This window comes from Rhodococcus sp. 008 (genome assembly GCF_001682295.1).
GTDB lineage: Bacteria > Actinomycetota > Actinomycetes > Mycobacteriales > Mycobacteriaceae > Rhodococcus_F > Rhodococcus_F qingshengii.
This window is the reverse complement of record NZ_CP012749.1, coordinates 127,501-185,171: the sequence shown is the minus strand read 5'-3', so window position 1 is coordinate 185,171 and position 57,671 is coordinate 127,501. Positions and strand designations below refer to the sequence as shown.

The window sequence follows — 57,671 nt, the reverse complement described above, 5'->3', positions numbered from 1 at the left end:
CGTTCGGCCGGAACCGGCGAAGGTCTGCAGGAACTGACGAAGCCACGCCATGCCCTCGGGGTCGAGTCCGTTCGCGGGTTCGTCGAGCACGAGGATCTCGGGATCACCGAGCATCGCGGTGGCAAGGATCAGGCGTTGGCGCATTCCGAGCGAGAAGGTGCCGGTCTTGTGGACTCCGACCGATCTCAGACCGACCATGTCCAGCACCTGCGCCGCGCGCTGAGTCGGCATGCCGATAGCGGCCGCGTAGATCTCGAGGTGTCCGAGCGCCGTTCGTTTCGGATGGAGACTGCCGACCTCGAGTACTGCGCCGACGGTCCGAGCCGGGTTGGGCAGCAAACGCATCGGGGTGCCGTTGATCGTGGCCGATCCCGACGTCGGTGACACCAGTCCGAGGAGCATCCGCAACGTGGTCGTCTTGCCCGAACCGTTCGGGCCGAGAAACCCGGTGATCGAGCCCGCCTGGACGTCGAAGCTCAGGTCGTTGACCGCGCGCGCCGCCTTGAACGTCTTCGTCAACCCACGAATCTCGATGGGGGCAGAGAAGGATCCCATTGCGGTGTTCGTCAATGTTGCTCCCGGGTCGGCGGCGAATACGTGATGCGAGCCTACGGCCCGGACGGCTATCTGCGGATGGCCCGGCGTGTCTCCGTCTGGGGAAGCACTGCGGCATCGTCGGCAGGCATCACGATCAGGTGGTCGGTCCACCTGGCCGGTGCCGGTCCGAAGGCTTCGCGCGCATTCTTGACGACGCCCTTGCCGATTGCACGGTTGCCCGCACCGCCGATGACCGCACCGATTCCGGCCGGAACGAGCTTGCCGAGGATCAGTGCGCTGCGCTTCGCGGCGTACTTGGTCACGAATTTCCGCACGAGGGTGCTGTTCATTCCCCTCATCGTGGGTCCGGGAATCTTGCTCGTGATTGCCGTTCCCCAGTTCTTGGCTGTGATTCCGGTGGCCTTCTGCACGATCTCCATACCGGATTCGCCGAGGGCGACTGCCAGGACCAGGGCACGTCGTTGCTGGTGATCCTGTACGGAGATTCCATGCACTGACGCAATTGCCAACGTCAGCAGCGCTGACGCCTCGAGGAAGAAAGCCGATTCCGCACCGACGGCACCGATGGACGCGACCGTTCCGACGCCGGGCACCGCGGCGGTGGCGCCGACGGCACTGCCGCTGCCGGTCACGGCGAGAATGAACATCTTCTCCATCCGCTCGACGATCTGAGCAGGTGACTCGTCGGGGTGGGCCTTACGGACATGGTTGACGTATTTGGCCACTGCGGGCGCTTGCAGGCGGCTTCCGTTGTCGAGAACGGAAACGAGGACCTTCTCGATACGCCCGCTGTCGTTGTTCGTCGACTTGCTCATTGCTGCCCCTCCACAGTTGTCCTCCTCTGAAGCGAGGTGGACCGTATCTCGAGAATAGGTGAAGTTTTCGCTGGCGGCGGTGATCACCGGGGCCATAGGCTCGTACGAGACTCGGTTTTCTTCGTGAGTTTTCCCAGGCAGGAGTTCGAGTGTTATGACCGCCACTTCGGAATCTCGTTCGACGACCATCTGGCCGACGCTGCGCTACCTCGACGCCCGTGCGGCAATCCACTTTCTGGTGAGCACCTTCGGTTTCGTGGAGAAGGCCGTCTACGGAGAGGGAGACGTGGTGGACCACGCCCAACTCGACTGGCCGGGCGGTGGCGGCATCATGTTGGGTTCGCCGCGCACCGATTCTGCGATCGCCGGCCTGCCGCCTGGAATCGGTTCGGTGTACATCGTCGTGGACGACGCGGACGCCGCCGATGCACTCCACGAACGCGCTGTCGCGGCGGGCGCCACGATCACGCAGGGATTGCGCGACGAGGACTACGGTTCGCGGGGGTTCACCTGCCGTGATCCCGAAGGTGTGTACTGGAGTTTCGGCACGTACGCAGGGGAGTAGCCCCCGCGACCTACCTGGTGGCCCAGTGCTCTGCCGGAACCACTTCCGACGGGATGGGCGGATGAGGTGGTGTGCCGTCCCCGAACGGTCGGCCACCCAACTGTTCGCGTCCGTGCGGTTCGAGCCAGTGTGTCAATTCCGGTCCCTTGGGCACGATTCCGGAGGGATTGATCTCGGAATGCACGATGTAGTAGTGCGCTTTGATCTGTGTGAAGTCGATGGTGTCACCGAATCCGGGGGTTTGGAACAGATCGCGCGCGTAGTCCCACAGCACCGGCATCTCGCTGAGTTTGCTTCTGTTGCACTTGAAGTGGCCGTGATAGACGGGATCGAACCGCGCCAGCGTGGTGAACAGGCGCACATCGGCTTCGGTGATGGTGTCGCCCACCAGGAAACGTTGCCGGGCAAGACGTTCGGTGAGCCAGTCGAGGCGAGCGAACAGCGTGTCGTATGCCTCGTCGTACGCCTGCTGTGAACCGGCGAAACCGCAGCGGTAGACGCCGTTGTTGACGTCGCGAAAAACGTACTCGGCCACTTCGTCGATTTCGTTTCGCAGAGGCTCCGGGTACAGATCCGGTGCGCCTTCGCGGTGGTACTTCTTCCATTGCGTCGAGAAGTCGAGGGTGATCTGTGGGTAGTCGTTCGTGATCACCTTGCCCGTGGCGATCTCCACCATGGCGGGCACCGTGATTCCCCTGGGGTAGTGGGGATCTCGGGCGAAGTATGCGTCCTGCAGTCGCGGGATCTTCAGTACGGGATCGACGCCGCCCGGGTCGAGATCGAAAGTCCAGCTTCGCTTGTCGTGAACCGGACCGCAGATGCCCATCGACAGTACGTCTTCGAGGCCGAGCAGGCGGCGGACGATGATGGCGCGGTTTGCCCACGGGCAGGCACGTGCCACGATCAACCGGTATCGCCCGGGTTCGACGGGGTAACCGTCGCGGCCGTCCTCGGTGATCCGGGTCGGGATGTAGTTGGTGTCGCGTTTGAATTCACGACCCTCTTCGACGAATGTCGGTTCGCTCGCGCCGTCTTCCGTACTCATCTGCGGTCCCTCTCGTTCGAGTGTCAACTGGGCAGGTGCACGTGTACCCGAGCGTATGCCCCCAGAACGTCGAATTTGGCTTTACGTGGAAGCGTCGCTCCGATCGCACTGCCGCGACTTGTGCGTAGCTGCGGGATCAATCCGGAATCGAGAGCGTCCTCCGCAGCGAGAAGCGTTACTGCGCAGCCGATTCCGTGACGGCGATGCGCTGGAGCAGTCAGGGTCGTGAGATCTGCCACGAATCCCTGAAATTCGGAGTATGCCGCGCATCCGAGCACCTCGGCGGAATCGGTGAGGGCGGTGAACCACCGCGTCCGGTTCCCGAGGTCGGCTGTGGTGCTGTCGTCGGGTGGGCACAGCGCAGCGACGGCGAGGGCGTCGTCGATGTCGTGGGAAATCAGTAGTTGCTCGTCGGGCGGCGCGTCCGTGTAGTCGCCGAGGAAAGCGAGATCGACGGGGCCGGTGATTCTGCCGCCGTGATCGCCGGCGATCTCGAGCAGACGCGCCGGTTGCAGCAGGGCGTCGACGGAGATGTCCTCGGTGCGCTCGATGAACCACTGCGGCCCGACGATCGCACCTGAGCCTGCCAGATCGAGAACGTGGATGTCGTCGCCGACGACGCGGGCCGTGTGTGCCGGCCGAAGTGCCGAGTCGCCGAGGCCCAGTTCACGTGCCCAAGCGAGTCGGATGATGTCGAGGTGATGTTCGTCCACTCGCTACAGGCTAGTCCGATTCGAACGGGTTGATCGAGATGGACAGAGGTCGTATATTCCATGTGGACTATTTCAGGTGGAATAGTCAAGAAATAGTCAATTGCGGCTTGTCAGGGAGGGGGACTCATGGGTGACGTGTCACTGACGCCTCTGGGAATCACCGTTCTGGGCCTGCTGTCCGAGCGTTCGATGCATCCGTACGAGATGTATCAACTGGCCTCGGTTCGCCGGGGCGATCAGTTGGTGAAGATCAAGCCGGGATCGCTCTATCACACGGTTTCCCGGTTGGAGAAGCAGGAACTTCTGGCTTCGATCGGGACCGATCGTGAGGGCAACCGGCCCGAACGGACGACGTACGAGATCACCGCCCGGGGCCGTGAGGCCCTCGAGCATCAACTACGTGAGATGTTGGCGGTTCCGGTGCGGGAGTATCCGCGGTTGCCGCTCGCGCTCGCCGAAATGCACAACCTCTCCGCGTCCACCGCGTGTCAGATGCTTCGAATTCGTCTCGCGCACCTCGACAAGACGATCGCGAAATTCGAGGCCGACTACGAAGCGCTGAAGGCGGCGGAAAAACCACGAATCTTCACGGTGGGCGCGGACTACGCCCACGCACTGACCGTCGCCGAAAGAGAGTGGATCGGCGCGTTGGTGACAGACATCGAGAGCGGCGAAATGCCCTGGCTCTCACAAGAACTTCTCGACCGGCTGGCCGGCTCCGCAGGCTCGTCCGCACTACCTAAGGACTGAAGATGGAAAAGCAGGTCAATCCCTGGCACGCGCTGTGGGCGCTGTGTATCGGGTTCTTCATGATTCTGGTGGACAGCACCATCGTCGCTGTCGCCAACCCTGCGATCATGGAGGACCTCGGCACCGACATCAACAAGGTCGTCTGGGTCACCAGCGCGTACCTGCTGGCGTACGCGGTGCCGCTGCTCGTCACCGGCCGGCTCGGTGACAGGTTCGGACCGAAGAACCTGTACATGATCGGCCTCGTACTGTTCACCGGCGCTTCACTGTGGTGTGGTCTGTCCGGCAGCGTCGAGATGCTCATCGTGGCAAGAGCTTTCCAGGGTCTGGGCGCCGCAATGATGACGCCTCAGACGATGGCCGTCATCACACGCACGTTCGCGCCGAACAAGCGTGGCGCCGCAATGGGCCTGTGGGGCGCGGTTGCCGGTGTTGCGACGCTGGTCGGTCCGCTTGCCGGTGGTGTGTTGGTCGACAATCTCGGCTGGGAATGGATCTTCATCGTCAACGTCCCGGTCGGTGTCATCGCCTTCCTCCTCGCGTGGAAGCTTGTTCCGTCGTTGCCGACCAGCGAGCACAAGTTCGACATCCCCGGCGTGATTCTCAGCGCCGCAGGCATGTTCCTGCTCGTGTTCGGAATCCAGGAAGGCAGTTCGTACGACTGGAACGGATTCGTCTGGAGCCTGATCGGCGCCGGTGTGGTGTTGCTCGCGGTGTTCGTGTTCTACCAGTCGCGCAACAAGAACGAGCCCTTGCTCCCACTCGAACTCTTCAAGGACCGCAACTTCTCGCTCGCCAACGTCGCGATCACCGCGATGGGCTTCGCGATCACGTCGATGGTCCTTCCGCTGATGTTCTACACCCAGGCAGTTCGCGGACTCTCCCCGACGCAGTCGGCGCTCCTCCTCGTTCCGATGGCCGTGCTGACCGGCATTTTTGCGCCGATCATCGGCAAGCTCGTCGACAAGACGCATCCGCGCTACATCGCGGGCACCGGCTTCCTGCTGTTCGCGATCGCCCTGGGCTGGCTCGCACTGGTGATGTCTCCCGACGTCGCGATCTGGGAACTGCTCCTGCCGATCGGCCTGATCGGCTTCGCCAACGCATGCATCTGGTCGCCGCTCGCGGCCACCGCCACACACAACCTGCCTCCGATGCAGGCCGGCGCCGGCGCCGGCGTCTACAACACCACCCGGCAGGTGGGTGCGGTTCTCGGCAGTGCCGCGATCGGAGCACTGATCACCGCACGATTGGCGGCTCAGGGTCTGACCGGCGGCAGTTCCGAAGCCGGAGTGGGTCATCTACCCGAGTTCGTCCGTGAACCGTTCAGCACGGCGATGTCGGAGTCGATCTGGCTGCCCGCAGGCGTGCTGCTCATCGGCTTCGTCGCTTCGGTGTGCTTCGCTCGGCCTCTGCGCGGCGACGCACACGACGACGCGATGGCCGTCAGTGCCGAAGCGCGTCGGGAAACATCACTGCACGATTGAGATAGTCGCTCGGGTCCAGGGCTCGCTTGATCGCCCACATCGTGGCTATGTCCTCCGCAGAGAGGGCCAGGTCCAGATAGTTGCGTTTGAGCGAGCCCACCCCGTGCTCGGAACTGACGTTTCCGCCGTGATCGCGAACCAGTTCGAGGACGCTGCGGTACACGGTGTCGGCGTTCGGGCAGTTCAGGACGTTGAGGTGGATATTTCCCTCGGCGACGTGTCCGAAGAGGATCGGAATTGCCTCGGGGGCGCGAGTCGCGATCACCGCCGCGGCGTCCTCGGCGAAGGTGGCAAGCGAGTTCAGCGGCAACGCCGCGTCGAATTTCAGTGGGGGACCGAACAATCCGACCACCTCGGCGAAGCATTCGCGTGCCGCCCACAAGCGCGTCGAGCCGGGGGCGTCGATCGCCACGGCCGGGGTCTGCGGTGGGCCGATGCGTTCGAGCAGCTCGGCCAGGTCTTCCAGCGGATCGTGGGCCGCGGACACCTCGGCGAGGAGGTACCACGGTCGCCCCGTCGGAACCGCGGCGTTCAAATGGTGGGCGGCCAGTTCGAGACCGCGCCCGTCCAACAACTCCAGTGCGTCGACGCCGTCGAGAGTGCGCAACACTCGCCCCGCCTCGACGACGTCTTGGAGTGTGTCGAAACCGGTCAGCGATGTGACGCGGTGAGTCGGTATCTTCCGTAATTTCAGGTCGACGGAAGTGACCACCCCTAGAGTTCCCTCGCTGCCCACCCACAGTGCGGGCAGGTTGTATCCGGAATTGTCGGACAACACTTTCGGTGACCGGCGCACAGGAGTTCCGTCGGGGAGTACCACCTCGAGTCCGAGCACCTGTTCGGCCATGTTCCCGTATCGAACCGTGTGCAGGCCACCGGCATTGGTGGAGACCATGCCGCCGATCGTCGCCGTATCCCGTGAAGCTATGTCCACGCCGAATTTCAGGCTGGCGGCAGCGGCCGCCGAATGTACCTGCGCGAGTGCCACTCCCGCACCGACGGTGATCCGACCGGCGGCAACATCGACTTCGCCGATCGCCTCGAGGCGTTCGGTGGAGAGCAGGACGTCGTCGTGCTCGGGCACCGTCCCGGCGACCAGACCGGTTCGCCCGCCCTGAACGGTGACCGGTACGCCGCGCGAGCGGCACACGTTCAGCACTGCCGAGACTTCGGCGGTATTTCCGGGTCGGACCAGAGCGCTGGCGCGCCCGCTGTAGCGCCCTGTCTGGTCGGTGGAACGGGTCGCCAACACGTCGGCGTCGTCGACGACGAACCGGTGTCCCACAACGTCCGCGAGTGCATTTCTCAGACCCTCCACCCGACGATCGTAGGCCGGTTCGATGTGGCAGTGTGGCGGCATGACTGCTCCCGAATCGCATCCCACCCGCCTCGAGCGCTTCACCACCGATGGTGGTGCCGAGGTGGCTGTCCTGACGTTCGCGCACGGACCACTCAATCTGTTCGATCAGGCCATGTTCGACGCGGTCATCGCCGATGTTGCAGCGCTGACCGAAAACCCACCGCGCGCTGTGCTTCTGCGCGCCGAGGGCAAGGTCAACTCGGCCGGCGTCGACGTCCATGTGTTCGACGGACTGAACCCGGAGCAGGGAGCGGAATTGTGGCGCGAACTGTTCGCCCAGATCTGCCATCCGCTCGAGGCGTTGCCGTGCCCGGTCATCTACGCGGCGCACGGGCTGACGCTGACTGCTGCCTTCGAGATCTCCTTGGCCTGCGACATCATCCTCGCGGCGCCGAAGGCGAAGTTCGGACTGGTCGAGACAGTGGTCGGTCTGACGCCGTCCATGGGTGGACCGCAGCGTTTGGCCGAGCGCGCCGGTTCCGGACGGGCTCGGGAGTTGGTCATGACCGGCGATCTCTACGACGCCGCAACCCTGCACTCGTGGGGCGTCGTCAATGCCGTTCACGACGATGTCGATGCTGCGGCGCGTGCCCTGGTGGCCCGGTTGGCGGACGGGCCCACGCGAGCCCACGACGCCACCAAGCAGATCGTGGCGGCCTGGCGTTCCGGCGGGATCGCCCACGCGGATTCGGTGACTCCCGGGGTGTCCGGTGCGCTGTTCGCCACCGATGACCTACGCGGCGCTGTCCGCAGTTTCCTCGAGGTCGGACCGGGCAAAGCGGTCTACTCCGGAAAGTAAGTTTGCGACGATTATCGCCAGAGACCTCCACGAACTGTGATCCACGTCATATAGTCGAATGGCCGGTGGGTTGTCAGTGACGTGGAGGTATCGATGCGGTCGACGCTTGTGGAATACCCGTGTTCGACTCAGTTCCTCGCCGACGCCCGTGTCACCCGTGCGGGTGACGGGGTGCTTCGGTACAGCCAACTCGACCCGTCGCTGTCCGAACTCCTCGACATCGCCGTTCATCGATTCTCCTCACGCATCGCGGTGGAGGAGGTCGACGGCGAGCAGGTCACCTTCGCGGAGTTGTGGGCCGAGGCGTCGCGGGTCGCAGGCGGGCTGAAGTCGCGAGGCGTCGAGATCGGTGACCGTGTGGCCATTCGCGTCGCCGCCGGGGTGAGGTGGATGGAGGCGTGCCTCGGCGTCATTCTCGCCGGCGGTGTTCCAGTCTCCGTGGGTGTTCATCTGAGCGACGACGCGGCGGACTTCGTCATCGCGGACAGTGGCTCGGTGTTGGTGCTCGACGGGGAACTCCCACACGGTGTTCCGTTCATCGACGACGGTGCCGCCCCGGAGGAGATGGCGATCCTCGCGTACACCGCCGATTCTTCGGGTGAAATGCTGGGCGTCGAGTTGAGCAACGAGAACGTGCTCTCCGCCATCGTCGGCATTCTGCACTCGCGCGATTACGGCGTCGAAGGTGTGCGCAATCTGTTGGTGGACAATGACTTCAAGTCGGTACGGCAATTCGTGCACGTGCTCGCGACGTTGGTGGTCGGTGGAACGGTGGTCCTCGCCGGCGACTTCTGGCGTGAGAGTGTGCATACCGTCGACATCGTGACCGGGCGGCCCGAGGACCTGCTCGAGCCACGGTTGCTCACCCTTGGACCGGCGGCGCGTGCCGGTTCGAGGTCGGTTCAGTGGATCGATTGCAGCGGGTCGCCGATCACGGCCGAACAGGAATCCAAGCTGCTGACCCTGTTCCCGGCCGCTCGGCATGTGATCGGGTGGGGCAAAACCGAGACCTGTGGGGCTGGTCTCATTCTGCCAACCGAGTCGGCGCCCACCCACCTCGGAAGCGTCGGAATCGCTTTCGGTGGAATGGAAGTGGCGTTGTACGGCCCGGATGCTCCAGGTGGTTTCGGTGAGTTGCTGTGCCGTGGACCGAGTGTCACGCGTCGGTATTGGAACTCGCCGCAAGCGACCTCGACGAGGTTCACCCAGGGGTGGTTCTGCACTCACGACACCGCGCAGATCGACCCCGATGGCTTCGTCCGTATTGTCGAACGCAACGTCGCGTAGTCACGCGAGCGTGGTCGACAAACGAGAGGGACATCATGGCGGACGAGGTTCTCACCGAGCGGCGCGGGCGGACACTGATCATCACCATCAACCGGCCCGAGGCGCGTAACGCCATCAACTCGGCGGTCAGTCACGCATTGGCCGCTGCGGTCGAAGAGCTCGATGCGGACGACGATCTGTCCTTGGCGGTGCTGACAGGAGCCGGCGGAAACTTCTGTGCCGGTATGGATCTGAAGGCATTCGTGGCCGGCGAGAACGTACTCGTGCCGGGACGCGGTCTCGGATTCACGGAAGGGCCGCCGCGTAAGCCGATCATTTCGGCGGTCGAGGGCTTCGCGTTGGCAGGCGGCACGGAACTCGTGCTTGCCACCGACCTGGTGGTCGCGTCGTCCGAAGCGAAGTTCGGTATCCCGGAGGTCAAGCGAGGGCTGGTCGCAGGTGGAGGCGGATTGTTGCGCCTGCCCAAGCGGATTCCGTACCAGAAGGCATTGGAACTGGCCCTGACCGGTGACAGTTTCACAGCCGAGGAGGCCTACCGCTACGGCTTCGTGAACACGGTGACCGAGCCAGGTAAGGCGCTCGAAGGCGCGCTGGAGCTGGCTGATCGCATCACCCGCAACGGACCGCTCGCGGTTGCGGTCACCAAGGAGATCATCGTCAAGGCCGGCGGTTGGTCCGACGACGAAGCTTTCGCGAAGCAGTTGCAGGTCATGGCGCCGGTGTTCGCGTCCGAAGATGCACGCGAGGGCGCGACGGCGTTCGCCGAGAAGCGCGCCCCGGTCTGGAAGGGGCGGTAACACCGACATGGCTACACCTGTCGCAGAGCTGCACATGCACATCGAGGGTTCTCTGGAACCCGAACAGATTTACCGACTTGCCGAGCGCAATCGAATGGACTTGCCGTACAAGGATATCGACGATCTGAAGTCGAGGTACGAGTTCACCGATCTGCAGTCGTTCCTCGATCTCTACTTCGCCAACATGGCCGTCCTGCGCACCGCGGAGGATTTTGCCGACCTGACGCGAGCGTACTTCCGCCGCGCGGCTGCCGCCGGCGTCGCGCATGCCGAGTTCTTCTTCAATCCACAGGCGCACGTGGTCCGTGGTGTTCCGCTGACCGAGGTCCTGGACGGGATCATGGATGCGGTGGCATCGAGTGAGCGCGAGTTCGGGCTCAGCAGCGCGGCAATCGCCGCCATCCTCCGAGATCAGCCCGTCAAAGACGCCGAGGAGATCTTCTCCGAGATAATTCGCCTGCAGGCTCCAATCGTCGGGCTCGGACTCGACTCCGCGGAGGTCGGCAACCCGCCGTCACTGTTCGAGGACGTGTTCGCCCGCGCCCGTGCCGAGGGTTTGCACGTTGTGGCTCACGCCGGTGAAGAGGGACCGCCCGAGTACATCTGGCAGGCGCTCGACATTCTCGGCGCCGAGCGGATCGACCACGGAGTCCGGGCACTCGAGGATCCTGCCCTGATCGAGCGTCTGGTCGACGAGGAGATTCCACTGACGGTCTGCCCGTTGTCGAACGTTCGTCTGCGGGTGTTCGATTCGCTGTCGGATCATCCGCTTCGATCGATGCTCGAGATGGGTTTGATCGTCACGGTCAACTCCGACGACCCGGCCTACTTCGGGGGATACGTCGACGACAATTTCACCGAACTGGGCCGAGCCCTGGGTCTGACGGAGGCCGAGCGAGACACCCTCGCCCGGAACTCGATCAAGGCCTCGTTTGCGAGCGATGCGCGAAAAGCGGAACTACTGCGGCACTGACCGTCAGTCGCCGAGCACCTGACGCAAGTATTCGTTGTCGAACACACGATTCGCGTCGTACTTGTCTCGAACGGCGACAAAGTCGTCGAGTCGGTCGTACGTCGGACGCAGGTCGTCGACGGTCCGGTTGTGCATTTTTCCCCAATGCGGCCGGCCGTCGACGGCGCGCGCGATGGCTTCCACCGCGGCGAAGTACTCCGTTTCGGGTCGGCGGTGGTACTGGTGTACCGCGATGTATGCGGTGTCGCGTCCGTGAGCAGTGGAGAGCCAGAGGTCGTCGGCGGCAGCAAAACGTACTTCGACGGGGAAAGCGACGTTGGTTCCGGACTTCTTCATCCAGCGATCGATTTCGTGAAGTGTCTCGGTGACGTGTTCGCGGGGAATCGCGTATTCCATCTCCTTGAACTTCACCCGGCGCGAAGACGCGAATACCCGGTAGCTGCGATCGGTGAACTCGCGGGCGCCGAGCAATCGGGACGACACGTTGTTGATTCTCGGGATCGCGGCCGGTGCCAGGGTGGCAACGCGGTTGACACCTTCGAAGAGTGTGTTCGAGAGGAGTTCGTCGTCGACGAACGCGCGGACCTTGCCCACCGGATCGGGTTCGGTATCTCCGGGGAGTCGCGTATTGCTCTTCGTCAGGACACGATCGGTGTGCGGGAACCAATAGAACTCGAAGTGATCCAGGCCCAGACGATCGCTCTCGAGGGTGTCCAGTATGTGAGACAGCGTGTCGGGTTCCTCGATTGCGCGAAGTGTGAATCGCGGAACGCAGGCGAGAGTGATCTTCGAAATGATGCCGATTGCGCCCAACCCGAGGCGGCCCGCTTCGAACAACTCGACGTTTTCGTCGGCGCTTGCGGAAACGACGGATCCGTCGGCGAGAACGACCTCGATTCCGCGAATCTGTGTGGCGATGCCGCCGAATCGTGCGCCGGTGCCGTGCGTGCCGGTGGACGTCGCGCCGGCCAGTGACTGGACGTCGATGTCACCGAGATTTGCCATCGCATATCCGCGTTGCCACAAGGCGTCGTTGAGAGCATGAAGGCGAGTGCCTGCAAAAACAGTGACCAGCGCACCGTCGTCGGTCGGTGTGATCGAGTCGATTCCGCTCAAGTTGTCCAGGCTGACGAGGACACCGTCAGTGACCGCGACACCGGTGAACGAGTGGCCGGCGCCGACGGCCTTCACACGTTGGCCACGCGAGGCGGCCTCGGCGACCAACGACGAAAGTTCACGGGTATTTGTCGGCGTCGCAAAGCGACGCGGCGCGGCGCTTTGAGTGCCCGCCCAGTTCTGCCAAGTGTCCGAAGCCATTACGCAATAATGTACTTGGACGGTCGTCCAGGCAAGTATTGCGCGAAGATTTTGTCATTTGCGTTCTACGATCATTGGATGCTGAACAGGCTCCCGGCGGACGAACGCCGCACACAATTGGTCGAGTCCGCCTTGTCTATTGCGGAACAGCGCGGTGTCAGTTCTGTGACGGTAAGGGCGGTGGCAGAGGAGGCCGGGGTATCGCTCGGCGTCGTTCATTACTGCTTCGAGAGCAAGGAAGCGCTGATCGCGGCAATGGGTGAAACGCTCATTCTGCAGCTCAGTGCGTCGATGCAGTATGCGTTCGCGCAGGTCCGCCATGCGCCGGATCTCAGTGGCGTGCAGGGGCTCAGGGAATTGCTGCACATCGGCCTGACCGGAATGTGGCCGACCATCGAGGCAACCCCGGATCGCCAGTTGTTGACCTACGAAATTACCGCGCAAGCACTGCGTAGTCGCAATCTCGGAGCCGAACGTGCTGGGGCGGTTGCATTTGAGCAGTACCGAATCATGGATGAGCTCGCGGTGTCGTTTCTCGAAGAGTGCGCCAAGATATCGGGCACGGTGTGGACGGAGCCGTTGAGTTCGATTGCGCGACTGAGTCTTGCAATGATCGACGGCCTTGTTCTGCGATGGCTGGTCGATCGTGACTCCGACGCGACTATTGCCGAGTTCGGAGAAATGGTTCAGGTAATCGCCAACAAAGCCGTGGTCGCGCCTCAGTAGAACCGCCATCCTGGACATACGTCCAGGATTGGTGATTGACTGGTCGCACGCCGCGACGATTGGATCATCTGTGACCAGGACCCTTGATCGACTCACTGCTGCCACGCGAGAACTCGACCCGCCTCTGGCTGCTCTGGATCTGACCACACTGCGCAGTAATGCAGCCGACCTGGTGCGCCGCGCCGGTGGAACCCCGGTGCGAGTGGCGAGCAAATCGGTTCGTTGTCGGACGGTTCTGGCTGAAACTCTCGGCGACACACTGACCGCGTCCGGCGGATTCCGCGGAATCATGGCGTTCTCACTGCGCGAGGCTCTGTGGCTGGTCGGGCTCGGCGCACGGGACATCCTGATGGGGTACCCGACCGCCGATCGTGGCGCCATCGCGGATCTCGCTGCCGACGACACCGCTCTCGCATCGATCACCTTGATGGTCGACGACGATGCGCAGTTGGACCTCATTCGTTCGGCGTCGACGGGGGATGCGCCTGTCCGCGTGTGTCTCGACGTCGACGCGTCACTGCGGATCGGCCCGATTCATCTAGGCGTACGACGCTCGCCGCTGCGCGAACCTGCCGCGGTCGCCGCACTCGCGGCGCGTGCGCGCCAACGCGGATTCTCCGTCGTCGGAGTGATGTTCTACGAAGCCCAGATCGCCGGCCTCCCGGACACCAGCGCTCCGATCGGTTGGGTCAAGAAGGCCTCTGCCCGCGAATTGGCGTCCAGAAGGGGCGCTGTGGTCGCGGCCGTCACCGATGCCGTGGGTGCACTCGAGATCGTCAACAGCGGCGGTACGGGGTCGCTGGAGGTCAGCTCGGCCGATCCTGTGGTGACCGAGGTAACAGCAGGCTCCGGACTGTACGTACCGACCCTGTTCGACCGCTACCGTGCCTTCCGTCCCGATCCGGCGCTGTTCTTCGCGCTGTCGGCCGTGCGCAAACCGACGCCGTCGGTCACGACCCTTTTCGGCGGCGGATACATCGCGTCGGGACCTGCCGGAGCCACCCGCGTTCCGTCACCGGTCTGGCCCGCTGGTCTCAAACTGCTCCGCAACGAAGGAGCCGGCGAAGTCCAGACGCCGGTCACCGGGAAGGAAGCCGGAAACATCGCGATCGGCGACCGCGTGTGGTTCCGTCACGCCAAGGCCGGCGAGCTGTGCGAGCGCTTCGACCGCGTGTACGTGGTCGAAGCCGACGGCACCCGAACCTCGGTTCCCACCTATCGCGGCGAAGGGCAGTGCTTCGGGTAGGGCAGTGCTTCAGGTAAGACAGGCTTCGGCTAGCTCGTCAGCCTCATGAATGCACCCAGTTCGACCAATCCCGCAGGCGTACTGGGCATGTACTGCGTCAACGCGTGCGATCGAACGATGATCGCGCACCACTTGCCGCGTGAGACAGCAACATTGAGACGGTTTCGCGACAGCAGGAACGACATCCCTCGCGGGACGTCCTCGACGGCAGATGCGGCCATCGACACGATTGCCACCGCAGCCTCGCGGCCCTGGAACTTGTCGACGGTCCCGACCTCGACCTCCGTGAGACCGGCCTCGGTGAGATCGCGCTCGACGGTGCCCACCTGGGCGTTGTACGCCGCGACCACGAGAATGTCCGACTGATCCAGCGGCCTGGTTCCCTCGAACTCGCTCGGGTCGGTCCAAGGCGTACCGAGAAGGCCCTGGATCTGGCGAACGATTTCCTGGGACTCTTCCGGGGAGTAGGTGGAATTGCCGCGGTGATCGACGAACACCGTGTGTACTCCGGCAGCGAGTCCGTCGAGTTTTCTTGCCGCACTCACGGTTTCCTGGGAATGCAGCTTGCCCTCGTACGACAATGCGGACACGGGCGCACACAGATCCGGGTGCATCCGCCACGTTTTCTCGAGGAAGTAGCCGAGTTCGGGTGGCAGTGCGCCGTGTCCCTCGGCGAGCCAACCGAGTGCCGATTCGTCGACCGGTTCGGGGTGAGTACCTTGGCTCACCTGCGGCAACTGCTGCGGATCGCCCAGCAGCAACAGGTTTCGCGCGGAAATCGCGACGGCAATGGTGTTCGCCAGCGCGAATTGGCCTGCTTCGTCCACGACGAGCAAGTCCAAGCTGCCCGCTGGAACACGATCGGTGTTCGAGAAGTCCCACGCAGTGCCGCCGATGACACAGCCGACGCCTTCGGCCTCGGCGATGAATCCCGCATATTCTTCGGATGCGATGTCCTGCCATTCTGCGGTCTTGCTCCGGCTGCCCTTCTTCGCGACCAGTGCAGGGTCCACGCCGGCTTTCAGAATGCCGCCGAGCATGTTCTCGACCACCGAATGTGATTGTGCCACCACGCCGATTCGCCACTGATGTTGTTCGATCAGTGTCTTGACGACACGAGCGCCCGTGTAGGTCTTGCCCGTACCAGGGGGACCCTGTACTGCCACGTAGGAATCATCGAGGTCGAGAAGTGCGGCGGTGATGGCGTCGGCGTAGTTGTTGTCGGTGCCGACAGGTGGCAGCGGTGAACCCGAGAGGGTTCTCGGGGTGCTGCGCCGGAGAATGTCGACTGCCGCGATGTGTGGCAGTTCGGGCAGGCTCTCGCTGGCGTCGGATGCGGCAGCGGCGATCGACTTCTCCATACGTCCCGTGGGAATCGGACGACCAGGTGCCAATGCGACTGGGGTATCGAGGTATTCGTCACCGCCGAGCAGTTCTTCCACGGTGACCACGTCGAGCCCTTCGGACTTGACCACGGCGGTGACCTTGACGCTGCTGGTGCCGCGTTGGGTGGGGTTCTCGCTTGCAACGGCATCGGGGGAGGGGGTTGCGTAGAGCGCGAAAAGATCACTGCCCGGGCTCAAAGACGTTCCGGTGCCGAAACTTCCGGTCAACTGGATGTGGCGACGAAACTTCTTCTGCCGCGCGGTGCTCTTGTGCCAGTCCGTTTCGATTTCGGACTGCTCGACCACCATGACGTCGCGGATGTCCACGAGGTCTTCGATCGGTGTGACCAATCGGTCGAAGTGGGCCCACCAGTACGGCTTCCGCTCGCGATTGTGGTAACCGACTGCTGCGGCCAATAGAGCAGCAGCCTGCTGATCGGGGGTGCGTGTCGAACCGGCCTTGTGGCCGGCGAAGTCGCGGAGTGCGATTTCCGATTCGGTGAGTTCTTCGAGTGGAATCTTGATCTGTCCGGTCGGCTCTCGAAGTTCGACACCATGTTCTGCGGCGCGCTCGGCGAGCCAATCGCGCAGGCGGAGAGTGGATTCGCAGTCGTACTCGTTGTAGTCGGAGATGCCCTGAAGAAGTTCCCGGGCCTGGTCGGCTTGTCCGCCGTCGCGCAATTCGCAGTAGTCGGCATAGGCGACGACCGAGGCGGCGGCGTTGGTCACGTCACCGTCACGGCCGTGCTCACCCATGTAGAGCGGCTCGAGTTTCTTGATGCTGTACGAGCGTTGTCCGATCCGCAGGCACGCGCGGACGATCGGGTACAGGTCGACGAGCACGTTCTCGCTGAGCAGGGTGTCCACGGTCTGCTCGCCGACACCGTGACGTGCGGCCAAGCGCAACAGCGCCGATTTCTCGTACGCGGCGTAGTGGTAGATGTGCATGCCTGGATGAGCTTCTCGACGCGCCGTGACGTAATCGAGGAAGTCGAGGAGCGCCTGGCGCTCACCCTCGCGATCGTGTGCCCAGAACGGCTTGAACACGTAGTCGTCCGCAGGCCCTTCGACCACACCGAACAGATACTCCAACCCCCAATCGGTGGACCCGTCCTCGGCCCAGAGCGGATCGCCCTCGAAGTCGAAGAAGATGTCGCCGTCGTCGGGGATGGGGAGTCCGCCGAGCGCCGAGGGTTCGTAGACCTCGAATTCGGCGTCGCCGGACAGTTCCTGGCGTAGTTGAACCGCTGCCTGTGCACGGAGCTTGTCGAGTGTTTCCCGGCGGATTCCCTCGACTGGGCCGGTGCTCGCGGCGAGTTCGTCAATTGTCGTGATCCCCGAGACGATCAGCTGTTCACGCTGATTGCCGCGGACACCCGCAACCAGCAGCAGGTCTCGATGGCTTTCGACCTCGACGCTGCAGGTGTCGCATCGACCACAACGCAGGTACCGATCGTCGAGCCACTGTGTCGGTTTCCCCTCGGCGCGGTGCTCGTCGAGGACTCGTTCGAGTTCAGCTCTACGTGCCGCGAATACCGGCGCGATGTCTCCGATGTCGTGCGACGACGTGCTGCCGTCGCCTAGCAGTAGATGAACTTGATCGGAGGCGGCAATTGCATTGCGCTCCAACGCATCCGCGTATGCGGCGAGTTGTAGAAGTGCCGACACCTTGGCGTGCCGGGAGAGCTTGCTGTCGTAGACCGCGTAGGTGTCGCCTTCGCGGACGAGGAAATCGCAGAACCCGAGGAATCGGCCGTCGAAAAAGGTTCCCTGATAAATGACCGGCGCGCCCGATCGTGCTGCCTCGACGGTGGCCAACGTGGCAGCGGTCAGGCCTGCGCGTGAGTGTTCCGGTCGCGGCATGACGACGACGCCGTCTCCGTGCTGATCGATGAACTTCTGAAGCTGTTCGCGCTCGTGCGAGTCGCCGAGGCTCGACGTCCGTTCGAGCATCGGATCCGCCTCGGCGGCCTCGGCCGCGATCAGACCGGTTCGGGCGTCGAGTTGCCGCAGCAGTGCGAACTCGCACGAGGCCGCAGCCGAGAGGTCGCTGGCGCTGTAGACGATCTGATCATCGAGTAGGAACACAGGGCGATTGTGCCATCGCTCACCGACAAGGCAACCCACCAGTAATCGCTCACGAGCCGCGGATATCGGTAGCGGCGTGCAGAATGACGATCATGCCTTTCTTCGACGGACGAACCGGTCAGGTGCACTTTCGGCATTGGCCGGCGGCAGGGGGTGCGGTGCCCACGGTGTCACTGGTCTTTCTGCACGGTCTCGGCCAGCACAGCGGCCAGTATCACCGCTTCGCGGGCGCAATGACGGCGTCGGGGATCGACGTGTGGGCGATCGATCACACCGGGCACGGTTTGTCAGAGGGTGATCCGGGAGTCGGGGCTCCGCTCTCCGATCTTGCTGCCGATGCAGCCGCGCTCGCTGACATCGCTTTGGCGGAACTGCCCGAAGTCCCGCAGGCGGTGATGGGCCATTCCTTGGGTGCGGTGACGGCGCTGACGATGCTGGCTCATCGCGATCACGATTTTGCCTCCGCAGTGCTGTGCGGCATTCCGCGCAGTGCGGTCGAGCAACACGGGTGGGCGGAACTCTCCGACGCGGGCATCCCAGTCCTGGTCGTTCACGGTACCGACGACCGGATCGCCCCGGTCGATCCCGTCCGGGACTGGGCGCGGACGCTGCGCAACGTCGAGATGCGCGAGTTCGAGGACGCCGGTCACGACCTGCTGCACGAGAAGGTTCACGCCAGTGTCACCAACGTCAGCCGTGAATTCCTTCTCGCGCATTCCAGGTAGTCCTCTCAGGAGAGCGCGCCGAGCACCTCTTTCGACGTGACGGGGTGCGAGAACATCGGGTAGTCGTAGGTGATCGCGTTCTCGTGTTCGGCGACCGAAGTTCCGGCTACACAATCGGTGAGTGTGATGACCCGGTAGCCGTTCTCGTATCCGGTGCGCATGGTCGATTCGACGCAGCAGTTGGTCAGGAAACCGCCGAGAAGTATCGTGCGAATTCCTTTGCTACGCAGAATGAAATCGAGGTTGGTGCTGGCAAAAGTGTCGAGTCCACGCTTGCCCTCGATGACGATGTCGCCGTCTTTCGGAGTGAGGTCGTCGACGATCGCAGCTCCCCAGGAACCCTTCACGAAGGCCTTTCCGTCGACGACGCCCTTGAGGATTCCGTACGGATGCGAGGTGATTTCGTTGTACCCCTCGGCGAAGGTGATCGGTGCGTGCATCACGGTGACACCCGCCGCACGGGCCGCATCGACCAGCGCGGCGGTGTTCGCGAGGAGTCCGTTCGATTCCATGACTGGTGCGACGGCCTCGTGAAGAACACCGCCCTCGGTGGTGAAGTCGTTCTGGTACTCGATGAGCACGACGGCGGTGGTCGCGGGATCCAATTCGAGCTTGTCGGTCATGGTCGGCACCTTCTCTGTTGTGGTCCGGGTCACGAATCTCCTCAATTAAACAGTTTGTCAGACAAGCAGGCAAGGGGTGGTAGCGTCGCGGCATGGATACGACTCCGTTGTCGCGCATGCCGCTCAGCCTTGCCGTGTCGGGACGAATCCGCGCTGCCATTCTCGACGGTTCACTCCCGGTCGGTGAGGCATTGCCCACCGAACAGGAACTTGCACAGACGTTCTCGGTGGGTCGATCGACGGTCCGTGAGGCCCTTCGGGTCCTGCAAGCGCAGGGATTGTTGACCGGCGCGGACACCACTTCTACTGCCAGGCCTCGGGTGACGCACGAGCATACGGCCGATTCCGCGGCCACAGCTCTCAGCACGGCGTTGCAGGTGGGTGCAGTTCCATTGGGCGATCTTGTCGAATTGCGAGTGCTGCTCGAAGCTGCTGCGCTGCGCACTGTCGTCGCGGTGCCGAACGGCGCCCGGGATGCGATCGAGCGGATGCGCGTCGCAACCCTTGCCGACGACTCGGTCGCATTCCACGACGCCGATGTCGACTTTCACGTTGCGCTGGCCGGAGCCGGCGGGAACAAGGCGTTCGGGTTGGTCATGACGGTTCTCCGCGACAGCATCGCCGGCTACCTGCTGAGTGAACTCGACTCGCGCGAGAACTCGGCGGCCACGCTCGGCGCACTGCTGGCAGAGCACGAGGGTATCGCCGACGCGATCGAGCGCGGTGCAGTTGACGAGGCTGCCGTTTTGGTCGAGCGCCATGTGCGCGGATTCTACGAAGGACGAACACAATGACCACGAGTATCGATCTGTTGGGCGAGCGTCTGCAGAAAGCGGTGGGGGACAGGGCGACAACCGATCCCGACCGAATGGGTGCGTACGTCCGGGATCAATCACTGCTCACCGCAGCCGGAAGGCCCGCCGCGCTGGTCAAGGCGAAGACGGTCGACGACGTCGTTGCGGTCATGGCGGTGGCCCACGAACTCGCCGTTCCGGTGGTGACACGAGGGGCAGGTACCGGGTTGGCCGGCGCCGCCAACGCACTTGACGGATGCATCGTCTTGAGCGTCGCGGGCATGGATCGAATTCTCGAGATCGATCCTGCCGCGCGCACCGCCACGGTGGAGCCCGGAGTGATCAACGGTGACCTGGCGGAAGCTGCTGCACAGCAGGGTCTTTGGTACGTACCGGATCCGGGAAGCCGGTCCATCTCGAGTATCGGCGGCAATCTGGCGACAAATGCAGGCGGCATCTGTTGCGCCAAGTACGGCGTCACCGGTGATCACGTTGCGGCCCTGACGGCGGTACTCGCCGACGGGCGTGTGATCCGTACCGGTGCACGGACGCGCAAAAATGTTGCGGGGCTGGACCTGACACATCTGCTCGTCGGGTCGGAGGGCACTCTCGCGGTCATCGTCGAAGCCACGATGCGGTTGCGTACGGCGCCCACTGCCGCGACCACTGTGGTCGCCTTCTTCGATTCCGCGGAGTCCGCGATCGATGCCGTCCTCGCCGTGTCGGCAGTGGCCGAACCGTGTCAGATGGAGTTGATGGACGACGTCACCATCGGCGCCGTCAATCGGCTGACCAAGATGGGGCTGGACGAATCGGCCGGGGCGATGCTGCTCATCCAGTGCGACGGTAGGTCGGCGGCCGCCGAGGCAGCGGACTGCGCCGCGGCGTGCGAAAGTGCCGGGGCCCGAGAGGTTTTCCACACCGACGATCCGGTGGAAGGTGAAGAGTTCACCGCCGCGCGCCGCATGGCCTTGCCGGCTCTCGAGGCGTTGGGCACGGTACTTCTCGACGACGTCGCGGTGCCGGTGCCGGCGTTGCCGTCCATGTTGGAATGCATTCGTGAAGCGGCCGATCGCCACGGCGTCACGATCGGAACCTTCGGTCACGCCGCCGACGGCAATCTCCACCCGACCATCGTGTTCGACGCTGCCGAATCGGGTGCGCAGGATCGTGCGCGCGGAGCTTTCGACGACATCGTTGCCGGCGCACTGGCGTTGGGCGGAACGATCAGCGGTGAACACGGTATCGGGGTTCTCAAAGCGCCGTACATGGCGGACATGGTCGGCCAGACCGAACGCGAAATGATGCTTGCAGTCAAGGCCGCATTCGATCCGAAGAACGTTCTCAATCCCGGACGAGGTATCTGAGCGGTTCGTCCGTGCCTCAGTCGCCGGAAATTGCGCTACCAGACGAACGTGTTGCCGCACGACGCTTTTCAAGTGACGATGGCCCTCATGAAGCTGTTGATGCTCGGAGGAACACGGTTCCTCGGCCACGCTCTCGTCGATGACGCTTTGGCTCGGGGCTGGGAAGTGACAGTGCTCCATCGTGGGCTCACCGGAGCGCCACCACCTACAGCGGAGGTCCTGTTCGCGGATCGCACCGATCAGCGTGCGATGGTTGATGCGCTCGGTGATCGTCGATGGGATCTTGTCGTCGACACCTGGTCGGGTAGCCCCCGAGTGGTCGGTGAGAATGCACGCGTTTTGCGCGGTCACGTCGACCGGTACGCATACATCTCCAGTGGATCCGTCTACCAATGGGGCTTGCACGTAGACGAGACCTCACCAGTGGTGGCCGCATCTGCGACCTCCGATGACTACAGCGATTACGCGTCCGCCAAACGCGGGGCCGAACTCGCTGTCCTGGAATCCTTCCCGGACGCGTTACTCGCGAGGGCAGGTTTGATCCTCGGCCCGCGCGAGGACATCGGGCGGTTGCCGTGGTGGCTGCAGCGCATCGCGGCGGGCGGACGTGTCGTTGCTCCCGGAGTGCCGACCAGACCGTTGCAGTACGTCGATGCCCGCGACATCGCAACCTTTGTCCTGGCCGCACTGGCAGCCGGGATCAGCGGGGCATACGACGTCATCAGCCCGTCCGGCCACACCACTACCTCCGGACTCCTCCAGGCGTGCGTGGTTGCCACCGGTTCGGACGCTGAACTCGTGTGGATCGACGAGGACAGGCTGGCGGCCGCTGGAGCGCAGCCGTGGACACAACTTCCGTGTTGGGTGCCGCAGGAGGGTGAGTTCGCGGGCTTCCTCGAAGCCGACACCGCCAAGGCGGGGCAAGCAGGGCTGCGGTGCCGGCCCGTCGAAGACACCGTGCGCGATACCTGGGAGTGGATGCAGCGAGAAACTCTGCCGACTCAGCGGGAGGATCGTGCGGTGCACGGCCTTCCATCCGAGATCGAAGAGGAACTACTCTCCGCCGGACAGTGAAACGAGTCTGGCCCGGTTCGCATTCGAACCGGGCCAGACTCGTGAAAGACGATCGATCAGGCGTACAGGTCGCTGATCTTGGTCTTGTGAGCTTCGTGAATGATGTTGCGCTTGAGCTTGAGCGTCGGCGTCAATTCACCGGTCTCCTGGGTGAAGTCGACCTCGAGGATCGTGTACTTCTTGATCTGCTCGGGGTTGGAGACCTTCTTGTTCGCGTCGGCAACGGCCGAGTCGATCTCGGCGATCAGGTCGGCGTTCTTCACCAGATCGGCAATCGGGGTGCCGGCGGGCAGGCCGTTGCGCTCGACCCAACCGGGCAGTGTCTCCGGATCGAGGGTGATCAGTGCACCGATGAACGGCTGACCGTCGCCGACGACGAGGCACTGGCTGATCAGAGCGTGCGCGCGCAGGGAATCTTCGAGGCCTGCCGGTGCGACGTTCTTGCCGCCCGCGGTGACGATGATTTCCTTCTTGCGTCCGGTGATGGAGACGTAGCCCTCGTTGTCGATCGAGCCGAGGTCGCCGGTGTGGAACCAGCCGTCGACGATGGATTCGGCAGTGGCCTTCTCGTTGTGCCAGTAGCCGGCGAACACGACCGGGCCCTGCAGGAGGAGTTCGCCGTCCTCGGCGATCCGTGCTGCATGGCCGTTGATCGGCTTGCCGACGGTGCCGACGCGCTGCGCGCTCGAGGTGTTGACGGTGATTGCGGCGCTGGTCTCGGTGAGTCCGTAGCCCTCGTAGATCGGGATGCCGACGCCGCGGAAGTAGTGGCCGAGGCGCGCGCCGAGGGCTGCGCCACCGGAGACTGCACGCTCGCACTCGCCACCCAGAGCTGCACGCAACTTCGAGTAGACGAGCTTGTCGAATACCGCGTGCTTGAGCTTGAGTGCCAGGCCGGGGCCACCCTTTTCGAGGGATTCGCTGTATTCGATGGCGGTGGCAGCAGCCTTGTCGAAGATGCTGCCCTTACCGCCGTCGACTGCCTTCTGGCGAGCCGAGTTGTACACCTTCTCGAACACGCGGGGCACCGAGAGGATGAAGTTGGGCTTGAAGCCGGCGAACTGCTCGAGCAGCGTCGTCAGGTCCGACGTGTGGGCGACGGTGACCTTGGCGTCGAAAGCGCCGAAGGAGATCGCCCGCGCGAATACGTGGGCAAGCGGCAGGAACATCAGAGTCTTCTTGCCGGGGACCATGGACTCCGGCATCGCCAGGCGGCAGGCGTTGGACTCGGCGTAGAAGTTGGAGTGCGTCAGCTGGACACCCTTGGGGCGTCCGGTGGTTCCGGAGGTGTAGATCAGGGTCGCGGGCGAGGCAGCGGTGACCTGGTGACGACGAGTGTGCAGTTCTTCGTCGGTGATTGCCGAACCGCGACTGGACAGCTCGTCGATCGCACCCGACTCGATGACAAGAACCTCGCGGAGGGCTTCTGCGCCGTCGGTGACTTCCTTGTGAGTCTCCGCGTGCTTGGCCGTTTCGACGACCAGAAGTGTCGTCGCTGAATCCTCGAGGATCCACTGCGCCTGATCAGGGGAGGAGGTCTCGTAGATCGCGACGGTGCATCCGCCGGCAGTCCAGATGGCGTAGTCGAGAACGACCCACTCGTAGCGAGTCGCGGACAGGATAGCGACGCGGTCGCCGAGCTCGACACCTGACGCGATCAGGCCCTTGGCAACTGCGGAGACCTGCTTCGCGAATTCAGCTGCAGTGACGTCGACCCATCCACCGTTCGACGGCCTCTTGAACGGCACGAATGTGGGGTCTTCTTCGGCGTGACGGAACACGGAGTCGGCCATGGATACGTTCTCCGGAATTGAGAACGACTGTGGAACTGAGAACTCGCGCACTATTGACCCCTCCAGTGACTACTGACATTTCTGATGTGCATTGCATCACATTAGTCGTCATTTTGCACTGTCGTTACTATTCGGTAGAACTGGTCGGGCGCTGACCTGCAGTTTAGTGTGACCGCCTGTTTACAGGTACTCAGGCGACGTGTTGGAGCGTGCGACCGTGCACGGACAGCCACCGCCGAATCGCGTAGTCCAATCGGTCCGGATCCACTCCGAGTTGCTCTGCAGTAGCTGCAAGGATCTCCGAGGTGTCTCCCGGCAACTCGGTGGTGCCGAGTGTCGCGCTGATGAAGGTGTCGGCAGCGGTCCCCAGATCGGTGTGCGGAATTCCGGCCAACATCAACAGGTGGGCCCAGGTCACTTCGGAACCGTCTCCGCACGCGTCCACCCAGGCATGGTGAACGGCTTCGAGAGCGTTGTCGGAATCGGCGGCCGACAGCAGGTCCTCGACGCTGTTGATCCGCAAGTGATGGAGTTTCTCGGCGACCTGTTGGATGTGCCGTGCCTCGATCGGGACACCCGTCGCCGTGTAGCGACGCTTGTACGAGCCGATCTTGCCTGCCCACTGGTCCGAACTGCCGGCTTCCTCGAAGGTGCGGAGTAGTTCACGTGCGCCATCCGTGACGGGTTTGTCCTCGCGGGCTTTCCGGTACGCCAGGTAGCGATCGACGACGGTCACTTCGCTGTGACCCGACGTGGACTGAACGGATTCGATGATGCACAGGGCGAGGCTCTGTCGATAAGCGTCTGACGCAACCCAGGCGGAAGGGTCGCCCAGGCGGTCACGGCACGCAGCTGCGACGGCGTCGACGGTATCGGTCGAGATGGTCACGGTTCCTCCAGAAAGCCGAATTCTTTTTGTTCCATTTGGGCTATCGGCACCGAGGAGCGAAATGTTGCACACATCACAAATTCTCAGAGATCTCTTGGACTGTGCTCAGGCTGGAGAGGTGTGCACTCAGGCGAGGAAGGACAGCACTTCGTCGTCGCTGAGTTGATGAAAGTCCTCGAATGCAGCACCGACGCCGCCTAACAGGGCAGGAACGAAGGGGCAGACGACCCGATCGGCGGAGCACGCGATCACTCTCATGGCTTCGGGGGACGCTACTGGGACAGCGACGATCACGGCGGCAGCACCCGCGGTGCGCGCGCATCGGCAGGCAACGGCGGCACTCGCGCCCGTAGCCATTCCGTCGTCGACGATCACCGCAGTGCGTCCGTGGAGGGAAACCGGGGTCCGCCCCTCGCGCAGGAGATGCGCCCGCCGTTCCAATTCGGTTCGCTCGTCGCGTTCGACGGCGACGAGTTCTCTTTTCGAGACGCGAACCGCTGCGATGACGTCGTGGTTGAGGACCCGCACGCCGCCCTCACCGATGGCGCCCATCGCCAGTTCCGGGTTGTACGGACTGCCGAGCTTGCGCACCACCACGATGTCGAGCGGAGCCTTCAGTGCCGCAGCCACTTCGGCTGCGACCGGAACTCCGCCGCGCGGGAGTCCGAGAACGACGGGCTTGTCGATACGCAAGGTCTCGAGCCGCCCGGCCAGAAATTTGCCGGCGGAAGATCGATCCCGATACTGGGTCACTGCGTTGTCCTCGAGAAGCTCGAACCCCGACCAGTTCGACGCTACTCGCTGCAGGTCACCGCGACGAGACTGTGAACCTCCGCAGCGCGAGAGCGGGATTCTTCTCGCGTACCTCGGTGATGCGAGCAGCCGAAACGAGTGCGGTGGCGACCCCGACCTGCTCGCCAAGTGAACACATCACGACGCCCATCGGGTCGACGATCATGCTGGCACCCGCGCCGCCGCGCGCGCTCTGATCTGCCGCTGCGATGTACATCGTGTTCTCGATGGCCCGGGCGCGCACGAGAGTGGTCCAGTGGTCTTCCTTGAGCGGCCCCGGCACCCACTGGGCGGGCAGGAGCAAGATGTCTGCGCCGACGTCGACGATGCGCCGGGTGACTTCCGGGAAGCGCAGGTCGTAGCAGGTCTGGAGGCCGAAGGTCAGGCCGTCGCACCCGAAAGTCTGCGGTTCGGTGATCTCGCCCGCGCGGATCACGGCCGACTCCTGGTAACCGAAAGCGTCGTAGAGATGCAGCTTCCGGTAGGTCGCCACCAGTTCGCCGTTCGGGTCCATCGCGACGAGGGTGTTGGAGATTCTGCTCACGTCGTCGATCCGCTCGTTCATTCCTGCCACGAGGAAGATTCCGAACTCCGCGGCGACCGACGCCAGCGCCGAACCGAATTCGCCGTCCAGGTCCTCCGCGGACTCGATCAAACGCTCATCCGTCTTCGGTGCGGTGAACATCGAGTATTCCGGCGCCACGACAACTTTCGCGCCGCGTGCTGCTGCATCGGAAGCCAGTGATCGCAGTGATTCGAGGTTGGCTTTCTTGTCCGTCCCCGGGGCGAATTGGGCAATCGCGACAACGGTCTGGGAGGGGGTGGCTGCGGTGGCTGCGGTCATGCTTCCTACGCTAGGCGAAACCCGCTGGGAGGGTGGATCTGTCGTAAATGCACCCCCGGTATGTCGTCGTGTCTATACTCTATCCGCTAAACTGCTGGTCAAATGAGTGATATTGAGCGTGACCCCGAACCCCCAACATTTGCCGACCTCGACATCGATGATCGGGTACTGAAGGCACTGTCAGACGTGGGCTACGAGTCGCCCTCGCCCATTCAGGCTGCCACCATTCCGCCACTGCTCGAAGGCAAGGACGTCGTCGGTCTCGCACAGACCGGTACCGGCAAGACCGCAGCCTTCGCAGTTCCCGTTCTGTCGCGGATCGACACGTCGATCAAGCAGACCCAGGCGCTGGTGCTTGCTCCCACGCGTGAGCTGGCGCTTCAGGTTGCCGAGGCCTTCGGCAAGTACTCCGCGCACATCCCCGGACTCAACGTCCTGCCGATCTACGGTGGCCAGAGCTACGGCGTCCAGCTGTCCGGACTGCGCCGCGGTGCGCACGTCGTCGTCGGTACGCCTGGTCGTGTCATCGACCATCTCGAAAAGGGCACCCTGGATCTGACCAATCTCAAGTACCTCGTTCTGGACGAGGCCGACGAGATGCTCAAGATGGGCTTCCAGGAGGACGTCGAGCGCATCCTCCGCGACACCCCCGGCGACAAGCAGGTCGCTCTGTTCTCGGCAACGATGCCCGGCTCGATTCGCCGGATCTCGAAGCAGTACCTGAACAATCCGGTCGAGATCACCGTCAAGTCCAAGACGTCGACCGCCTCGAACATCACGCAGCGCTACATTCAGGTTGCTCATCAGCGCAAGCTCGATGCACTGACCCGAGTCCTCGAGGTCGAGGCATTCGAGGCGATGATCATCTTCGTGCGTACCAAGCAGGCCACCGAAGACCTGGCGGAGAAGCTGCGGGCCCGCGGGCACTCGGCTGCCGCGATCAACGGCGACATCGTCCAGGCACAGCGTGAGCGGACCATCGGTCAGCTCAAGAACGGCGCCCTCGACATCCTCGTCGCGACCGACGTTGCCGCTCGAGGCCTCGACGTGGATCGAATCTCCCACGTCGTCAACTACGACATCCCGCATGACACGGAGTCGTACGTCCACCGCATCGGTCGTACCGGCCGCGCCGGTCGTCAGGGTGACGCGTTGCTGTTCGTCGCCCCGCGTGAGCGTCATCTGCTCAAGTCCATCGAGAAGGCGACCCGTCAGCCGCTTGCGGAGATGCAGCTTCCCAGTGTCGATGACGTCAACGCCCAGCGCGTGGCCAAGTTCGGTGACTCCATCACCGAGAGCCTGGCCTCGGAGAATCTCGCGATGTTCCGCAAGATGATCGAGGACTACGACCAGGAACACGACGTTCCGCTCATCGACATCGCTGCCGCTCTGGCGTTGCAGTCGCGCGACGGCGAAGCATTCTTGCTTTCTCCCGAGCCGCCGGCACCGCCGCGTCGTGAGCGCGAGCCTCGTGAACCACGTCCTCCCCGTCGTTTCGACGATGGCCCGGCCCCGCGCTCGCGTGGGCCCGAGGGCCAGGAGCTGGCCGCGTACCGCATTGCAGTCGGCAAGCGTCACCGCGTCGTTCCGGGTGCCATCGTCGGTGCCATCGCCAACGAGGGTGGGCTTCGTCGAAGCGACTTCGGGCACATCAGCATTCGCCCGGATCACAGCATCGTCGAGCTGCCGGCCGACCTCTCCAACGAGACTCTCGAAGCTTTGCGTCGCACACGCATCTCCGGCGTCCTGATCCAGCTGCAGCCTGATTTCGGGCCGCCGCAGGGACGTCCGAGTGGCCGTGGCGACCGTGGTGGCCGGGACGATCGTGGTGGACGTGACGACCGCCGCGGTGGCGGACGCGATCGCTACAACGACTGACATACAGCTTCAACGACTGTCATGAAGACTGAAACAGGCGCTGCCCTCCGCGAGGAGGACAGCGCCTGATTTCTGTGTGGGGGGCAAGGCGCTGCGCGGTATCAGATCGGCGTCGGTGCGAGGGCGCCGTTCTTCCGGGCGTTGGTGTCGAACTGCGTGCGGTACAACTCGGCGTAGCGGCCGCCGCGCGCGAGCAGTTCCTCATGGTTGCCGCGCTCGACGATCTGGCCTGCCTCGACGACAAGGATCAGGTCCGCGGAACGGATCGTCGACAATCGGTGAGCGATCACCACCGCAGTCCGCCCGGCGAGTGCTTCGCCGAGTGCTTCCTGAACCGCAGCTTCCGACGTCGAGTCGAGATGCGCGGTGGCCTCGTCCAAGATGACGACGCGAGGCTGGGCCAGGAGCAGGCGTGCGATGGTCAGGCGTTGACGCTCGCCGCCCGAGAGGCGGTAACCGCGTTCACCCACCACGGTCTCCAGTCCGTCGGGCAGCGACGCAACCAGGTCGGTGAGCCGTGCGCGCTCCAGAACCTCACGCAGATCTTCTTCGGTGGCATCCGGTCGCGCAAGGAGCAGGTTGGATCGAAGGCTCTCGTGGAACAGGTGCCCGTCCTGCGTGACCATGCCGACGGTCTCCCGGATGGAATCGGCACTGAGGTCGCGGACGTCGACGCCGCCCAACTCGACCGAACCGGAGTCGATGTCGTAGAGGCGCGGAATCATCTGCGCCACGGTCGACTTTCCGGCACCGGACGTGCCGACCAAGGCGACCATCTGTCCTGCTTCGGTGCGGAACGACAGGTCGTGCAACACGTCCTCGCCGCCGCGGGTGTCGAGGATCGCGACTTCCTCCAGGGACGCGAGAGACACCTTGTCCGCGGATGGGTAAGCAAAAGTGACGTTCTTGAACTCGACGGACACCGGGCCCTGCGGCACCGTGCGTGCATCGGGCTTCTCGGTGATGAGCGGCGCCAGATCGAGAATCTCGAATACCCGCTCGAAGCTGACCAGGGCGCTCATGACGTCCACCCGGGCGCTGGCCAGTGCGGTCAACGGTGAGTACAGCCGCGTCAACAACAGTGCCATCGCCACGACGGCGCCTGCGTCCAACTGTCCGCGCAGCGCGTAGAAGCCGCCGAGTCCGTAGACGAGGGCAAGAGCAAGGGCCGAGACCAGCGTCAGTGCTGTGACGAAGACGGACTGCAGCATTGCGGTCCGGACTCCGATGTTGCGCACACGCCTGGCGCGAACCGCGAACTCCGCAGATTCTTGCGACGGGCTGCCGAACAGCTTGACCAGAGTCGCGCCGGGAGCGGAGAACCGCTCCGTCATCTGGGTGCTCATGAGCGAATTATGGTTGGCTGCTTCACGATTGAGTGCTGCAAGTTTGGCGCCCATGCGCCGTGCGGGGATGACGAAGATCGGGAGAAGTAGCAGCGCGAGGACGGTGATCTGCCAGGAGATCCCGAGCATGACGATCAGCGTGATCACCAGGGTGACCAGATTGCTGACCACTCCGGACAAGGTGTCGCTGAAGGCGCGCTGAGCGCCGATGACGTCGTTGTTGAGACGGCTTACCAGTGCTCCGGTTCGAGTTCTGGTGAAGAACGCGATGGGCATCTTCTGGACGTGATCGAAGACGGTGGTGCGCAGATGCAGGATCAGGTCTTCGCCGATGCTGGCCGAGAGCCACCGGGTCAACAGTCCCAGAGCGGCTTCGAGAAGTGCAACCAGTGCGATCAGGGCGGCAAGTTTGACGACCACGTCGACGGCGTCGCCGCCGACTATCGCGTTGACCACGCGCCCGGCCAGGACAGGTGTTGCCACGGCAAGCGCAGCAGTGACGACACTCAGTACGAGGTACCAGCTGAGGTTGCGTTTCTGTGGAACTGCGAACGTCGCGATCCGCTTCAGTGTCGCCTTCGAGAACGGGCGCCGATCTTCTTGCGCGTGCATCGCGTTGTACATCGCGTTCCACGCGGTGACTTCCATACTCATGACTTCGCCCCTCCGGTCGCCGGCCACGAAGATTACGTGGCCGGTACGACACGAAGGTAGAACCTCAACCAAACTTCAGGTCAAGTGCGGCCTCAGCGGGCCACGTCGACCACCACGCGAGGAGGGTCGCTGAGCGTCGTGACCGTGAACGGCTGCTTCTCGGTCACGCCGATGAACGACTGCGTGACTCCCTCGAAGACGTTGGACCCGTTGACCTCGGTCACGACTCCGCCGACGCCGGGGACCGGGTTGGGGCCGGAGTACTGCTCGACTCCGCTGTCGAAGGGATATGCGGAACCGTCGATCAGGACCTGGATCACTGCGGCACCCTTGATGTCCACGGGCTTACCGCTGCCTTCCTGCGTCGCCGCGTCGACGTACTTGACGCGCCAACCGGGTGTGCCGGTTCCGCCCATTTCGTAGACGACACGATCGAATCCGTCGTGCTCGCCCACTCGGATGTCGACGACGGTGAGCTTGGATTCGGTGCCCGCAGCCGAAGTCTTGTCGGAGCTGTCCGTCGGGACTGGTTCTGTGGTCGACGCTGCTGCACTCGAGGTCGAGGTCGAGGTGACGGCCGAGGTGGCTGCCGTGGGAGTGGTCTCCGCGTCCTGCGAACAGGCAGTCAGGCTCACGCCCACTGCGATGGCAGCGACAGCGGCAAATGATCTCGTCCGGTTCGTTGTCATGACTCGATCGTAGGGCTCGCGTTATCGGGATCCGCGGCGGCGGTGCCCGGAGTTACCTAACCGATATCGCCGTCGACATAGAGCCACTTACCCTCTGTTCGCGCAAATCGACTGCGTTCGTGGAGCATTCCCCGCTCGCGTCCGAATGTGTAGTAAGCGCGAAATTCCACGACGCCGTCGGAATCGAACAGCCCGCCCCGTTCGGTGTCCAGGATCTCCAACCGGAGCCATTTCTGGTCGGGGTCGAGATCGAGTTGGGCTGGGCGATGGTCGGGATGCCAAGTCCGCGTGAGATATTCGTCGTCCATCGCAGCGAAAGCCGTGTAACGCGAACGCATCAGGGTTTCGGCGGTCGGTGCGTGCGCTTCACCGCTGATGTACTTTCCGCAGCATTCGGCCAACGCGTTGCCGCTGCCGCACGGGCACGGATCGGTCGGATTGGGTGTGGTGGGGCGGCGCGAAGTCACCGCCCCATTACAGCACGCGAACTCAGACCAGTTTGTGTTCGCGGTTGTCCCAGTACGGTTTGCGGAGGTCGCGTTTGAGGATCTTTCCGGTGGGATTGCGGGGAAGGATCTCGACGACGTCGATACTGGTCGGGCACTTGAACTTTGCGAGACGTTCCTGGGTGTACGTGATCAGATCGGCTTCGTCGATCTGCGCTTCGGGAGTGAGAACCACGACAGCCTTGACGGTTTCACCCCAACGGTCGTCGGGAACGCCGATGACCGCGACCTCGGCGATTGCCGGATGCTCCACCAGTACTCGTTCGATCTCGGGGGAGTAGACGTTCTCGCCGCCGGTGATGATCATGTCCTTGAGGCGGTCCTCGATGAAGACGAACCCGCCGGAGTCGGCGCGGCCCATGTCGCCGCTACGCAGCCACCCGTCTGCGGTAATCGTTTCGGCCGTCGCCTCGGGCTTACCCAGGTATCCGGGTGTGCACTGTTCGGATCGCCACCACAGCTCACCGGTCGTTCCGGTGGGCACGTCCTCGAGCGTGACGGGGTCCACCACGCGCATCTCGACGCCGGGGATCGCCGTACCTGCCGATGCCATGCGCTCGACCTGCGACTCGTCGCGGTGAACGTCCGGCATCAACGCGGTAATGACGCCTGCCATTTCGGTCATGCCGTAGACCTGCACGAATTCGGTGTCCGGCCACGCTGCGAGTGCCGCGCGCAACAGTGGGAGCGGCATGGGGGCGGCGCCGTAGGTGATGCGTTTGAATGCTTTGAAGGCGGCGACCGCCTGCTCGCCTGCGGCCAGGACTCCGGCAATGACCGGTGGGACGAGAAAGGCGATGTTGGCTCCGGCGGCGAGACCGGCGAAGATCGACGGTCCGTCGGCTTCTCTCGTGAAGTAACAGCGGCCACCGGTGTGAATTGCCATGATGGCGTAGCACGTTCCGCCGACGTGGAACATCGGCATCGCGATCAAGAATCGGTGATCCTCGTGGGCCGGCAGGATTTCGAGGACATTGTTGCTGTGCGCGAACAGGTTTCGATGCGTGAGCTGGACACCCTTGGGGCGACCGGTCGTCCCGGAACTGTAGAGAACCAGAGCGGTGGCATCGGGGCTCACCTCGGGGCGGGAGTGCAGCGGTGTGACCTCGTCGATCCACGGCTCGAATTCGTCGTGTTCACCGCCGACGGCGAAGATCGATTCGACGGCCGTCAAGCGGTCTCGCATCGCGACGACCTGGGGGAGTAGTTCGCTGCCGACGAACAGAATGCGAGCGCCACAGTCCGCGAGAACGTAATCCAGCTCTTCGCTCGAAAGTCGCCAGTTGGGAACGACATTCGCGGCGCCGAGTAGTGAGGCGGCGTAGGTGACTTCGAGACAGGACAGATGATTCTTGTCGACGAACGCGACAGTGTCGCCGGCACCGATGCCTGATTCGGCGAGGGCGGCGGCGATACGCAAGATGCGGTCCCGCCACTGAGCCCACGTGAATTCGGTCCCTTGGAAGGTCATCGCTGCTTGATCAGGCTTGACCGTCGCCCAGTGCTCTAGCCGATCGAAAATGATTCCAGCGGTGGCGTCGGACATTCGGCCGCCTCTCTCGTGTGATTGGTGTCACAAGGTTAATGTGCGCCCGGTCTTCGTATCGCTGTTTCCAGTCAATGCGCACAAGCAGGAGGGGTCGCATTCCCCCGACCCTGACCGGCTCGGCCGCAGATATCAGGGTGGTCCCCGATGGCGGGCGCGCCCGCCACCCGACAGGATGGAACCAACCATTGCGGGCGTCCGTGTTTTCACGGGCGCCCGTCACGCCCGCAAAGTAGCACCGAAGTGAACAGGAAAGGCGATCATGAGTTCGCACGCCCAGGATGTCGCGGCCCGCGCAGTCGGCCTGTCCAAGACCTACGGCACCGGAGATACCCAGGTGCACGCCCTCAGTTCGGTGTCCGCAGATTTCGCCCGCGGTGAGTTCACGGCGATCATGGGGCCGTCCGGTTCCGGTAAGTCGACGCTGATGCATTGCCTCGCCGGTCTGGATTCCGCCAGTTCGGGTTCTGTTCTCATCGGTGACACGGAACTCACGACGCTTTCCGACAAACAGATGACCCAATTGCGACGCGATCGCATCGGTTTCGTTTTCCAGGCGTTCAACCTGGTGCCGACCCTGACCGCGCTCGAGAACATCACGTTGCCGCTCGACATCGCGGGACGCAAAGCGGACCCGACCTGGTTGAACAGCGTCCTGACCAAGCTGGGTCTCGGGGATCGCCTCGATCACCGGCCGGGAGAGCTCTCGGGTGGTCAGCAGCAGCGTGTGGCGTGTGCGCGTGCGCTGGCGGGTCAGCCGGAGATCATCTTCGGCGACGAGCCGACCGGAAACCTCGATTCGAAGTCCTCCGGGGAGGTGCTCTCGATCCTGCGGGCGGCCGTGGACGAGTTCAACCAGACCGTGGTGATCGTGACGCACGATCCGCGGGCAGCGGCGTACGCCGATCGTGTCGTGTTCCTCGCGGACGGCAAGATCGTCGACGAATTGCGTGAGCCGACGGCGGATTCGGTCCTTGATCGTATGAAGCGGCTCGACGCTCCGCAGGCGGTCGTGAACGTGGAAGCCGGGGCTTGAGCACATGGCTTCGGTAAGTAACTCGCCGATGCGCAAGGTTTCCCTGCGCAACCTGGCGGCACACAAGGTGCGACTTGCGCTGACGGTTCTCTCCGTGGTGCTCGGCACGGCTTTTGTCGCGGGGTCGTTCGTTTTCACCGACACCCTCCAGAAGACTTTCGATTCGATCTTCGAGAACACCGCCCAGGGCGTCGACGTCCGGGTATCGATGGAAGAGCGCAACACCAGTGGCGTTCCGGTCGAGGATGTCGACAAACTTGCCGCAGTCGACGGTGTCCGAGCGGTAGCCCCGGCCGTCAGTGGACAGATCGTCCTGATCAACGCAGACGGCGGCGCTGTTCAGACCGGCGGCGCGCCGAGTATCGGTCAGTCCTACCTACCGCCGGGCCAGGCGATTGCCGAACCCGACACCTTCGTCGAGGGCGCGCCTCCGACGCAGACCGGTCAGGTCGCGCTGAACACCAGCGCCGCCGAGCGAGCCGGACTGAAGGTGGGGGACTCCGCCAAGGTTCTGGCACCGGCCCGCGGAATCGTGGACGTGACGTTGTCCGGCATATACGAGGGGGCGGGCAGTGACACCGGCGGGTTCATCGGCGCGCTCTTCACCGACGAGCAGGCCCGTGGACTCTTCACCGACGGCCAACACGTCGAGTACATCGACGTCGCGGGCGACGGGGTGTCGCAGACGGAACTGCAGCAACGCGTCGAGCAGGTTTTCCCCGATCTCAAGGTGCAGACCGGCGACCAGGTTCGTGAGGAGACCAAGGCCGAGGTCGACTCGGCGCTGAGCTTCATCAACTACTTCCTGTTGGCGTTCGGCGCGATTGCTCTGCTCGTCGGAACGTTCATCATCTACAACACCTTCTCGATGATCGTGGCGCAGCGTCTTCGTGAGCTGGCGCTGCTGCGTGCGATCGGTGCGAGCCGAGCGCAGGTCGGCCGTTCGGTGGTCACCGAGGCGCTCGTGGTCGGACTCATCGGCAGCATCATCGGTCTGCTCGGCGGTATCGGTCTCGCCTACGGATTGCGCAGTCTCCTCAACACATTCGACGTCGGTCTGCCGGAAGGCCCGCTCCAGGTGGGTGCCCGCACGATCATCGTCGCGTTGGTGGTCGGCGTCGTCGTCACGACGCTCAGCGCTTACGCCCCGGCTCGTCGTGCGTCGAAGATCCCGCCGGTGGCGGCCATGCGTGAGGAGTTCGCCTCCACCGGTGACTCACTGCGAGTGCGGACGTTGATCGGTGCGATTCTCGGCGTGATCGGTGTGGCACTGCTCGTGTTCGGCTCTCGCGGTACCGGTGGTGGCGCGGCGCTGATCGTCGGCCTCGGTGCGTTCTCGTTGATCATCGCGGTGCTTCTCGGGGCTCCCGCGCTGTCGCGGCCGATCGTCGGCGCGCTCGGTGCCGTGTTCGCCAAGCCGTTCGGTGCCATAGGGCGATTGGCTCGTACCAATGCGGTGCGCAATCCCCGTCGCACGGCCGCAACGGCATTCGCGTTGACTCTCGGTCTGATGCTGGTGACGGTCATCGGAGTGTTCGGTTCCTCGGCCAAGGCGAGCATCAATGCTCTTGTCGACGTGGGTGTTTCGGCCGACTACATCCTGACCGGTCCCAACGCGATCGGCGTGCCGCGAGGTGCGGCCGACGCAGTCCGACAGGTGCCCGACGTGCAGAGCGCGACGTCGTTGCACGGAGTGCGTGCGAAGGTCGACGGTGAGGACGAGCAGGGCGCTTCGTTCGACGGTCCGATCGAAGGCGTGCTCGAATACAAGATCCTCGAGGGCACGGTCGATCTGACCGGCAACAACATGCTCGTCTCGAAGTCGACTGCGGACGACAAGGGTTGGACTGTGGGTTCGACCCAGACGTTGACCGGTCCCGGCGGCGTCGAGTACCAGACGGTTGTCGCGGGAGTGTTCGAGGACAACCAGCTGATCGGCTCGTGGATCGTCTCGGACGAGGCGTACAGGAAGCTGATGCCGGCCGAGAGTCTGCCGGACTTCGTGGTTCTGGTGAAGGCGAAGCCTGGCGCGGATCTGACAACGCTGCGATCCGAGCTCGAAACGGCCACGGAGAAGTACGTCGTCGTCCAGGTGCAGGATCGTGAGGAGTTCAAGGGAACTCAGGGCCAGCAGATCAACACGTTGTTGGCGATCCTCTACGGACTGCTTGCACTCGCGGTCGTGATCGCAATCCTGGGCATCATCAACACCCTGGCACTCTCGGTGGTCGAGCGGCGACGAGAAATCGGAATGCTGCGAGCTGTCGGCATGCAGCGCGGACAGATGCGACGCACGATCTACCTCGAGTCGGTGCTCATCGCGGTGTACGGCGCGGCGGTCGGAGTTGTTCTCGGCATCGCGTTCGGTTGGGCCTTCGTGAGCACTCTCGCGGATCAGGGCCTCGACAAGATCACGATCCCGTGGGGTCAGGTGGTCGGAATGCTGATCGGCTCGGGTGTGGTGGGTGTCTTGGCGGCGCTGTGGCCGGCCAACCGAGCGGCCAAGACGAAGCCGCTCGAGGCGATTGCAGACATGTAGGGCCTTCGGCCCCCGTGCGCACTTTTGGTAGCGGTAACAGCCGAAAGTGCGCACGGTACCGTTGCCACATGAGCACCCTTCAAGAAGTCGGCGAACGTGAATCCTGGCGCTGCTGGCTGTGTGACGAACCGGTCGATCCCGATATGTCCGTCAATGATCCGCGCGGCCCGAGTATCGACAGCATCAACACCGCAAAAAAGGGTGGCAAGACCAAAGGTGGCGTCGAACGCTTGGCGCACCGCGCATGCAACACCAAGAAGGGTGCGGTCAAACCTGTTGTGGAATGGCCAGATCGGCTGTTCGTCGTGGATCCCGCCCCGATCATCGGGGTCGTGGAGCAGCTCGAGCGAAAGGGTGGCCGCGTCGCCGTCGCTCGCTGCCCCGGCAAGGACGACGCCCAGGAAGCGTCGGATTGGCTGATCGATCGGTTGTCGCGTCTGGCTCCCGCGTTGAATGTCGAAACAAGTATCGACGCCGCGGGCGGGGGTTACCTGTTGGTCCTGAAAACCGTGTAGGAGGTCGGCCCTGAGTGCCGTCTTTTGCGGTACCTGTTCCGCCTCCATAGCTGTCGGGGTACGGTCGAACCGAACATGAATCCGGTTTCGAGTGCGAAGGAATCCCGATGAACCTGGCATTGACCGACGAGGAACTAGCGTTCCGCGACGAGATGCGGACGTTCTTCCGTACGCAAATCCCCGCGGACATCAGGGAGGCGTACGCCCACGGCGAGGAGTTGGGGCGCGACCGTATGGTCGAGGCGCAGCAGATCCTCAACGCTCACGGTCTGGCGGTACCGCACTGGCCGGTCGAGTGGGGCGGCAAGGACTGGACCCCGGTCCAGCACAACATCTGGCTCGACGAACTGCAGCTTGCGTCGGTTCCCGAACCTTTGGCGTTCAACGCCAACATGGTCGGTCCGGTCATCGCGGCCTTCGGCTCGCAGGAGCAGAAGGAGAAGTTCCTTCCGGCGACTGCGAACCTCGACATCTGGTGGTGCCAGGGATTCTCCGAACCCGAGGCCGGTTCCGATCTCGCTTCGCTCAAGACCCGTGCGGTCCGCGACGGCGACGACTGGGTCATCAATGGTCAGAAGACCTGGACGACGCTGGGACAGTACGCCGACTGGATCTTCTGCCTCGTGCGCACCAATCCCGATGCGCCCAAGCGTCAGGCCGGCATCTCGTTCATCCTTGTCGATCTGAAGACGCCTGGCGTCACGGTCCGCCCGATCAAGCTGATCGACGGCGGCTACGAGGTCAACGAAGTGTTCTTCGAGGACGTCCGCGTTCCGGGAGAGAACCTGGTCGGTGAAGAGAACCAGGGCTGGGGCTACGCCAAGTTCCTGCTCGGCAACGAGCGCACCGGTGTCACCCGCGTCGGGTTCTCGAAGGTTCGTCTGGCCCAGGCCAAGGCCCGCGCTGCCGAGGTCAAGGTCGGCAACGGAACACTGCTCGAAGATCCGCTCTTCGCTGCTCGCCTCGCCGAACTCGAAAGCGAATTGCTTGCCCTCGAGCTCACTCAGCTCCGGGTGGTCGCCAGTTCCGCTGACGGCCAGCCGAACCCGGCGTCGTCGCTGCTCAAGCTTCGTGGCTCCGAATTGCAGCAGGCGAGCGTCGAACTGCTGATGGACGTGGCCGGCCCTGATTCACTGCCGTACGACGCGGGCAGCGACATCGCCTCCGCGAGCTGGGCGCAGCACACTGCCCCGACGTACCTGAACTACCGCAAGGTATCCATCTACAGCGGATCGAGCGAAGTGCAGCGCAGCATCATCGCCTCCTCGATCCTCGGATTGTGAGGCGTGGCATGGACTTCGAACTCAACGACGAACAAAAACTTCTCCGCGACACCACCAAGGATCTCCTCGCGCGTAGCTACGACGCCGAGAAGCGCAACGCGATCATCGACTCCGATCCCGGGTGGAGCCCGCAGGTCTGGAAGCAGTTGGCCGAGGTCGGCTTGCTCGGCCTGACATTCTCCGAGGACGACGGCGGCATGGACGCCGGCCCAGTGGAAATCGGCGCGGTCATGACCGAGATCGGTCGACGCTTGGCACCCGAGCCACTACTCGACGCGGTCGTGACGCCGGGCGGCCTCATCTCCGAAGGTGGCAGTGCAGAGCAGCGTTCGTCGATTCTTCCCGGAGTGGCCGAGGGCACCACGTTCCTCGCGTTCGCCGACCAGGAACCCGGAATCCGTTGGCCGGCAACCGAACGGGCCACCGCGGCGGCCCAGGTCGACGGCGGCTGGACCATCACCGGTATCAAGAATCCCGTCGGCCACGGCGCGACGGCGGACATCTTGGTCGTGAGCGCTGCGCTCCCCGGCGGTGGCGTCGGACTGTTCCTCGTCAAGAGCGATGCCTCCGGTTTGGTACGCAAGTCCTACGCCACTCACGACGGGTTGCGCGGGGCGCAGATCGAGTTCACCGATACGCCGGCCGAAGCACTCGGTGAGGGCGGTGACGCTACTGCTCTGATCCAGGCCGCGCAGATCCGTGAGCAGGCCGCGCTGTGCGCCGAGGCTGTCGGAGCGATGGAAGAGGCGCTACGCCTGACCACCGAATACCTCAAGACGCGTAAGCAATTCGGGGTTCCCCTCGCAAAGTTCCAGACACTGACACACCGCGCCGCCGACCTGTACGTCTCGCTCGAGTTGGCACGCAGCATGAGTCTGTACGCAACGATGTCCCTTGCCGACGGCGTCGTCGATCCAGTGATCGCTTCGCGGGTGAAGTTGCAGATCGGGCGTTCGGCTCGGCTCATCGGCCAGGAGGCGATCCAGATGCATGGTGGTATCGGTATGACCGCAGAGTACCCGGTGGGGCACTACGTGAGCCGACTCGTCGCCATCGAGCACACCCTCGGCAGCACCGAAGATCACCTTCGGGTGTTGGCCGCCGGTGTGGCTGATCACGAGATGGTCAGCGTGGTCTGATCTTTCACGAACGACGAAGGGGTCGCATTCCGTTCCAAGGATGCGGCCCCTTCGTCGTTCAGCGGTGATTGCGCAGGACGTCCAAGCGGAGTCGGCGCTGCTCGATGTTGACGGCGCTGTCGGTGAATGCGTGTTGCCACCCGGGGTCGCTCGTTCGGGCCGCCGCGTCCTGCAGAAGCGGTACGGCGTCGAAAGGGAAGCGCGCCTGCACGCTTCGCAGGGTGGAAAAGTGACTGTGACGCGAGTGGATGCCCAAGTCCTCACCCGTCGCAGCATGCTCCATCGCTTCGTTCTCCAAGGCATTCAACAACTTTTCGGCGACGGCCAGGGGCCATGGGCGGTCGATGCCGTCGAGTAGTGCGCTGCCGTCGACGCCCAGAAGGTACTCGTCCGCGTGGCCGGCAACGATGTACTCGACGCGCTCGCGTGGGTCCGCGATGGCGACGATTCTCCGGTCGGTCGTGCGCCCGTCCCGCTCCAGAAATGCCGACGCCCACGCGGTGTTCTTCTGGAGAACGGTTGCAGCAGTCCATGATTCGATCATCACTGCGCGCCATTGCTTCTCGATGGGGATGGTGAGGGCCTCGCGTGGCGAACCGGCCATAGATTCCCACAGCGTCAGCGGAGTGGCGGTCACGACTTGCCGTAACCACCAGCGCCGGATGCCCTTGTTCTTGTAGTGGACGTCTTCGATGCCGTCACGAAATGCGAGGTCGTCGAGCGAGCCGGGCAATCGGACGGCAAGGCGCGGCCGCAAGGGCTTCGTCTCGAGCCGCACCCAGGACCGAGCCCGAGTGACCATTCGAGAGGCAAACGGAGATCGGGGGAGTTGCCGTAGTAGTTGAATTGCACGCTCACGGACCCGCACGGCTGGATCGTCGAGTGCACGCTCGAGGAGCGCGTAGTCGTGTTCACCCAGCCCGACGTCGAGATGGTCGAGGAAGTGCAGCCGGCTTGCCGTGGCCTCGTCGTCCCAAGCGATCTCGAGCTCTTCGCTCGCCAGTTCCGGGTCGACCGTACGTATGTAATCGAACCAGGCCGTACGGTCGTCCGGATCAGGCGAAAGCCACAGCTCGTCCCGGCGTGATCCGATTCGTCGTAGCTGGGCCCAATCCGGGTTCTGCTCCGCCAGGTACTGCCCGCGTCGACCGGCGAGGCGAAGTAGCGCCTCGCGGTGCTCGGGATACTTCAGCGCGGCTTCCATGAAGAGCGGAACGCTGGCAGCGGGCGCGAGGAATCCGCGTTGGTCGGCCATCGCGAACCATTCCGCGAGAGTCCAGGAACGAACCTGCAACAAGGACTGAAGTTGTTCGATCGCGAGGTCGGGAAGCAGCGGTTGAACTGCTGGATCAGTCTTCGATGCGCGCGAGTGACCTGCGTGCGCGTCTGATCGCAGGGAGGTCACCCGCCTACGGTATGGCAGGGGTGCGTCGAGCTGGGTCGCAGGGGTCGGGCGCGTGTCGGCAGATTCTGGAACAGTGGTAACCGGCACCCAGCAGGAGGCGTGAGATGACGGATGGCCGTGAGATGAGAGACGGAACTGACGACGTCTTTGTCGTGGCATCGGTGACCGAACGGCGAACGCTCATCTCCACCCGAGTGAGGGAGTGGTGTGCGGCGGGAACTGTCGAGTCGAACCGGCCGGAGTTGTCCGATGATGTCGCGCTGCTGATTGCCGGGGGGTATGGGGACGAGTCGACGCGATCGATCCTGGCGAACCGGCGCAGTGTCGGACGTTCGTTCCCGGAGATCGGCGGCTTCTCGGAGTTGCGGTATCTCACCGACGAGCTGGCCCGCACCAGACGTCGACTGCTCGCGACTCGCATCGGCCCTGTTCAGGTTGTCCTCGAACGACGGGTGCAGGCGCTCGACAAGCGCGTTCAGTCGATGCGATCGGCGATCGTGCATTCCAATCGTCACTTCGCGAGCAGTGTCCGTGCCATCCGCAAGGACCGGCGCGACGGCCTGCATCTCGACGTCGAGCAACGCGAGGCTCTCTTTGCCGGGCTCACCCGTACACCGGTTCCAGCCAAGCTGCCGGTGGGGCTCGGTGTCGTGGCCAGCAGTGGAAACGCAGCACTCGACAAACTTGCCGCCCAGTTCGGGAAGGTCCAGGGAACCGGTGTCATCGCCGATGCCGGAAGGCGCATCGCGGAAGTCCTCGACGGACTGGTCGATTCAGAACCCGAGGGACGCGCCGGTGAGTACGACGCCTTGCTTTACCTCGCCGGGAATCTGTTCGACCGGATCGAAAGCTCCAGCGCGTGGCATTCCGACCACTTCGTCATTCAACGCAACCAACTCGACCTGGCCGACGAGATCACCCAGATCGCGGTCGACACCGTCGCGCTGCGTTCGATTCTTGCGGAGTTGGACGACGCGGAAACACTGGCACGCGACGAGGGAACCCGAGCCGGAATCGCTTCGCGCAGGGAAGCGCTCGGCGCGGTCTGGGACCAGCTGGTCGAGCGCGTGGCGGCCCTCGCGCGGATCGGTGACCTGGTCGCACGGGCCGAGGATCAGTTGAGTTCGCAGCGCGCGGTTGCGCATGCAGCGAGCCTCGACAGCCGGATCGACGACCTACTTGCGCGCTCCGGCTCACGTGAACTTTCGGCTGCAAACACGCACTACGTCGGGGATCAATTCGACGGTGTGGAAGAGCTGATGTTCGCTCACCGGGCGGCGCTTTACGGGGACATTGCACTGCTGACCTCTGGGAACGAGCGTCGGGCGCCGTAGTCAGGCCGTCGCCGGAGCTGTAAGGTCGGGGGTACTGACCGGCCACACGATCGAAGTAAAGGCCGGGATTTCGCTCAATGCTCGACCCCGATGCCGATCCGGTGATGCGGGCGTACCCGCTCGAGACAGGTCGATCATGGAAGACACCGCAAGCCGCGGCATCAATGCGTTCATTTCCGAAGCTACGCAGCGTGGGGGCAAGGCTGTCCGTCTCACGCACTCACGTCGTAATCCCGTCGAGGTGACGGGCGCTGACGGTGTCAGCCGAATCGTCCGCGTGCGGTCCAAGCTCGACGGTGACTGGCAGGCCAGGCGTCAGGACGAGTCGCTCGAGAGTGACGACACCCGCTCCGAGTTCTGGGTGTTCGTCGATCTGGCAGCAGATCCGCACGAGTTCTACATGTTGCCCTCCAACGAGGTCGCCGACGACATCCGTGCCGAGGTCGACCTGTGGATCATGGACAGCCCCGGACGTAATCGCACCGGCCATCACGCGATTCCGCGTGGGCGCGTCGTGCACGGTCACGATCGTTGGGATGCGCTGGGCTTGGCCGCGGTCAAGGATCCGAGCATTTACGTCGAGACCCCGGTTGCGACCAAGCGTAAGACGTCGCCAGTCGCCGCGAAGAAGCGTCGCGCCAGCGGTGTCGAGGAGATCGAAGTCGTCGACAATCGCCTCGAGATGACAGCCGATTGCCACGGATATCGCTGGGTCGGGCGCTTCGACGAAACCACCGAGGTCGTCGAGATCATGCGCGGACCGATGGAAGGCCGCCGATTCCCTGATCCGACCGCGGCCGCAAATGCCGTCACCGGTCACATCTCAGGCGACACCGAGAGCCATGACGGTTGGTCGTTCTGGACGATCAACAACACGGCCCTCGGCGCTCATCTCAAAACTGCCTGATCTCAGGCTCCGACTGCCGCCGACACCCGTTCGAGAGTGTCCAGTTCGTTCGACGAGAGCACCAGATTCGGGGCGTCCAGTAGCGCCGGGAGCTGCTCGGGCCGGCTGACGCTCGCGATCGGTGCGGTGATGCCCGGTCGAGTCAGCAGCCAGGCCAGCGCGACGGTCGAGATCTCGCTGTCGTGTGCCTGCGCGATTGTCGCCAGTTCCGCGACGACGTCGAGTCCGGCGTCGCTGAAGTATCCGGCGGTCAGTCGTTCGCGGGAGCTGCCTTCGATGTCCGCGCGGGTCTTGTACTTTCCGGTCAGGAAGCCGGAAGCGAGAGCGAAGTACGGGAAGACGCTGAGTTTATTGTCGGTGGCGATCTTGGCAAGTTCGGGTTCGTACGACTTGCGGTGAACCAGGTTGTAGTGCGGTTGCAGGGCGATCGGCGCGGCGTAACCGTTCTCCTCGGTGATTCGCAGCCACTCCCGGACGCGATCGGGGCTGTAGTTGGAGATTCCGAGATAGCGAACCTTGCCGGCGACGACCAACGCGTTGAAGGCTTCGAGTGTTTCTTCGAGCGGAGTCTGTGGGTCGTCGAAATGCGCGTAGTACAGATCGATGCAGTCCGTCTGCAGGCGCCGCAGCGACGCCTCTGCTGCGGCTGCGATGTTGTCGGCCTTCAGGCCCTTGAAATCGGGATGGCTACCGACCTTGGTGGCGACGACGATGTCGTTCTGCAGTCCCCGATCGGTGATCCATTTCCCGATGATCGTTTCGGATTCCCCACCGGAATTGCCGGGAGCCGACGCCGTGTACGAGTCGGAGGTGTCGATGAAATTTGCACCGGCTTCGGCGAACGAGTCGAGGATCTCGAAGGACGTCTTCTCGTCCGCGGTCCATCCGAAAGGGTTGCCGCCCAAGCTGATTCGGAAGATGTCGAGATCCGAATTTCCGATGATCGCCACTGTGTGGAACTCCCGTCGATGAAGGTGGTCGCTGCATCCCGCACCGTACCCTCTCACGGCGCTGGCGATGGCGCGCCCTCGCCAGGTTCGCCGAAAAATGTATCGGATCGTGATTGCCGCCGTCAGCGTTGGGTATGGCCTCAAATACTGAATTCTTCGATGGACTGCTGATAGGAGCGTCCGATGATGATTGTGGACGAAGCGACCCGCGTCGTTCGTGGGGTGGCAGACGCAACGACGACGGTGGCCGGAGCCGTCGGTGGTGGAGTGATCGGTGGAGTGACGGGCGGGATACGCGGATCGGCGGAGGGTGTCCGAGACGGAATTCGTGCGGGTAGTTCCTCGACGCCGACGGCGGTTCTCACGATGGCGGCCGTGGGTGCGGCGGGATTGGTGGAATGGCCGGTGATCTTGGCAGTCGGCGGCACGGCCCTGGTACTCCACGAATGGGATCGCAAGAGCGGTCGGACGGATCGCGAGGTCAAGGCGGTTGGCCGCGCGAGCAAGCCGGAACAGGTAAAGAAGGAATCGAGCGAAAACTCCCACAAGGCGGCCGCCCGGTCACAGGATCGAACTCACAGTTCTTCGCACACTCGATCCACTCACTGATGTTCTCAGCGATGGCCCGGCGTGCGGTGTCGGTGGCAACTTTGCCGCCGCGCCTGGCGTTGTCGGGACTCGCGTTGGTGGGCGGTTCGACGATTCCGCGAACCGCTGTCAGTGACGTGGCGTTGCGGACCGGCACCCTCGCGTTGGCGGGTGTGGGGATGATTCCTGCAGCAGCGGGATCGATATTCGGTGCCCCGCGAATCCCAGGTTCCGCCTATGTCTCGGCGGCCGCGTCGGCGATCAATTATCAACCCCGGGTGCGTCGGCGGATCGAACAGAGCCTTGGCCGTTCGCTCACCGACTTCGCATTGGAGTCGGCGACGTCGTTCGCGGATGTTCTGACCTATGCGCCTGCGTCATTGGGCGTGGATTTCTGGCTGCGGACGATGCTGCTGCGCGAAACTCTGGCGGCGCGAAGCTCTCAGCGTGTGGGGCCATTCGAACCTGGCGGTCGCGGTTCTTCCGTGATGCCTGAACCGAGTGGCTCAGGTGAGCGTTACGCAGACAGGATCGCAGGGGTTCAGTTGGTGGCCGGAGCTGCACTGGCTACCGTCTCTGCCGGCGGCGACACCGTCGCGACGAGTATCAAGGTTTCGGCGCCGCGGCCGCTTCGGATGTCGCGCGAATCATTCGCTGCTGGTGTGTCATACGGTCTGTGGCGGACGCACCACACCGCCGTTTCGGACTCTGCGGCTCTACGCATGCTCGATCGTATTGACACCGTCCTCGTCGATCCGAGCGTCCTCTTCGACGACTCGCTCCGGGTTTCCGACATACGAGAGGTGGCCGAGTCGGATCGCGTCGCAGTGTGGGAACAAGCCAGGAAAGCTCTGAACGACGGAACTGTGGGAGTGGGAAGGCACCGCATCGGCGGCGCCGAAGTGGTCGTGCGACCCGTGCGAAAAGGTCTGGCGGAAACACTGATAGGCGAAATACGTGCGGCCGGGGTCGCAGCCGTCACGATCGACGACGACGGGCTCGGATCACTGCGAAGTGGATTCGACGAGCTCTATCCGGCGCAATCGACTGCCGAAGCCGGCCTGCGCGAGGCTCTCTCGGCGTTGGTGGCCGAGGGTCGGACAGTTGCGATCGTGTCGAGTAGGGCGATATCGGGACAGGCAGTGCTACGCATCGGGATTTCACCACCGAGTGGCGAGCACGTGAGTGCCGACATCCACACCGACTTGGCCGGGGCGTGGCGGGTTGTCCATGCGCTCCCGGCTGCTCGAACAGCGACGAGGCGCGGTGTCGAACTCTCCTCAGGTTCTTCGGCATTGGGTGCCTTGATCATGCTTCCGGGAGTTCGAGGGGCTGGGCCGGGGCCGATCACAGCTGGTTCGGCCGCGGGACTGTGGACCGGATACACCCTGTCCCGATCTGTGATTAAAGCGCCCGTCCCTGTCGGTACTCCGAGCGATACCTGGCATGAGATGGACGGTGATGCTGTCGTTCGCGAACTATCCGAATCCATCCGACATACACCGCACCGTGCGGAAGCTCGTGTGCGAGCGCCCGCACGGTTCAGGTTGATCCGTGACGGATTGTCGGCGTTGCGAACAGAATTGGCGGATCCACTGACGCCTGTGTTGGCGACCGGCTCCGCTGCCAGTGCAGTCCTCGGTTCACCGGTAGACGCCGTCCTGGTCGGCTCGGTCTTGGTCGGCAATGCCGCGATGTCCGCTGTTCAACGGCTTCATTCGGAGCGGGCGGTGCAGCGGCTCTTGCGGACTCAGGAACCGGTAGCTCGGCGAGTAACCAACGACGGCACGGTCGAGACAGCGGCCGACGCGCTCGAACTCGGTGACGTCGTGGCAATCGAGTCCGGGGACATCGTGCCCGCAGATTGTCGCCTGTTGAGCGTCGAATCGCTGGAAGTCGACGAGTCGTCGTTGACGGGAGAGTCCCTGCCCGTCGACAAGCAGACCGACCCGACCCCTGGGATGCCACTGGCCGAGCGACGGTGCATGGCCTACGCAGGGACAACAGTGCTTGCCGGATCCGGTCGTGGCGTGGTCACGGCCATCGGAGCCCGAACGGTGACCAGGCGTGCCGATGTCGGTGTGTCCCGATCCGGACCTGCTGTGGGCCTGACCAACAGACTTCGCGAACTCACGAGGGCGACCCTGCCGGCCAGTATCGGCGGTGGGGCGTTGGTGACAGTCGCGGGTCTGCTTCGTGGTACCGGTCTGCGCCGCGCCGTCACCGGAGGTGTGGCCGTGGCTGTGGCTGCCGTGCCGGAGGGGCTGCCTCTGGTTGCCACTCTGGCTCAGCAGGCCGCAGCGCGAAGGCTCACTGCAGCAGGAGTGTTGGTTCGTGCGCCACGATCGATAGAAGCGCTCGGTCGTGTCGACGTGGTCTGTTTCGACAAGACCGGAACCCTCAGCGAGAACAAGCTACGGGTGGCCGCGGTCGAACGCGTCGACGGCTGGGACGAAAGCGAGATTCTGGAAGTTGCGGCGCGCAGTGCCCTGGGAAGTCGCGACGATCGCGTGTTTCATTCGACGGATGCCGCCGTCGTCGATGCAGCCCAGCAAGCTCTGGACGATGCTTCGGTTTTCGGTGACGTCGAGGCGAACAACCTCGTTCCGTTCAGGTCGGGGCGGCCGTACTCGGCAGCTTTGCTCGGCAGGCGGATCGCACTCAAAGGTTCGCCGGAATTCGTGACCGAAGCAGGACGAGATCCGAATGCTGTGTCGGCGACGCACGTTCAAAGCATGGCCGGACGCGGTCTGCGGGTGGTTGCCGTCGCCCAGCGCGAGTTGTCGGAACACGACGCGCGACGCGCAGGCGAAGACTCGCAATTTCTCGAACAGTGTTGCTCCGAGGGGTTGGAAGCGGTCGGCCTTCTCGGACTCTCGGACACGCTGAGACCCGAAGCAACGCAACTTGTTCGAGAACTTCGAGGCGACGGACGGCAAGTGCGCGTGCTGACCGGGGATCATCCGACAACAGCGGCCGCGGTCGCCACCGAACTGGGGTTGGACGTCGCACGCGAGGATGTTGTCACCGGTCCTGACTGGGAGAACTTCTCTCGCGCCGAAAGACGGGATGCGGTCCGCGGCAGCAGCGTCTTTGCGCGCGTGACACCCGAGCAGAAGGTCGAGATCGTGCAAGCGTTGGAGACCGACGGGCGAGTGTGCGCCATGGTCGGTGACGGCGCGAACGATGCTGCGGCGATCCGAGTTTCCAGCGTGGGAATCGGGGTGGCGTCGACCGACAGTGATCCGGCGCGCGGCGCCGCAGACATCGTGCTCCTCGACGGCCGTGTCGGCGGACTGACCGACGCATTGGACGAGGGCAGTCAATTGTGGCGGCGGGTCAGATCAGCGGTAGGGGTTTTGCTCGGAGGCAACGCGGGTGAAGTCGCATTCGCGCTGATCGGTTCTGCGTTGTCCGGCGAATCACCGCTCAACGCAAGGCAGTTGCTGCTGGTCAATCTGATGACGGACGCCTTGCCCGCTGCCGCGCTTGCGGTGAGCACCCCGTCCGAGAACGGATCCGAGAAGTCCGAACAGATGGACGCTCATGCCTTGTGGCAGACGATCGCTGTCCGCGGCGGTGCCACGGCAATCGGTGCGCTGGCAGCGTGGCTTCTGGCCCGGGCGAGCGGTAGGAGGCGGCGAGCGTCGACGGTGGCGTTGGTTGCCCTGGTGGGCACCCAACTTGGGCAGACGCTGCTCGAATCACGCAGTCCGCTGGTGGTCGCAACCGTTGCCGGATCCGCTGCGGCGCTGGCGACGCTCGTCAGCACACCCGTGGTGAGCCAATTTCTCGGTTGCACGCCGCTCGGTCCCATCGCCTGGGGCCAAGCGGTGGGCTGCGCGTCGGCGGCGACGCTGCTCGCGGCGCTGGCTCCGCGGGTGTTGGAGCGGATTGCGGCAACTGAGGAGAACGCGAACGGTCAGTCGACGATTCGCAAGATCCCGACGCGAACGAGCACTGCGTACACCTCCCGAACCGGGGGAGTCAGCGCTCGCGACAGCGTGGAAATCAGCGACGTGGAAATCAAAGAAGCGGAAACCGGTGAATCGGACACGCTTGTGAGCGTCGCTGCTGGAAGTGACACGTCGCCGAACTCCCGGGCGACCCGAGATGAATCCTGAGGAATCGTGACATGTCCCAGAACACCGTCGACCACACGAACCCCGTCGATCACCGCGCGGTAGTCGAATCCGTCCGTTCGGCACGGAGCTTCGAGTTGGAGCTACCGATCGTCGGTGCCATCCCTGTTCCGAGACCCGAGCAGATCGCCTACTTTGCGGTGATGGGACTGATGGTCGCCTTCGAGATCATCGAGTGGCCCGTGGCAGTCACCATTGCAGCGGGGCATCTGCTCGCAACAGAGCAGCACAATCACGTCCTCGAAGAGATCGGAGAGGCGCTCGAGGGCGTCTGACGCAGGCGCTGCCTGGACACAAATCGAGCGGCCCCGCATTTCGCGGGACCGCTCGACGTGCGGAGAAACTTACTGCGCGAGTGCGCGCTTCATGCCGCGTTCGACTGCTGCGATGATCTGCGGACGCAGTTCTGCGGCAGGGACGATCTCATCCACCGAGCCGACCTCTCGGGCCCGCTGGATGTTGTGGATCGCTTCGAATTCGGATGCCACTTCGCCGAGCTTGTCGGAGCGGACGGCGATGCGCTGAGCGTTCAGTTCTACGCGCAGATGTGCTTTCTCCGTGTCATCCTTGGCTGCTGCCAAGTCTGCCTCCAGTTGCTGCACCTTCGGGTCGTTGTTGGTGCGGGTGTTCACCTCACGGGTGAAGACCACTGCGGCGGCGGGGGCGCCGCCGAGTACCGACGCGAACGAGCCTTCGACAGCAAGAACTTCCATGTTGTCGTTGAGCGCACCGGAGAACACGACGAACGCGCCGCCGTGGTAGCGGGAGACGACGCAGAACACGATCGGTCCGTCGAAGTTGACGATGGCGCGGCCGATCTCGGCGCCGTACTCGAGCTGGATGTTGCGCAGCGACTCCGGGGAACCGTCGAAGCCGGACAGGTTGGCCAGCACCACGATCGGACGGTTGCCGCTCGCAGCATTGATCGCGCGAGCAGTCTTCTTCGACGAGTTCGGGAACAGCGTTCCCGACGTCCAGGTGTCGGGACCGTCGGCGGGGAAGTGCCCCTTACGTGGGATCGCGCGGGATTCGATGCCCACCACTGTGACCGGATGTCCGGCGAGGTGCGCGTCCAGAACGACCGACGTGTCGGCGCCGGCCATGTCGGCCCAACGCTCGAGAACAGAGTGGTCCTGGTCGACCACCGAACGCATCACGGTGCGAATGTCGAAGGGCTTCTTGCGATCCGGGTTCTTCGCCGAGGAGAAGATGTCGCCGACCGTCTCGAAGTCGCTCGACGGGTGGGTGTGCGGGAAGCTACGCACGTCGCGATCGACGGGGTCCGTCGTCGCTGCGCGGCGCGGGAACCGTTCGCCGGGAGCGAGGTACGAGTGTGCGTAGTGACGGAACAGGATCTCGCACGCCGCAGTGAGGTCGGGGGCCCAGTACTGCGCCTGGCCGTTGGGGCCCATGACGCGGTCGTAACCACCGATACCGAAGTTGTCCTCGGCCGACACACCACCGGAGTAGTCGAGAGACTGCTTGCCGGTCAGCACCATCGCGCTGTCCGGGGTCATCACCAGAATGCCCTTGGTGTGCATCAACATGGTGGCTTCGGCGTTCCAGTAGGGCTGAGCGCCGACGTTGATGCCCGTGACGACGATGTTGATCTCGCCGCCGTTCTGGGTGAAGGTGATGATTCGGCGCAGGCCGCGGGAGACCCAGTCCATGTTCTCGGTGCCGCTCTCCATCGAGATGGTGGCACCGGAGGACAGTGCGAACCACTCGACCGGAGCGTTCAACTTCTCGGCCAGGTCGATGGCAGCGACGACGCGTGAGCATTCGGCCTCGGCCACGGTACCGAGCGCCTTGGTGGGGTCACCGAAGAGCGCGACACGGGTCATTCCCTCGGGATAGCGCGGCGTCGGCGTGTTCACGAGGCCGACGACGATGCCGGCCTTGTTGAGACCGTACGGACGCTCGACAGGTGACAGGACGCCCGCTTCGTCGAAGTCGTGCTCGACGAAGGTGCCCTTGGTGCCGGTCAGGAGTGGAATCAGCTCGTACGGGTACACAGTTCCGCGTGCCCGCGAACTCTGGACCTTCTGGGCGTACGCGTCGAGGGGGAGCAGCGGTTCGGTGGGAGGTGTGGTCTTGTTGATGACCACACCGGCACCCGCGCGGTAGGAGAATCGCAGCGCAACTTCCTTGGGCGCGCCGCCCTTTCGGTCCTTCAGCCGAGTGATGAGCGTGATCTCTTCGAGCCCGGCGCCGACGGTCAGTCGGGCTGCGTTCTGAGCGATCACCGAGAACCGCTCGCTGGGAACGTCGGCGACCGGCCACACGTAGAGCACGACGCGGTTGGCTGCGAGTCGACGCTTGTCGCCGCGCTGGGACTGCGCCCGACGGATACCGTCGAGGCAGGCAGCGAGCGTGCGCTCGATGGCCGGGAGTGCAACCATCTGACCTTCGTCGTCGAGTTGCGGTGTCACGTCGCGGATTTCGGCCAGAGCGATCAGGCGCTCGTCCTTCGGATTCTCCTTGGCCGAGAGGTGGAACAGGTAGGTGTTCTCCGGAGCCGGGAGGCGCTTTCCGTTGAAGTTCTTCAGGCGCCACATGTCCAGACGCTGACCCGTGAGCGGATGCATGTCGCGGATGATGTGGTCCTCGACCAGTTCGCCGTCGACGGGGCGGAAGGTGACCCACCGGACCGGATCCCCGTTCGGGTTGCAGATGATCACCGTCGCGCGGCGAGACCGTGTGATCGTCTCGTTGCGCGAGAGTTCGGTGCGCAGCGTCTCGACGAGCGCGTCGCCGTCGGCGGGCTGATCAGGCCAGTCGAGGTAGATGTCGACTACCAGCCCGCGACCGGATGGAGCATCCTGCGCGATCGTGGCGATATCGTCGAGAGCCGTACCGAGAGCATCGAATTCGGCCACCGTCGAGACCAGATGCAGCCCGTCGCCCTTGAGGTCGAAGTTACCGGTTACGAAACGGCGGTCGACGTGCTCGAAAACGCGGACGTCTTCGAACGAGTGAATCTTGTAGTAGCGACGCGTGATGACCTCGAGCAGAGGGCCGCCATCGCGGTTGCCGAGGCCGATCTTTCGACCCAACAGGTCCAGGAGCGGTTCGGGAGTGGCGACGAGATTGGCGATTCGCTCGTCGAAATCTGCAGCGTCCGGCTGCTCTTCGAGGTAGGCGAGGTTGCCGCGTACTCCGTCGTAGACGTCTTCGCGAACCTTGCGGATGCGCGGCTCGTCGAAGAACCGGAAGCGAAGGTTGCGGGCGACGTCGCCGATGACGGGGTAGCGGACCTGCGTCGCGACGATGAGTCGATCGAGAACCTCGTTGAGCTCCTGCGCCGAGCAACCGGGAGCCTTGTCGCCGACGAGCCAGCCTTCGAGAAGTGCTGCAATGACCGGGATCTGGGCTTCCATGCGCTGCAGAGCCAGGAAGAGTCGGTACACCGCTTCCTCGACGGCCTGGCGATCTTCCAGATCGGTGACGTCGTAGTGGCGAAGTGCCCGTTCGAGTCTCGTGCGGAACGACGCCGGCAAACCTTCGCGCTCGGAGTCGAGTGAGTGCAGGAAGGTGTGGAAGTGCTCGCGGGGGCTGTGGACGGACTCGTCCTTCGCGGACTCGCCCGAGGTGGGCTTGTTGCGCGAGAGTTCGCAGATGTCGGCGAAGGTGGTCAGCACAGCCAGTTCTGCCTGGACCAGTTCGCGGTCCTCGGATTCGAGTGCGCTGCGAAGTGCGTCGTATTCGGCCAGAACAGCGTTTGCGTGCTTGCCGCTGACGTCGTAGCCACTGATCATCGCGGTCAGTGCTTCCAGCTGTGCCAATGCATCTGCGCGGGTATCGGACCCGGAAGTTGCTGCGGGAAGATCGAATTGGACTCGCGGAGCCTTCTCCGTGACAGCTTCCTCACTGACCTGGTCGACGCGCAGGAGCGGTGCGCCGGCATCGACCTGGGAGTTGACGGTAGCGAGAACCTCACGCACTTTGCCCGCGTACGGAGCGCGAACCGCGGTCTCCATCTTCATGGATTCGAGCACGACCAGAGTGGATCCGGCTTCGACGTCGTCGCCGACCGCGACCGGTACTGCTACCACTACGGCGGGAGCCGGCGCGCGGACCACTCCGGCGTCGTCCTGGCTGATCTGGTGGCTGATGCCGTCGACCTCGACGAGATAGCGAGCCGGGCTCACGACGGAAACGACGTGGAAGCGCCGATCACCGATCACCAGCCGTGACTCGAAGTCGCCGAGACGATCGACGTCGACCTCGATGTCGCCGGCGTCTCCGTCGACGCGGTAGCGGTGCGGGCCGATACGCCCGACGGTCAGTTTGTATGCCTGACCTTGGTAGTTGAGCTCGACGGTACGGCCGATCGCGTGGTTGGCGCGGGGACGGCCGCCGCGTGCCGAGGCGAGGAAGGCCGCACGCTCGAGGGACTCCTCGGCGTCGTAAGCATCGATGGCGGTGGCGATCAGCGCGACGTCCGCGCGGCGAGTGGTGCCGGTGAGGGCGCCCGTGCGGTCGAGCCAGCCGGTATCCGCGGATGCCGAGATGACCTCGTCGCGATCGAGTAGATCGAGGAGGAACGACTTGGTGGTAGTGCCGCCGTCGAGTACGACAGTGGTTTCACGAAGGGCAGTGCGCAGACGCGCAAGTGCCTCGGAGCGGTTGCGGCCCCACGCGATGACCTTCGCGACCATCGAGTCGTAGTCGGGCGGAATGACGTCCCCGGCAGCGATGCCGGTGTCGACCCGGATGCCGGAGCCGAGCGGGAACTTGAGGAGCTGAACGGTGCCGGGTGCCGGCGCGAAATCGTTGTCGGCGTCTTCGGCGTTGAGGCGGGCTTCGACGGCGTGGCCGAATGCGGGCGGGCAGTCACCGACCAATTCGTCACCACTGGCGACCAGGATCTGCAGTTTGACGAGGTCGATTCCGGTGGTGACCTCGGTGATCGGGTGCTCGACCTGCAGGCGGGTGTTGACCTCGAGGAACGTGAAGAGCTTGTTCTCGGGCTGGTAGAGGTATTCGACCGTGCCTGCGCCCTGGTATCCGGCTGCCTTGACCAGTTCGGCGGACACCTTCTTGAGGTGGTCCGACTGTTCTTCGGTCAGGACGGGGGAGGCGGATTCTTCGATGACCTTCTGGTTGCGACGCTGAATCGAGCAGTCGCGAACGCCCGGAGCCCAGACATTGCCGTGGTTGTCGGCGATGACCTGTACCTCGACGTGGCGTGCATCGGTGACAAGGCGTTCGAGGAAGACGACGGGGTCGCCGAAGGACCGCTCTGCTTCGCCCTGCGTGCGCTCGAGTGCAACTTCGAGTTCGTCTTCGGCCCAGACCTTGCGGATACCGCGTCCGCCGCCGCCGCTTCGGGCCTTGATGATCAGGGGATATCCGATGGACTGAGCATGACGACGAGCGTCGGCGCGCGTTTCGACCGGTCCGCCGCTCCACGGGGCGACCGGTACGCCGACCTTCTCGGCCAGGATCTTGGCGGCAACCTTGTCGCCGAGCAGGCGCATCGCGTCGGCGCTCGGGCCGATGAACGTGATGCCCAGTTTCGCGACGATCTCCGCGAAGGCGGGATCCTCGGCCACGAAGCCCCAGCCGACCCAGACTGCGTCGGCCTTGGTTGCGAGCAGTGCTCGCTCGAGTTCGGCGTAGTCGAGGTACGGGCTACCGGTGCCGGTGCTGCGCAGGGTCACGCCCTCATCGGCCTGGCGGACGAACATGGCGCGGCGCTCGGCCTCGGTGTGCAGCGCAATGACGCGAATGCCGTAGTCGTGTTCGGCGTTCAGTTCGCGTACAGCCCTGATCAGCCGGACCGCGGCCTCACCTCGATTGACCACTGCGATTCGTTTGAACATTGTCACTGCCACCGTCCTTGATGAGATTCTTCGTCACGTACGTTGCGATATGAGCCGACCGTGTCCCACGTACCCGGATTCCCCGGTTCGTGAACTACGCCGCGATGCGCTGTGTTTCCCCCGGTTGCGCGTCGGCAAGTGATTGCCCTTCCGGTTCGTCGAGTCCCCTGCGCTGAAGCACTGTGTGCACCGAAGCGCTGTGTGCGCTGAGGCACTGTGTGCCTTGTGCGCCACCCTGCAGGCGTGGACTCAGAACCGCTCCAATCACGAATCAGCAACATATTGTGTCTGCTTCCAGGGAATCCCTGGTTTATCTAAGAATGCAGTATGTCGACGCTCATGTCACCTGGGCGAATTGAAGAATATTAGTCAACGTGAACCACGGTTACACATATGGCGTTAAATCATTGCGGTGCAATCGAATTCGGACTTGTGACACGGATCACGATGGTAATGAAATCGGCAAGAAAGTGAATACTCACTGGTAACAAAATCGCATATTCGGAGAATTCTCTGTGTTGCTCGATTATTACTGATCGGTACTACTGGCGAGTATTTTTTATGTCCGGTCGGACCGTATTCGAGAAATCGCCTTCGATGGTTGCGATGTGCTTTGCGATCGCGTCGAGTCCTGAGGGAGGGAGGTGCAATCCGTTGCCGAGAGCAAGTGAAGTCCGCTTGAAGTGCTCCACGAGTGGTTCGTATTTCGTGACCAGTCTCAGCCTGTCGGTCTCGCTCAGGTACTTCACGCTTCCCGCGTTGTCGACGAAGTCACTGAACTTCACGAGGAACACTGCGGGATCCGCTATCGCGCGGATGACGTGATCCTGATATCCGGCGGTGGTGTTGTCGCATGGGTAGTCGATTGGATTGGTCACTGCCTCAACAAGTTCGGAGATTCTGTGGCCGAAGCGCGACGCGATGAGTGTTGACGCACGTTCCTGCGCTTCGGATGCGGACATGTCGTCTGCAGTCTGGCCACCGAGGAGCGCGATGACGGCGTGTGGTCGGTCCTCGACCGTGTCGTGAAGCGCGGTTGCGCTCAGGATCTCGACATCGGAGCACCCGTACCGAAGCAGCCGCAATACATTTCGTAGGGGATGAACGATGTAGGGATCCTCGTCGGACTTGATCCCGTTCTTTCTGAACTGATCGAGGTGCGCAAGGGTCGCGACCTCCATGGCGAGCCGTAGGGTTTCACCCGAGATCGCCAGCTCGTCGACGGCGCTCTCGATGGCGAATACCAGCGTTGCAGCGTCCATCTCCTTCAGGGGCAACTGGTCGAATGCAGACCTGATCGGGTCGGAGTTGCTCATGCCAAATAGCCTTCCGGTTGGTGAGGCGTCGCGACGAATGTCCTGGTGCAGATCTGCAATCGAGCCCTGATTGACGCCGGAAATACAGGTCGAGGTCAGAATCATCTTGATTCTATCCGGCGACTACGACAGCAAGTGTTCCTAGCGTTGTCATAGAGGTGGGCGGGGAGGTTCGTTCGCCTCCATCACAGGCAAATAGGGCAGGAAGAGGTTCGATGACCACGGAGGCGACCCTGGCGTCGTTTGTCGAGACAGTTGACACGGATGTCGACACCCATCCGCTGGACGATCCTGTGCGACAAGGACTTCGCGGACATCATGCGCAATTCGCTCGCTGGGCAGGGAGAGTTGCGCGGTACGACCCGACGGTCGCGCCGTTTGTCGGTCATCCGCCCGAGTTGGACGCCGAGGACTGGGAGAACCTACTCACACTCGTAGGTCCTGGCGGCACAGTAGGTTTGCGAGGATTTGATCACCGCCCGCCGGAAGGGTGGCGCGTTGTGGATCAGTTCGGCTCGGTGCAGATGGACGGATCCGCACTCGAAGTCTCCGTTGATCCGTCGGTCGAACTTCTCGGAACGGGCGACGTTCCCGAAATTCTGGCATTGATCGAGCGCACCAAGCCAGGACCGTTTCTTCCTCGTACCGTCGAGATGGGCAGTTACTACGGCATTCGCGTCGACGGAAGACTTGTTGCCATGGCGGGGGAGCGGTTGCACCCTCCGGGATGGACGGAAATCAGTGCGGTGTGCACTGACAGCGACTTTCGGGGTCGAGGCCTGGGTACGACGCTGATCCGTGCCGTCGCTGCCGGGATTCGCGAGCGCGGCGAGCTGCCATTTCTCCATGCAGTGCAATCGAATACGAATGCGATCAGACTCTACGAATCACTGGGGTTCGTTCTCCGGAAGAGATCCAGGTTGACTGCGGTGCAGGCGCCTGCCTGATCGAATTCTCGCCGACGCCTGTGTTTCGGTCGCTCGGCCACTAGTCTGAACAAATGACAGTCGATCAGGCGTTGGACAGTGATTTCCTCACTCTTGCCGATCCGTACCGCCGCGAGTTGCTGGCGCACTGCTATCGCATGATGGGGTCGATTCACGACGCCGAAGACCAGGTCCAGGAGACGTTCATCCGGGCTTGGCGCGGGTTCGACGGTTACAAGGGCCAGTCATCTCTGAGGACCTGGCTCTACCGCATCGCGACGAATACCTGCCTGACCGCGCTGGAGGGGAGATCGAGGCGTCCCCTCCCGACC

General features: G+C 63.6%; 46 protein-coding genes (2 of these 46 only partly in view). 26 read left to right on the top strand and 20 right to left on the bottom strand.

Annotated elements, in window-relative coordinates:
• Together AOT96_RS00775 and AOT96_RS00770 are read right to left on the bottom strand one after the other, a co-directional pair.
• On the bottom strand, positions 1–555 hold the 5' portion of the coding sequence (locus AOT96_RS00775; protein WP_065351184.1) for an ABC transporter ATP-binding protein. Its footprint begins 447 nt before the window's first position; 555 of the gene's 1,002 nt are visible here — the first part of the coding sequence; the start codon lies at positions 553–555; its stop codon lies off the left edge, out of view.
• Positions 556–623: 68 nt separating this feature from the next.
• Positions 624–1,373, bottom strand: a complete 750-nt coding sequence (locus AOT96_RS00770) for a hypothetical protein (RefSeq protein ID WP_065352736.1) — start codon at positions 1,371–1,373, stop codon at positions 624–626.
• Positions 1,374–1,527: 154 nt separating this feature from the next.
• Here AOT96_RS00770 and AOT96_RS00765 point away from each other — a divergent pair, with 154 nt between their 5' ends.
• A complete protein-coding gene (locus tag AOT96_RS00765; protein WP_003945129.1) occupies positions 1,528–1,938 on the top strand; it encodes a VOC family protein in 411 nt (136 codons plus the stop codon).
• A 10-nt stretch (positions 1,939–1,948) separates the two neighbouring features.
• Here the strand turns inward: AOT96_RS00765 and AOT96_RS00760 are convergent, their stop codons facing one another.
• Both AOT96_RS00760 and AOT96_RS00755 read right to left on the bottom strand, forming a co-directional pair.
• On the bottom strand, positions 1,949–2,983 hold the full coding sequence (locus AOT96_RS00760) for a glutathione S-transferase family protein (protein ID WP_042450363.1): 1,035 nt from the start codon (positions 2,981–2,983) through the stop codon (positions 1,949–1,951).
• 23 nt (positions 2,984–3,006) lie between these two features.
• Positions 3,007–3,696, bottom strand: a complete 690-nt coding sequence (locus AOT96_RS00755; protein WP_007736143.1) for a hypothetical protein — start codon at positions 3,694–3,696, stop codon at positions 3,007–3,009.
• A gap of 126 nt (positions 3,697–3,822) precedes the next feature.
• Between AOT96_RS00755 and AOT96_RS00750 the strand changes: the two genes are divergently transcribed.
• Together AOT96_RS00750 and AOT96_RS00745 are read left to right on the top strand one after the other, a co-directional pair.
• On the top strand, positions 3,823–4,446 hold the full coding sequence (locus AOT96_RS00750; protein ID WP_007736146.1) for a PadR family transcriptional regulator: 624 nt from the start codon (positions 3,823–3,825) through the stop codon (positions 4,444–4,446).
• Between the two features lie 2 nt (positions 4,447–4,448).
• Positions 4,449–5,933 carry a DHA2 family efflux MFS transporter permease subunit gene (locus AOT96_RS00745; RefSeq protein WP_003945132.1) on the top strand — a complete coding sequence of 495 codons (1,485 nt, stop codon included), beginning with the start codon at positions 4,449–4,451 and terminating at the stop codon, positions 5,931–5,933.
• On the opposite strand, the gene AOT96_RS00740 is transcribed toward AOT96_RS00745, so the two are convergent.
• Positions 5,893–7,293: an FAD-binding oxidoreductase gene (locus tag AOT96_RS00740; protein WP_065351183.1), complete on the bottom strand. Its 1,401-nt coding sequence runs from the start codon at positions 7,291–7,293 to the stop codon at positions 5,893–5,895. The two genes, AOT96_RS00745 and AOT96_RS00740, sit on opposite strands and share 41 nt — an antisense overlap.
• Between AOT96_RS00740 and AOT96_RS00735 the strand changes: the two genes are divergently transcribed.
• From AOT96_RS00735 to AOT96_RS00720, 4 genes are all read left to right on the top strand, one after another.
• Entirely contained in the window at positions 7,292–8,092 is an 801-nt protein-coding gene (locus AOT96_RS00735; protein WP_042450357.1) for an enoyl-CoA hydratase/isomerase family protein, read from the top strand. The genes AOT96_RS00740 and AOT96_RS00735 overlap by 2 nt on opposite strands.
• Before the next feature lie 93 nt (positions 8,093–8,185).
• Complete coding sequence (locus tag AOT96_RS00730) at positions 8,186–9,379, top strand: class I adenylate-forming enzyme family protein (protein ID WP_065352735.1); 1,194 nt, start codon at positions 8,186–8,188, stop codon at positions 9,377–9,379.
• Between the two features lie 35 nt (positions 9,380–9,414).
• A complete protein-coding gene (locus tag AOT96_RS00725; RefSeq protein ID WP_042450356.1) occupies positions 9,415–10,176 on the top strand; it encodes a crotonase/enoyl-CoA hydratase family protein in 762 nt (253 codons plus the stop codon).
• Positions 10,177–10,183: 7 nt separating this feature from the next.
• On the top strand, positions 10,184–11,149 hold the full coding sequence (locus AOT96_RS00720) for an adenosine deaminase (RefSeq protein ID WP_003945144.1): 966 nt from the start codon (positions 10,184–10,186) through the stop codon (positions 11,147–11,149).
• Positions 11,150–11,152: 3 nt separating this feature from the next.
• Here the strand turns inward: AOT96_RS00720 and AOT96_RS00715 are convergent, their stop codons facing one another.
• Positions 11,153–12,466 (bottom strand): D-arabinono-1,4-lactone oxidase, encoded by a 1,314-nt coding sequence (locus AOT96_RS00715; RefSeq protein WP_030536924.1) that lies wholly within the window; start codon positions 12,464–12,466, stop codon positions 11,153–11,155.
• 78 nt (positions 12,467–12,544) lie between these two features.
• Between AOT96_RS00715 and AOT96_RS00710 the strand changes: the two genes are divergently transcribed.
• Both AOT96_RS00710 and AOT96_RS00705 read left to right on the top strand, forming a co-directional pair.
• Complete coding sequence (locus AOT96_RS00710) at positions 12,545–13,192, top strand: TetR/AcrR family transcriptional regulator (protein WP_020908434.1); 648 nt, start codon at positions 12,545–12,547, stop codon at positions 13,190–13,192.
• Positions 13,193–13,262: 70 nt separating this feature from the next.
• Positions 13,263–14,438, top strand: coding sequence for an amino acid deaminase/aldolase (locus tag AOT96_RS00705; RefSeq protein ID WP_030536923.1), 1,176 nt, complete (start codon positions 13,263–13,265; stop codon positions 14,436–14,438).
• Positions 14,439–14,467: 29 nt separating this feature from the next.
• Here AOT96_RS00705 and AOT96_RS00700 read toward each other — a convergent pair whose 3' ends face one another.
• On the bottom strand, positions 14,468–17,911 hold the full coding sequence (locus tag AOT96_RS00700) for a TM0106 family RecB-like putative nuclease (RefSeq protein ID WP_065352734.1): 3,444 nt from the start codon (positions 17,909–17,911) through the stop codon (positions 14,468–14,470).
• Between the two features lie 83 nt (positions 17,912–17,994).
• On the opposite strand from AOT96_RS00700, the gene AOT96_RS00695 reads away from it, so the two are divergent.
• Positions 17,995–18,636 carry an alpha/beta hydrolase gene (locus tag AOT96_RS00695; RefSeq protein ID WP_003945142.1) on the top strand — a complete coding sequence of 214 codons (642 nt, stop codon included), beginning with the start codon at positions 17,995–17,997 and terminating at the stop codon, positions 18,634–18,636.
• Positions 18,637–18,641: 5 nt separating this feature from the next.
• Here the strand turns inward: AOT96_RS00695 and AOT96_RS00690 are convergent, their stop codons facing one another.
• Positions 18,642–19,259 carry a cysteine hydrolase family protein gene (locus tag AOT96_RS00690; RefSeq protein ID WP_030536921.1) on the bottom strand — a complete coding sequence of 206 codons (618 nt, stop codon included), beginning with the start codon at positions 19,257–19,259 and terminating at the stop codon, positions 18,642–18,644.
• A 92-nt stretch (positions 19,260–19,351) separates the two neighbouring features.
• On the opposite strand from AOT96_RS00690, the gene AOT96_RS00685 reads away from it, so the two are divergent.
• The 3 genes from AOT96_RS00685 (at position 19,352) to AOT96_RS00675 (ending at position 22,494) form a co-directional block, all read left to right on the top strand.
• Positions 19,352–20,053 carry a FadR/GntR family transcriptional regulator gene (locus AOT96_RS00685; RefSeq protein ID WP_030536920.1) on the top strand — a complete coding sequence of 234 codons (702 nt, stop codon included), beginning with the start codon at positions 19,352–19,354 and terminating at the stop codon, positions 20,051–20,053.
• The gene (locus tag AOT96_RS00680; protein ID WP_058037438.1) at positions 20,050–21,420 is read left to right on the top strand and encodes an FAD-binding oxidoreductase; all 1,371 of its coding nucleotides are present in this window, start codon (positions 20,050–20,052) and stop codon (positions 21,418–21,420) included. Before AOT96_RS00685 ends, AOT96_RS00680 begins: the two co-directional genes overlap by 4 nt.
• An 87-nt stretch (positions 21,421–21,507) precedes the next feature.
• Positions 21,508–22,494 (top strand): NAD-dependent epimerase/dehydratase family protein, encoded by a 987-nt coding sequence (locus tag AOT96_RS00675; protein ID WP_231917372.1) that lies wholly within the window; start codon positions 21,508–21,510, stop codon positions 22,492–22,494.
• A gap of 56 nt (positions 22,495–22,550) precedes the next feature.
• On the opposite strand, the gene AOT96_RS00670 is transcribed toward AOT96_RS00675, so the two are convergent.
• The 4 genes from AOT96_RS00670 to AOT96_RS00655 all read right to left on the bottom strand — a co-directional run bounded on the left by AOT96_RS00670 (position 22,551) and on the right by AOT96_RS00655 (position 26,812).
• Positions 22,551–24,338, bottom strand: a complete 1,788-nt coding sequence (locus AOT96_RS00670) for an AMP-dependent synthetase/ligase (protein WP_042450345.1) — start codon at positions 24,336–24,338, stop codon at positions 22,551–22,553.
• Between the two features lie 139 nt (positions 24,339–24,477).
• Positions 24,478–25,176, bottom strand: coding sequence for a hypothetical protein (locus AOT96_RS00665; RefSeq protein WP_003945151.1), 699 nt, complete (start codon positions 25,174–25,176; stop codon positions 24,478–24,480).
• Positions 25,177–25,302: 126 nt separating this feature from the next.
• Complete coding sequence (locus tag AOT96_RS00660; RefSeq protein ID WP_054187345.1) at positions 25,303–25,929, bottom strand: phosphoribosyltransferase; 627 nt, start codon at positions 25,927–25,929, stop codon at positions 25,303–25,305.
• Positions 25,930–25,984: 55 nt separating this feature from the next.
• Positions 25,985–26,812, bottom strand: a complete 828-nt coding sequence (locus AOT96_RS00655; protein ID WP_058037440.1) for a carbon-nitrogen hydrolase family protein — start codon at positions 26,810–26,812, stop codon at positions 25,985–25,987.
• Between the two features lie 102 nt (positions 26,813–26,914).
• Between AOT96_RS00655 and AOT96_RS00650 the strand changes: the two genes are divergently transcribed.
• Positions 26,915–28,690, top strand: coding sequence for a DEAD/DEAH box helicase (locus tag AOT96_RS00650; RefSeq protein WP_003945121.1), 1,776 nt, complete (start codon positions 26,915–26,917; stop codon positions 28,688–28,690).
• 101 nt (positions 28,691–28,791) lie between these two features.
• Here AOT96_RS00650 and AOT96_RS00645 read toward each other — a convergent pair whose 3' ends face one another.
• From AOT96_RS00645 to AOT96_RS00630, 4 genes are all read right to left on the bottom strand, one after another.
• Positions 28,792–30,690 (bottom strand): ABC transporter ATP-binding protein, encoded by a 1,899-nt coding sequence (locus AOT96_RS00645; protein WP_065351182.1) that lies wholly within the window; start codon positions 30,688–30,690, stop codon positions 28,792–28,794.
• Positions 30,691–30,782: 92 nt separating this feature from the next.
• Complete coding sequence (locus AOT96_RS00640) at positions 30,783–31,379, bottom strand: AMIN-like domain-containing (lipo)protein (RefSeq protein ID WP_007736169.1); 597 nt, start codon at positions 31,377–31,379, stop codon at positions 30,783–30,785.
• Positions 31,380–31,435: 56 nt separating this feature from the next.
• Positions 31,436–31,846 (bottom strand): YchJ family protein, encoded by a 411-nt coding sequence (locus tag AOT96_RS00635; protein ID WP_047268988.1) that lies wholly within the window; start codon positions 31,844–31,846, stop codon positions 31,436–31,438.
• A gap of 22 nt (positions 31,847–31,868) precedes the next feature.
• Positions 31,869–33,431 (bottom strand): long-chain-fatty-acid--CoA ligase, encoded by a 1,563-nt coding sequence (locus tag AOT96_RS00630; RefSeq protein ID WP_047268989.1) that lies wholly within the window; start codon positions 33,429–33,431, stop codon positions 31,869–31,871.
• A 262-nt stretch (positions 33,432–33,693) separates the two neighbouring features.
• Between AOT96_RS00630 and AOT96_RS00625 the strand changes: the two genes are divergently transcribed.
• The 5 genes from AOT96_RS00625 to AOT96_RS00605 all read left to right on the top strand — a co-directional run bounded on the left by AOT96_RS00625 (position 33,694) and on the right by AOT96_RS00605 (position 39,943).
• The gene (locus tag AOT96_RS00625; RefSeq protein WP_003945134.1) at positions 33,694–34,467 is read left to right on the top strand and encodes an ABC transporter ATP-binding protein; all 774 of its coding nucleotides are present in this window, start codon (positions 33,694–33,696) and stop codon (positions 34,465–34,467) included.
• A 4-nt stretch (positions 34,468–34,471) separates the two neighbouring features.
• The gene (locus AOT96_RS00620; protein ID WP_019749299.1) at positions 34,472–37,006 is read left to right on the top strand and encodes an ABC transporter permease; all 2,535 of its coding nucleotides are present in this window, start codon (positions 34,472–34,474) and stop codon (positions 37,004–37,006) included.
• Between the two features lie 68 nt (positions 37,007–37,074).
• Positions 37,075–37,521 carry a hypothetical protein gene (locus AOT96_RS00615; protein ID WP_007736175.1) on the top strand — a complete coding sequence of 149 codons (447 nt, stop codon included), beginning with the start codon at positions 37,075–37,077 and terminating at the stop codon, positions 37,519–37,521.
• 107 nt (positions 37,522–37,628) lie between these two features.
• Positions 37,629–38,804, top strand: a complete 1,176-nt coding sequence (locus tag AOT96_RS00610) for an acyl-CoA dehydrogenase family protein (RefSeq protein WP_065351181.1) — start codon at positions 37,629–37,631, stop codon at positions 38,802–38,804.
• A gap of 8 nt (positions 38,805–38,812) precedes the next feature.
• Positions 38,813–39,943, top strand: a complete 1,131-nt coding sequence (locus AOT96_RS00605) for an acyl-CoA dehydrogenase family protein (RefSeq protein WP_030536908.1) — start codon at positions 38,813–38,815, stop codon at positions 39,941–39,943.
• 58 nt (positions 39,944–40,001) lie between these two features.
• Here the strand turns inward: AOT96_RS00605 and AOT96_RS00600 are convergent, their stop codons facing one another.
• Entirely contained in the window at positions 40,002–41,348 is a 1,347-nt protein-coding gene (locus AOT96_RS00600; protein WP_021344957.1) for a DUF5691 domain-containing protein, read from the bottom strand.
• A gap of 104 nt (positions 41,349–41,452) precedes the next feature.
• On the opposite strand from AOT96_RS00600, the gene AOT96_RS00595 reads away from it, so the two are divergent.
• Positions 41,453–42,682: a hypothetical protein gene (locus AOT96_RS00595; protein WP_065351180.1), complete on the top strand. Its 1,230-nt coding sequence runs from the start codon at positions 41,453–41,455 to the stop codon at positions 42,680–42,682.
• Between the two features lie 136 nt (positions 42,683–42,818).
• Positions 42,819–43,589 carry a hypothetical protein gene (locus AOT96_RS00590; protein ID WP_003945109.1) on the top strand — a complete coding sequence of 257 codons (771 nt, stop codon included), beginning with the start codon at positions 42,819–42,821 and terminating at the stop codon, positions 43,587–43,589.
• A gap of 2 nt (positions 43,590–43,591) precedes the next feature.
• On the opposite strand, the gene AOT96_RS00585 is transcribed toward AOT96_RS00590, so the two are convergent.
• On the bottom strand, positions 43,592–44,539 hold the full coding sequence (locus AOT96_RS00585) for an aldo/keto reductase (protein WP_047268992.1): 948 nt from the start codon (positions 44,537–44,539) through the stop codon (positions 43,592–43,594).
• Between the two features lie 183 nt (positions 44,540–44,722).
• On the opposite strand from AOT96_RS00585, the gene AOT96_RS00580 reads away from it, so the two are divergent.
• From AOT96_RS00580 to AOT96_RS00570, 3 genes are read left to right on the top strand one after another with little or no spacing between them, the layout of a single operon-like run.
• Entirely contained in the window at positions 44,723–45,148 is a 426-nt protein-coding gene (locus AOT96_RS00580) for a hypothetical protein (RefSeq protein WP_065351179.1), read from the top strand.
• Entirely contained in the window at positions 45,148–49,251 is a 4,104-nt protein-coding gene (locus AOT96_RS00575; protein ID WP_065351178.1) for a cation-translocating P-type ATPase, read from the top strand. The genes AOT96_RS00580 and AOT96_RS00575 overlap by 1 nt, the downstream gene beginning before the upstream one ends.
• A gap of 11 nt (positions 49,252–49,262) precedes the next feature.
• A complete protein-coding gene (locus AOT96_RS00570; protein WP_030536904.1) occupies positions 49,263–49,544 on the top strand; it encodes a hypothetical protein in 282 nt (93 codons plus the stop codon).
• A gap of 69 nt (positions 49,545–49,613) precedes the next feature.
• Here the strand turns inward: AOT96_RS00570 and AOT96_RS00565 are convergent, their stop codons facing one another.
• Entirely contained in the window at positions 49,614–55,097 is a 5,484-nt protein-coding gene (locus AOT96_RS00565) for an ATP-binding protein (RefSeq protein WP_065352732.1), read from the bottom strand.
• Positions 55,098–55,639: 542 nt separating this feature from the next.
• Positions 55,640–56,413, bottom strand: coding sequence for a hypothetical protein (locus AOT96_RS00560; protein ID WP_225320093.1), 774 nt, complete (start codon positions 56,411–56,413; stop codon positions 55,640–55,642).
• A 215-nt stretch (positions 56,414–56,628) separates the two neighbouring features.
• Between AOT96_RS00560 and AOT96_RS00555 the strand changes: the two genes are divergently transcribed.
• Entirely contained in the window at positions 56,629–57,360 is a 732-nt protein-coding gene (locus AOT96_RS00555; protein ID WP_003945124.1) for a GNAT family N-acetyltransferase, read from the top strand.
• Between the two features lie 53 nt (positions 57,361–57,413).
• A protein-coding gene (locus AOT96_RS00550) for a sigma-70 family RNA polymerase sigma factor (RefSeq protein WP_065351177.1) crosses the window boundary here: on the top strand, positions 57,414–57,671 show its start. Its footprint extends 717 nt past the window's final position; the window shows 258 of its 975 coding nt (coding positions 1–258); it begins with the start codon at positions 57,414–57,416; its stop codon lies beyond the right edge, outside the window.

Bases quoted from the DNA above. Each gene is read 5' to 3' on its own strand.
- AOT96_RS00655 (WP_058037440.1), bottom strand. From the start codon at position 26,812: ATGACCGCAGCCACCGCAGCCACCCCCTCCCAGACCGTTGTCGCGATT.
- AOT96_RS00740 (WP_065351183.1), bottom strand. From the start codon at position 7,293: ATGCCGCCACACTGCCACATCGAACCGGCCTACGATCGTCGGGTGGAG.
- AOT96_RS00575 (WP_065351178.1), top strand. From the start codon at position 45,148: ATGTTCTCAGCGATGGCCCGGCGTGCGGTGTCGGTGGCAACTTTGCCG.
- AOT96_RS00745 (WP_003945132.1), top strand. From the start codon at position 4,449: ATGGAAAAGCAGGTCAATCCCTGGCACGCGCTGTGGGCGCTGTGTATC.
- AOT96_RS00735 (WP_042450357.1), top strand. From the start codon at position 7,292: ATGACTGCTCCCGAATCGCATCCCACCCGCCTCGAGCGCTTCACCACC.
- AOT96_RS00645 (WP_065351182.1), bottom strand. From the start codon at position 30,690: ATGAGTATGGAAGTCACCGCGTGGAACGCGATGTACAACGCGATGCAC.
- AOT96_RS00560 (WP_225320093.1), bottom strand. From the start codon at position 56,413: ATGAGCAACTCCGACCCGATCAGGTCTGCATTCGACCAGTTGCCCCTG.
- AOT96_RS00625 (WP_003945134.1), top strand. From the start codon at position 33,694: ATGAGTTCGCACGCCCAGGATGTCGCGGCCCGCGCAGTCGGCCTGTCC.
- AOT96_RS00760 (WP_042450363.1), bottom strand. From the start codon at position 2,983: ATGAGTACGGAAGACGGCGCGAGCGAACCGACATTCGTCGAAGAGGGT.
- AOT96_RS00675 (WP_231917372.1), top strand. From the start codon at position 21,508: ATGAAGCTGTTGATGCTCGGAGGAACACGGTTCCTCGGCCACGCTCTC.
- AOT96_RS00695 (WP_003945142.1), top strand. From the start codon at position 17,995: ATGACGATCATGCCTTTCTTCGACGGACGAACCGGTCAGGTGCACTTT.
- AOT96_RS00620 (WP_019749299.1), top strand. From the start codon at position 34,472: ATGGCTTCGGTAAGTAACTCGCCGATGCGCAAGGTTTCCCTGCGCAAC.
- AOT96_RS00610 (WP_065351181.1), top strand. From the start codon at position 37,629: ATGAACCTGGCATTGACCGACGAGGAACTAGCGTTCCGCGACGAGATG.
- AOT96_RS00725 (WP_042450356.1), top strand. From the start codon at position 9,415: ATGGCGGACGAGGTTCTCACCGAGCGGCGCGGGCGGACACTGATCATC.
- AOT96_RS00595 (WP_065351180.1), top strand. From the start codon at position 41,453: ATGACGGATGGCCGTGAGATGAGAGACGGAACTGACGACGTCTTTGTC.
- AOT96_RS00630 (WP_047268989.1), bottom strand. From the start codon at position 33,431: ATGTCCGACGCCACCGCTGGAATCATTTTCGATCGGCTAGAGCACTGG.
- AOT96_RS00580 (WP_065351179.1), top strand. From the start codon at position 44,723: ATGATGATTGTGGACGAAGCGACCCGCGTCGTTCGTGGGGTGGCAGAC.
- AOT96_RS00590 (WP_003945109.1), top strand. From the start codon at position 42,819: ATGGAAGACACCGCAAGCCGCGGCATCAATGCGTTCATTTCCGAAGCT.
- AOT96_RS00715 (WP_030536924.1), bottom strand. From the start codon at position 12,466: ATGGCTTCGGACACTTGGCAGAACTGGGCGGGCACTCAAAGCGCCGCG.
- AOT96_RS00685 (WP_030536920.1), top strand. From the start codon at position 19,352: ATGGATACGACTCCGTTGTCGCGCATGCCGCTCAGCCTTGCCGTGTCG.
- AOT96_RS00650 (WP_003945121.1), top strand. From the start codon at position 26,915: ATGAGTGATATTGAGCGTGACCCCGAACCCCCAACATTTGCCGACCTC.
- AOT96_RS00720 (WP_003945144.1), top strand. From the start codon at position 10,184: ATGGCTACACCTGTCGCAGAGCTGCACATGCACATCGAGGGTTCTCTG.
- AOT96_RS00605 (WP_030536908.1), top strand. From the start codon at position 38,813: ATGGACTTCGAACTCAACGACGAACAAAAACTTCTCCGCGACACCACC.
- AOT96_RS00750 (WP_007736146.1), top strand. From the start codon at position 3,823: ATGGGTGACGTGTCACTGACGCCTCTGGGAATCACCGTTCTGGGCCTG.
- AOT96_RS00555 (WP_003945124.1), top strand. From the start codon at position 56,629: ATGACCACGGAGGCGACCCTGGCGTCGTTTGTCGAGACAGTTGACACG.
- AOT96_RS00710 (WP_020908434.1), top strand. From the start codon at position 12,545: ATGCTGAACAGGCTCCCGGCGGACGAACGCCGCACACAATTGGTCGAG.
- AOT96_RS00640 (WP_007736169.1), bottom strand. From the start codon at position 31,379: ATGACAACGAACCGGACGAGATCATTTGCCGCTGTCGCTGCCATCGCA.
- AOT96_RS00765 (WP_003945129.1), top strand. From the start codon at position 1,528: ATGACCGCCACTTCGGAATCTCGTTCGACGACCATCTGGCCGACGCTG.
- AOT96_RS00690 (WP_030536921.1), bottom strand. From the start codon at position 19,259: ATGACCGACAAGCTCGAATTGGATCCCGCGACCACCGCCGTCGTGCTC.
- AOT96_RS00770 (WP_065352736.1), bottom strand. From the start codon at position 1,373: ATGAGCAAGTCGACGAACAACGACAGCGGGCGTATCGAGAAGGTCCTC.
- AOT96_RS00730 (WP_065352735.1), top strand. From the start codon at position 8,186: ATGCGGTCGACGCTTGTGGAATACCCGTGTTCGACTCAGTTCCTCGCC.
- AOT96_RS00570 (WP_030536904.1), top strand. From the start codon at position 49,263: ATGTCCCAGAACACCGTCGACCACACGAACCCCGTCGATCACCGCGCG.
- AOT96_RS00615 (WP_007736175.1), top strand. From the start codon at position 37,075: ATGAGCACCCTTCAAGAAGTCGGCGAACGTGAATCCTGGCGCTGCTGG.
- AOT96_RS00680 (WP_058037438.1), top strand. From the start codon at position 20,050: ATGACCACGAGTATCGATCTGTTGGGCGAGCGTCTGCAGAAAGCGGTG.
- AOT96_RS00565 (WP_065352732.1), bottom strand. From the start codon at position 55,097: ATGTTCAAACGAATCGCAGTGGTCAATCGAGGTGAGGCCGCGGTCCGG.